We start from the raw sequence: 57,239 nt of genomic DNA, 5'->3' as shown, positions 1-57,239 counted from the left end.
AGCTGTCTGATCGCGCTGCCCATCGGCCTGGTCCTCGGTCATCTCGGCAAGGGCGGCGCGCTCGCCGTCAACATCTCCAACGTCGGCCGGGCCGTCCCCACCTTCGCCGTGCTGGTGCTGCTGCTCCTCACTCCGATCGGCGGGCACGGCGAGTGGCCGACCATCATCGCCCTCGTCCTCTTCGCCGTACCGCCGCTGCTCACCAACGCCTACGTCGGCATGCGAGAGGTCGACCGTGATGTCGTACGGGCGGCCACGGGAATGGGCATGACGGGCAGACAGCTGATGCTGGGTGTCGAGGTGCCGCTCGCCCTGCCGCTGATCCTCACCGGCGTGCGGATCGCCGCCGTTCAGCTCGTCGCGACCGCCACCCTCGCGGCGCTGGCGGGCGGCGGGGGACTCGGCCGCATCATCACCGCGGGCTTCAACCTCGCCTCCACCGCGCAGGTGGTTGCCGGGGCCACCCTCGTCGCCGCCTTTGCCCTGATCGTCGAAGGGCTCTTCGAAGCGGCGCAGCGGCTCGCCCCCGGCCGGTGCCGTGGCGGGGAATCCGGATGAGGCCGCGCAGGGCCCTCCCCGTGCTCCTGGTGCTCCTGCTACCGGCTGCACCATGGGCCCCTCCCTGGAGAACCAGGGCGAGGTGACCGCACCCCCGGGCGACAGCAAACACCTCACCATCGGCTCGGCGGGTTTCACCGAGAGCGATCTGCTCGCCCAGATGTACGCACTGCTGCTGGGCCGCGCCGGCTACTCCACGAAGATCATCTCCGTCACCAACCGGGAGATCTACGAACCGGCGCTGGAGAGCGGCCGGATCGACGTCGTACCGGAGTACGCCGCCACCTTCGCCGACTGGCTGAACGCCAAGAAGAACGGCGCCGACGCAACCCCGGTCGGTTCGCCCGACCTCGCCGCCACGATGAAGGCCCTGCGCACCCTCGCCGCACCCCGTGGCCTCACCGTCCTCGATCCCGGGCGGGCCGTCGACCAGAACGCCTTCGCGGTCGCCGCCCCGTACGCGGCGAAGCACCACCTGAAGACACTTGGCGACCTGGGCAGATCCGGGCTGCCCGTACGTCTGGCCGCCGGCGACGAATGCGTACAGCGCCCCTACTGCGCACCCGGGCTCAAGAAGACGTACGGCATCCGTATCACGGCCGTGGACCCCAAAGGCGTCGGCACCACCCAGGCCAAACAGGCCGTCCAGAACGGTCAGGACCAGATGGTCCTGACCACCACCACCGACGCCACCCTCGCCAACTTCGGCCTCGTCCTGCTCGCCGACGACAAGCATCTGCAGAACGCGGACTATCTCGTCCCCGTCGTCAACCGGTCCCGGGCGGGCGGCGCGCGCGTACACAAGGCGCTGGGCAAGCTCAACACCGTACTGACGACCGCCGATCTGGCCCGGCTCAACGAGCAGGCCGACAGCTGGCGACGGCTGCCCGAGCACGTGGCACGCAGCTACCTGGAGTCCAGGAAGCTCATCGCGCGCGGGTAGTGCCGGGAGGGGCACCAGCCGCAGATCCACCCCGAGAACCAGCCGCGGACGGGCCGCCGCCCCTTCCTGTGCGGAGCCGCAGCCGCCGGTACGGTTCTCGCCGTCGGCGCCACCACGACCGCCGGCTTCCCCGACCACCGGTACGTCAAGGCGCTGCTGCGGCCCTCGCAGCTCAGGATCGACCGAAAACGCGTTGCCCGCAGGCCGGACGCCTGCCACGATCCCTCTCATGTCTGACGATGATTCAAGCGGTTCGCACCAGGTCGCGGCGCTCTTCTCGCACGGCCGTCTGACGACGATCCCTCGCAAGACGGCCCGCCGCGAGCAGCTGCTGGTCCACCTCACCGAGACGCTCTTCGAGCGGGACCGGACCTACACCGAACGTGAGGTCAACGAGGCACTGCTCACGGTGCACGAGGACTGCTCGGCGCTCCGTCGCTACCTGGTCGTCGCCGGTCTGATGGTCCGCCCCAAGGACGGCAGCAGCTACCGGCGCGGGCGGTAGGGCGAGTCCTGACCGGCAGGGGCCGCGCAACGCGCCCTACGCGTCCGCCACCGAGTCGAACTGCACCTCGTCCCGGCCCACTCCCTGTGCGTCCGCGTCCACCGAGCGGCGCAGCGCCTCGTGGAGCCTGGCCGGAGTCAGCACGCCGAGGAACCGTGCCCCGTCCAGCACCGCGACCCACCCGGCGTCATGCTGCAGCATCTCGCTGAACGCCTGCTTCAGCGGCGCACCGACCGGGACCCAGGCGTCCATCCGGCGGGCCAGCTCGCCGACCGTGCCGCTTTCCCCGGCGATCCGCAGCGCATCCGCCGACACCCAGCCGTGCAGGTCGCCCTCATCGTTCAGCACCACCGCCCAGCGGGCACTCGCACTGCTCAGCCGTGCCGCGGCCGACCCTGACCGGCTCGTTCAGCCGGGCGACCGGTGGCTCATCCAGATCGTCCGGCTCGATCGTGGTGACCGAAAGGCGCTTCAGGCCCCGGTCGGCGCCTACGAACTGCGCCACATACGAGGTCGCGGGAGACCCGAGCACGGCCCCCGGGCTGTCGAACTGCTCGATGTGCCCTGCCCCGTAAACCGCGATACGGTCGCCCATCCGGACTGCCTCCTCGATGTCGTGGGTGACCATCAGGACCGTCTTCCTGACTGTCGACTGCAGGCTCAGGAATTCGTTCTGCAGCCGCTCCCGCACCACCGGGTCGACCGCGCCGAACGGCTCGTCCATCAGCAGCACCGGCGGGTCGGCGGCCAACGCCCTTGCCACGCCGACCCGTTGACGCTGGCCCCCGGAGAGCTGGGCGGGGTAGCGGGAGCCGTAAGTCTTCGGATCGAGGCCCACCAGATCCAGCAGCTCGGCCGCTCGCTCCCGGGCCCTCGCCCGCTTCCAGCCGACCAGCGCGGGGACCGTCGCGGTGTTGTCGAGGATCGTGCGGTGGGGGAAGAGACCGACCTGCTGGATGACATAGCCGATCCGGCGGCGCAGCTTCACCGGATCGACGCCGGAGACGTCCTCGCCGTTGACCAGGATCCGGCCCGACGACGGCTCGATCAGCCGGTTCACCATCATCATCGTGGTGGTCTTGCCGCAGCCGGACGGTCCGACCAGGGTGACGAGTTCCCCTTCGGCGACCTCGAAGGAAAGGCCGGCGACCGCGCTCGTACCGTCCGGATAGACCTTGCTGACCTGCTCGAACCGGATCATGCCTGCACGGTAGGAGGCTCCCGGGGGCGCCGCACACGGGCCGCGACTGTCCGTGTCACGGCCATGTGCTGAACTGTCCGTGGAACATCTGATTCAGGAGCACCTTGTGAGCAGCTACCGGCACCCCGGCATCGTCTTCACCGACCGCTATTTCACGGTCCCGCTCGACCACACAGATCCGGGCGGCGAGCAGATCGAGGTCTTCGGCAGGCAGGCCGTGGCGAGCGGCAAAGCCGGCGAAGAGCTGCCATGGCTGGTCTATCTGGAGGGCGGCCCCGGCTTCGGAGCCCGGCGCTTCATCGGCACGGAGGCATGGCTGGGGCGGGCCGTGCAGGAGTTCCGGGTGCTGCTCCTCGACCAGCGCGGCACCGGCCTCTCCACCCCGGCCAACCGGCAGACCCTGCCGCTGCGCGGCGGCCCGCGCGAGCAGGCCGACTACCTCGCCCACTTCCGCTCCGACAACATCGTGCGCGACTGCGAGCTGATCCGCCCGCAGCTGACCGACGGTGAACCGTGGACGGTACTCGGCCAGTCCTTCGGCGGCTTCTGCGCCGTCCGCTACCTGTCGGCCGCCCCCGAGGGGCTCAAGGCCGTCCTCATCACCGGTGGACTGCCCTCGCTCGACGCACACGCCGACGACGTCTACCGGGCCGCTTACCCGCGGATCGAGCGTAAGGTCACCGCCCACTACGCCCGCTACCCGCAGGACGTCGAGCGCGCCCGGGAGATCACCGCCCACCTCGCCGAACACCGCCCGGAAAGCGCCGGACACCGTCTGACGCCCGAGGGGTTCCAGTCCCTCGGCATCATGCTGGGCAGCGGCAACGGCAGCCACCAGCTGCACTACCTGCTGGAGAACGCCTTCGTCCGCACGCCACTCGGCACCGAACTCTCCGACACCTTCCAGGAGGCCATGCGCACGGCCAACTCGTTCGCCGGGCATCCGCTGTACGCGCTGATGCACGAGGCGATCTACGGCCAGGGCGAGCAGCCCACCGGCTGGGCCGCCGAGCGGGTCCGTGCCGAATTCCCCCAGTTCGACGCGGCCACGGCGCTCAAGGGCGACGGCCCGGTGCTCTTCACCGGAGAGAGCATCCACCCCTGGCACTTCGATGTGGACCCGGCGCTGCGCCCGCTGCGCGAGACCGCCGAGCTGCTGGCCTCCCGCACCGACTGGGCGCCGCTGTACGACACCGAGCGTCTGGCCGCCAACGAGGTACGGGTCGCCGCTGCCGTCTACCACGACGACATGTATGTCGACACCGGGCATGCGCTGCGCACGGCGGAGTCGATCCGCGGGCTGCGTACCTGGGTGACCAACGAGTTCGAGCACGACGGCCTGCGCGCGGGCGGACCGCGCGTACTGGACCGGCTGCTCGCCCTGGTCCGGGACGACGTCTGATCCGTTCCTGCAACGGGAGGAGCCGGTCGCGCGGTGTGCGTGACCGGCTCTCCCCGTTACGGGGCGCGTCAGTTCTGGAGGGCGTCCAGCGTCGCGTCCAGGTTCGCGGCCGAGTGCGGGGCCCGGTTGTACGGCAGCTTCGCCAGGGCCGCCGCCATGCCGCACGTGTTGGTCACGGCGGAGAAGACGAGTCCGGAGCCGATGCCGGCGGAGATCCAGCGCGCGGCCGGGTAGCGCACCCCGGCGAGCAGGCCGGCCACCACGAGCGAACCGGCGGCGAGCCGGACCTGACGCTCCATCGGCCACGTTGCCCGGGCCTCGGCGGGACGGTCGAGATCGCGGCCCTCTCCCTCCCAGGCCGAGGTGCCGCCGGACAGGGTCACGGCGTCGATGTCGGCCGCTGCGAGAATGTCGCAGGCCCGGGTGGAGCGGACGCCGGAGGCACACACGACGAGAAGCGATCCGCGGGCCGCGGCGGACTTCAGAGCGGGCACGGCCTCGTGGAGGCGGTCCAGCGGGATGTTCAGCGCACCGGGAACGTGCCCGGAGGCGTATTCGCCGGGGGCCCGTACATCGATGACGGTGAACTCCGCGAGACGGGCCGCGGCCTGGGCGGGGGAGAGGGAGGCGGGGCTGGTCACGAGCAGTGTTTCCTTTCGTTCACCGGGGCTGAGGAGGGACTCGGTCTCTCCTTCCCCATTCAGGTCAGAATACCCCTTGGGGTATCAGGAGGGGGTGTCGTGGAACTCGACGTGGCGGCCGACGAAGTGAAGTCGGTCCTCAATCGTCTTCGCCGCGCACAAGGCCGGCTCGCCGGGATCATCAGGATGATCGAGGAAGGCCGGGACTGCGAGGACTCGTCACACAGATGGCGGCCGTTTCCCGGGCGCTCGACCGGGCCGGTTTCGCGATCACCGCGACGGGCCTGCAGCACTACGTGGCCGACGGCGGCAGCGAGCCCGCGGACCGTGACCGGACGCGGGCGCGACCGGAGGAACCCTCTTTCTCGCCGGCCTGAGCCCGGAGTCGGAGGTCAGGGGCTGGTGGCAGGGGGGTGACGCCGTGGCTCACACCACGGCGTCGACGAGCATGAACACGGCCACGACCAGCAGTACCGCACCGAAGATCCGTTGCAACGCGGCCGTGGACACCTTCGCGGCCAGGCGCTGCCCGTCCCAGGCCCCGAGCACCGCCGTCGCCGTGAACGGGGCGATCACCGCCCAGTCCAGCGCGGTGGGTGTGGCGAGGCGGGTGACCAGGGCGGCCGTGGAGTTCACCGTGATGACCAGCAGGCTGGTACCGACCGCCGCGGTCATCGGGACGGCCAGCACGGTGACCAGGGCGGGCACCGCGAGAAACCCGCCGCCCACGCCGAGAAACCCGGTCACGGCACCGAGCCCTGCGCCCGCCCGCGCGGCCCGCCCGGCGGGCACGGCGGGCACGGGGTCCTGTGGGGCGGGCTCGGTCCGGGGGCGGAGCATCCGTACCGCGGCGACCACCGCGAGTACGGCGAACGCCGCGGTCAGCACCCCGGACGGAATCCGCACGGACAGCGCCCCGGCGACCGCAGCCGGAACGATTCCGGCTGCGGCAAAGAGGCCTCCCGTACGCCAGCGGACCCTGCCCTTCCTGGCGTGGGTGACCAGCCCGGTGAGGGACGTGATGATGACGATGAGCAGGCCGGCGGTAGTGGCTGCGGCCGGGGTGAAGTCGAGCAGATAGATCAGTGCGGGGACGGCGAGAACGCTTCCGCCGCCGCCCAGTCCGCCGAGCGCCAGACCCACCACCGCCCCGGCGGCCAGTGCCAGGATCAGCGTGGTCATGCGACGGTGCCGGCCGCCCCGTGCCGGTCGTGCACTGGCAGGCCCTCGGAGGCCCAGGCGGTCATGCCGCCCACGACGTCGACGGCCTGCGATCCGCGGTCGGCGAGTATCCGGGCCGCTTGCCGGGACCGGTTGCCGGAGCGACAGATCACCACCACCGGACGGCCCGCCGCCGAGTCCGGCAGCGATGCGCCTTCGGCGAGCCGGGACAGCGGCAGATGGATCGCCCCCGGCGCGTGCCCGGCGTACCACTCGGACGATTCACGTACGTCCAGCAGAACCGCCGCACCGTCGGCGGTCCACCGGGCGGCCTCGGCCGGGCTGACGCGGCCGGGGCCGCGACGGAAGAAGGACATCAGGGAAGACATGGGCAACATTCCTCGGGTGCGGGGTGCGGGGTGCGGGGTGCGGGGTGCGGGGTGCGGACGTCGGGTGATCAGGCCGCGGAAGTGGGGACGGTCAGGCTCAGACCGGCCTGTACCGCCGCACCGAAACCGTCGTCGACGGCCACCACCTCGCGTCCTGCCGCATCCAGCAGTGACGCAGCGATCGCCGCCCGCATCCCGCCCCCACAGTGCACCCACACGACGCCCGGCGGCACCTCGTCCAGCCGCCGGGGCAACTCGTGGACGGGAATGTGCACCGCCCCTGCGATGGCACCGCCGCCGTGCTCGACGTCTCTGCGCACATCGAGAACCACCGGGTCCTCGCCGCGCGCCCGGGCAGCCGCCAGACCCGCGAAGTCGGACCTGCGGAACGACCGCAGCCCTGCTGGCTCGCGTACCCAGTCCACGGGATCGCCGGTGGCCGCGGCCACCGGCCGGCCCATGCCGACGCGGCACAGCTCCCGCTGCGCATGCGCGACATCGGCGGCCTCGCTCGCCAGTAGGGTGACCGGCTTCCCCCACGGGATCAGCCAGGCCAGATACGTCGCGAGCTGTCCCTCGCCCTCGAAGTTGAACGACCCCGCGACATGCCCCTCGGCGAACGCCACCCGGCTGCGCAGATCCACCACCCACTCGCCCGCGGCCAGCCGCCGGGAGATCTCCTCGGCATCGGCCGCTTCGGGCGGGGTCAGATCGAGCGGATCGGGGCCCGCCGCATTGGCCGGTCCCATGTGCGCGTAGTAGGCGGGTACGTCGTCCAGACCGGCGAGCAATTCGGCGACAAAGGTGTCCACGTCCTTGACCAGCGCGTCGTTCCGCTTCCGCTCGTCGCCGATGGTCGTCGCTGTTCCCTCGGCCTGCGAGGAGGAACAGAAGCTGCCGAAGCCATGCGTCGGCAGAACGGGAACGGCGTCTTCGAGCTTGTCGGCGAGCCGGTGCGCGGAGGCGTGCTGGGCGCGGGCCAGTTCGGCGGTGAGCCGCGGCTCTACCAGATCGGGCCGGCCCACAGTGCCGATCAGCAGTGAGCCGCCGGTGAAGGCGGCGACGGCGCGACCGTCCTCCTCCAGCACATAGGACGTGTGGTGCGGGGTGTGCCCGGGAGTGGCGAGCGCTCGCAGGGTGAGGCCGTCGTCGACCGGTGCGGTGTCACCGTCGGCCACCGGAACCCGGCTGAAGGAGACCTCCGCGTCGGCGGGTACCAGGTACCGCGCCCCGGTGACGCGCGCCAGCTCCAAACCGCCGGTCACATAGTCGTTGTGCAGATGCGTCTCCACCACCAGGGCGATCCGCACACCGCGCCGGGCGGCCGCGGTGATGACCCGGTCGATGTCGCGCGGCGGATCCACGACCAGGGCGGCCCGCTGCCCGCCCGCCAGATAACTGCGGTTTCCGAGGCCCGCTGTCTCCATGGTGTCGACGAAAAACACGGCACGACTCCTTCCGTTCGGGTCACCCCGGCGGGTATCTGTTGTTCAGACTAACATTAATACCCCAGGGGGTATTTGGCGTGTTGATGTTGTCCAGACCATTGACATGTCAGCGACATGATGTTGAATTCGGTGGTGTTGTGTTGTGCGACTCCGGTGACTTGAGTGATCAATGGAGGACCTGTGACGCCTCGCCCACCCCGTCTCACCGCACTCGGCACGGCGGCGACCCTGCTCGCCGGCGGTCTGCTGACCGCCGTGCCGCCCGCCCAGGCGGCCGACAGCGCCCGGGCCGCCACCCCGGCGAAGGCCGCGGTGGGTCAGCGGACAGCCGCCATCACGCCGACCCCGCAGTCCGTGAAGAACCGACCCGACCGGATCACCATCAGCCCGACCGTCACCCTGGTGGCGGGCGCAACCTCCGACGAGCCATCCCTCAAGGTGGTGGAGACCGCTCTGCGCCGGGCCGGTGCCCTGCGTGTCGTACGCAGCGACAGACCCGCCAGGAGCGGGCTCACCGTCCATGTCGGTGACTCTGCCGCGCTTGCCGCCCAGCACCTCGACGGCCCGTCCGCGCTGCCCGCCGACGGCTATGTCCTCGGCATCGGCTCCGGTCGCATCGTCCTCGCCGGCAAGGACGCCAACGGCACGTACTACGCCGCGCAGACCCTGCGTCAGGTCCTGCCGCAGGCGAAACATCCGGGTGCCGAGGTCGCGGGACTCGCCGTACGCGACTGGCCCGGCACCGCGCTGCGCGGCGTCATCGAGGGCTTCTACGGCACCCCGTGGTCGCACCAGGCCCGGCTCGACCAGCTCGACTACTACGGCGAGCACAAGATGAACATCTATGTGTACTCGCCGAAGGACGACCCGTATCTCCGCGCGAAGTGGCGCGATGCCTACCCCGCCGACCGGTTGGCCCAGATCAAGGAGCTCACCGACCGAGCCGTCCAGCGGCATGTGGAGTTCACGTACGCACTCTCACCCGGCCTCTCCGTCTGTTACAGCTCGGACGCCGACGCCAAGGCGCTCGTCGACAAGTTCCAGACGATCTGGGACATCGGCGTACGGACCTTCGCCGTGCCCCTCGACGACATCAGCTACACCGACTGGAACTGCGCCGAGGACAAGGCGAAGTGGGGGACCGGCGGCGCTGCGGCAGGCGCGGCGCAGGCCTATCTGCTCAACCGGGTCAACAAGGAGTTCATCTCCACCCACCCCGGCGCCCAGCCGCTCCAGATGGTCCCCACCGAGTACTACGACGTCTCCGCGTCGCCGTACAAGAAGGCGCTGTCTGAGCAGCTCGACCCCGATGTACTCGTCGAATGGACCGGTGTCGGCGTCGTCGCGCCGACCATGACCGTCGCACAGGCCGAGGCCGCCCGCACGGTCTTCAACCACCCGATCCTGACGTGGGACAACTACCCGGTCAACGACTACACGACCAACCGGCTGTTGCTCGGCCCGTTCAACGGACGGGAGAAGGGGCTGCCCGGCAAGCTGGCCGGGATCACCGCCAACCCGATGATCCAGCCGTACGCCTCGAAGATCGCCCTCCACACCGTTTCCGACTATGCCTGGAACGACGCCGCGTACGACCCCCGCACCTCATGGGGCGAGGGACTGAAGGAGTACGCGGGCGGCGACCCCCGCACCGAAAAGGCGCTGCGGGCCTTCGCCGACGTCAACTACAGCTCGGCTCTCAACAAGGACCAGGCCCCCGAACTGGCGGCGGAGATCGCCGGTTACTGGAAGTCCGGTGACGCCGCCGGGCTCACCTCGGCGCTCGTCGCGCTCGGCTCCGCACCCGGCCGGTTGCGCGGCAGCCTCCCGGACCGCGGCTTCATCGCCGACTCCGGCCCCTGGCTGGATGCGACCGAGTCCTGGGCCACCGCCGCCCGCACCGCCCTGCGCATGGTCGAGGCGGCCCGAGCCGGAAAGGGTGCGTAGGCCTGGGAGCTCCGACAGCAGCTGCCCGTACAGGTCACCGAGGCGAAGTCCTTCGCGTACACCGGCCTCGACGGCCGCAAGGTGCCGGTCGTCGTCGGCGACGGGGTGCTGGACCGGTTCATCGACGCGGCGAACGCGGAGCACGACCGGATCCTCGGAGTGAGCGGGCGGCCCTCGGCATCGACCAGCCTGGGCACGTACCAGAGCAACGCGCTCGCGCGGATGCTGGACGGCGACGACTCCACGTACTTCTGGAGCGACGGTGCGCCCGCCGCAGGTGACCAGATCACCGTGGACCTGGGCCGGGCGCGGGACATCGGCGACATCGCCCTCGCCATGGCCAAGCCAGGCAGCATCGACGACTACCTCCACGAAGGGGTGCTCGAGTACTCGGCCGACGGGCAGAGGTGGCAGCAGCTCACCGCCTTCTCCGGAAAGCCGGACGTCACCGCGACGGTGCCCGCCGGCACGAAGGCCCGCTATGTGCGGGCACGGGCGACCGCGGGCCAGGACAACTGGCTCGTCGTACGGGAGTTCAGCGTCGCGACCGAGGACGGAGCGGTGACCGGCGGGCCGCCTGCCGCGACCGGATCCTCGCTGCAGGCGGCGTCCGACGGAGACCCGGGCACCGTCTACCGGGCGGCTCGCGCTCCGGAGGCCGGGGAGTCGCTGGAGGTCGAGCTCGTCGCCGCACGTCCCGTGCGATCCGTCACCGTCCTGCAGTCGGCCGGGTCCGCGGGCCGTGCCGACATCCAGCTGAGGGGCACCGACGGAACGTGGCAGACCGTCGGCGCGCTCGTCGGCCCGTACACCGAGGTGCCCGCCGCGGGCCGTACAGCCGAGGCGGTACGCCTGGTCTGGCGCGCCGGGTCGGCGGCGCCGCAGATCGCCGAAGTGGTGGTGGTCGGCCAGGGCTGAGGGCTGCCCGGCAGATCACGGCCGGGGTCGCGCCGTTCACCAACCCTGGCCGACCCGTCCCGCGCCCGGTCCGGCCCGAAGTCTTTCGGGCCGGACCGGGTGTATCCATGTCCGCCTCCGGCCGAAACCGGCACCGGCAGGTTGTTCCCAGAGGGGCAAGCGACCGCTTAGTATGCGCCGGAGCAGTGGTAATGCCGACAGTGTTGTGGAGGCCCCTCATGCAGGCATGGCGAGTGCACCGGAACGGCGAGCCGAGCGAGGTGATGCGGCTCGAAGAGACCGACCGGCCCGCGCCCGGCGACGGGCAGGCGCTCCTCAAGGTGCTCGCGGCGGACATCAACTTCCCCGACGCGCTGCTCTGCCGCGGTCAGTACCAGGTGCGGCCGCCGCTGCCGTTCACACCCGGCGTGGAGATCTGCGGCGAGACACCGGACGGGCGCCGCGTGCTCGCCACCCCCTCCCTGCCGAACGGCGGATTCGCCGAGTACGTCGTCGCGGACGAGGCGTCCCTCCTGCCCGCCCCGGAAGCCCTGGACGACACCGAGGCCGCCGCCCTGCACATCGGCTACCAGACCGGCTGGTTCGGCCTGCACCGCAGGGCGCACCTTCAGGCGGGCGAGACCCTCCTGGTCCATGCGGCGGCCGGCGGTGTCGGCAGCGCGGCCGTCCAGCTCGGCAAGGCGGCCGGAGCCACCGTCATCGGCGTTGTCGGAGGCCCCGAGAAGTCGAAGACCGCCAGTGAGCTCGGCTGCGACCTGGTCATCGACCGGCGCAGCGAGGACATCGTCGCCGCGGTCAAGGAAGCCACCGGCGGACGCGGCGCCGACGTGGTGTACGACCCGGTCGGCGGCGAAGCGTACGCCAAGTCCGTGAAGTGCATCGCCTTCGAGGGACGGGTCGTCGTCGTGGGCTTCGCGAGCGGCGTCGTCCCCACCCCGGCGCTGAACCACGCCCTGGTCAAGAACTACTCGATCCTCGGACTCCACTGGGGTCTGTACAACACCAAGGACCCGGCCGCTGTCCGAGCCTGCCACGACGAACTCACCCGACTCGCGGCGCAGGGCGTCATCAAGCCGCTGATCAGTGAGCGGGTAGAGATGGACGGGGCCGCGGCCGCCGTCCAGCGGGTCGCCGACGGCACCAGCACCGGCCGGATCGTCGTCCTCCCGACAGGAGCCGCCCGATGACAACCCCTGACGCGGCCGGACTCCGCCGCCGCACCCAGGACCTGCTCGCCGCGCACCCCCCGGCCACCACCGACCGCACCGACTTCCTCAAGGCCCGCTTCGACGCCGGACTCGCCTGGGTGCACTACCCGGCCGGACTCGGCGGACTCGACGCGCCGCGCTCCCTGCAGCCCGTCGTGGACGCCGAACTCGACGCCGCGGGCGCCCCCGACAACGATCCGCGCCGGATCGGCATCGGCCTCGGCATGGCCGCCCCCACCATCCTCGGCTACGGCACGGACGAGCAGAAGCAGCGCTTCCTGCGGCCGTTGTGGGTCGGCGAGGAGGTCTGGTGTCAGCTCTTCAGCGAACCGGGCGCCGGCTCCGACCTCGCCGCCCTCGGCACCCGCGCCGTCCGCGACGGCGAGGACTGGGTGGTCGACGGACAGAAGGTCTGGACGTCCAGCGCCCATCTGGCCCGCTGGGCGATCCTTATCGCCCGCACCGACCCGGACCAGCCCAAGCACCGCGGTATCAGCTACTTCATCTGCGACATGACCGACCCCGGCGTCGAGGTGCGGCCGCTGCGCCAGATCACCGGCGAGGCCGAGTTCAACGAGGTCTTCCTGACCGCCGTACGGATCCCGGACAGCAGGCGCCTCGGCCCGGTCGGCGAAGGCTGGAAGGTCGCCCAGACCACCCTGATGAACGAGCGGGTCTCCATCGGCGGGGCACGTATCCCGCGTGAGGGCGGCATGATCGGCCCGGCCGCCCGCACCTGGCGTGAACGTCCCGAACTGCGCACCCATGACCTCCACCAGCGCCTGTTGACCCTCTGGGTCGAGGCCGAGGTCGCCAGGCTCACCGGCACCCGGCTGCGCCAGCAGCTCGTCGCCGGACAGCCCGGTCCCGAGGGCTCCGGCATGAAGCTCGCCTTCGCCCGGCTCAACCAGGAGATCAGCGGCCTGGAAGTCGAACTCCTCGGCGAGGAGGGTCTGCTGTACAGCGACTGGACCATGCGCCGCCCGGAGCTCGTCGACTTCACCGGACGTGACGCCGGCTACCGCTATCTCCGCTCCAAGGGCAATTCCATCGAGGGCGGCACCAGCGAGGTGCTGCTCAACATCGTTGCCGAGCGCGTCCTCGGCCTGCCCGTCGAGCCGCGCAACGACAAGGACGTCGCCTGGAAGGACCTGGCCCGATGACCGCACCGACCGAAGAGACCCAGGCACCCGATCTGCTGTACTCGGAGGCCGAGGACGATCTGCGGGCGGCCGTGCGTTCGCTGCTCACCGACCGGTGCGACGCGCCGACGGTGCTCGCCCGGGTCGAGTCCGACACTCCGTACGACCCGCAGCTCTGGAAGGCCCTCGCCACCGACATCGGCACCGCCGGGCTGCTGGTGCCGGAGAAGCTGGGCGGGCAGGGCGCCGGACACCGCGAGGCCGCGGTGGTGCTGGAGGAGCTGGGTCGCAGCGTGGCTCCCGCGCCGTATCTGACCAGTGCGGTCGTCGCCACCGAGACGCTCCTCGCGCTGAGGACGCAGGACGGGCCGGTCGCCGAACTCCTCGGCGACCTCGCCACCGGCCGCAAGGTCGCGGTCCTTGCCGTGCCGTTCTCCGCCTCGGAGCCCGGCGCCGCGCAGCCGGCCGGCGTCGTGGCCGGCACGCTGGCGGGAGCGGTGACCGGCGTCGCCGACGCGACCGCGGCCGATGTGCTGCTGATGCCCACGACCGACGGTCTGTACGCGGTGGAGACCGGCTCCGAAGGTGTCGTCGTCGAGCCGCTCGTCCCGCTCGATCTGACCCGCCCGGTCGCCGGCGTCACCCTCACCGGAGCCGCGGGAACCCGCCTGGCCGACGGCGCGTCCGCAGTCTCCGCCGTGCGCCGAGGGCTGCTGGCGGGCGCCGGACTGCTCGCCTCCGAACAGCTCGGACTCGCCGAGTGGTGCCTGACCGAGACGGTCCGCCACACCCGCGAGCGGCACCAGTTCAATCGGCCGGTCGGTTCGTTCCAGGCCCTCAAGCACCGCATGGCACAGCTCTGGCTGGAGGTCGTTTCGGCCCGTGCCGCCGCGCGGAATGCCGCGGATGCCCTCGCGACCAACAGCCCCGACACGCCGTTGGCGGTGGCCGTCGCACAGGCGTACTGCTCGAAAGTCGCGGTGCATGCGGCGGAGGAGTGCATTCAGCTGCACGGCGGCATCGGCATGACGTGGGAGCACCCGGCGCACCTGTATCTCAAGCGCGCCAAGGCCGACTCGATCGCGTACGGCACGGCAGGACACCATCGCGAGACCATCGCCGAACTCATGGAACTGCCCGCGCCGTAATCGAAGATCGGGAACAGCCCGCGGTTCAGTGGGACTTGGGAGCGGAGGCGCGTGTCCACGCACCTCCGCTCCACCGTTTCCCCGCCCGGCGGGGTACCGAGCATCCCTTTACCTGTTGTTTAATTGCGACTGATTCGCAATAACAGTCGATCTTCAATAAGGGATGTGCTGAGTATGACGGCCCGATCGATACGGGGAGCGGTCGCCGCGACACTGGCGACCGTGCTGTCGTTGACCGCGGCAGCCTGCTCACAACCAGGTGGCTCGGACGGCAGTAACTCCGGTTCGGGTGCTGGGGACTCGGCAGTGGTCGCAATCGCCTACGAGCCCGACAGCCTCAGCCCGCTCCTGGGCTACGGCAAGGACGGCAACTCCAAGATCTTCGACGGGCTGCTCGCCCTCGACGGGAACATGAAGCTGCGGCCCGCGCTCGCCACCGCCCTTCCCGAGGTGAGCGGCGACCAACTCACGTACACGTACAAGCTCCGCCGGGGCGTGAAGTTCAGCGACGGGAAGCCGTTCGGCGCCAAGGACGTCGTCTTCACCTATCGCACCATCCTGGACGAAAAGACCAACAACGCGTCCCGGACCGAACTCGACGCGGTGAAGAGCGTCGCAGCGACCGGCGACGACACCGTGGTCTTCACGCTCAAGTACCCCTACGCGCCCTTCGCCCAGCGCACCGTCCTGCCCATCGCCCCCGAACACGTCGCGGGCAAGCAGGACGTCAACACCGGCGCCTTCACGACCCACCCCATCGGCACCGGACCGTACCTCCTCACCAAGTGGTCCAAGGGCGAGAAGCTGAGCTTCAAGGCCAATCCCGACTACTGGGGCGGCGCGCCGAAGGTGAAGAAGTTCACCATGGCGATCATCAAGGACGACGATGTACGTGCCACCCGGCTGCGCTCCGGCGAGCTCGACGGCGCGATCCTGCCGCCCAACCTGGCCAAGGGATTCGCCCGCGACAGCGGCACGCGGACGTACGCCGCCACGACGTACGACTACCGCACCGTGACTCTGCCCACCCACAACAAGGTCGCGGGCGACACCGCGATCCGGCGCGCCCTCGACGTCGCCGTCGACCGGCAGGCCATGGTCGACTCCGTACTCAACGGCGAGGGCAGGGCAGCCTACGGACCCGTCCCCACCGACAGCGAGTGGTTCACCAAGGGCACCGAACGCACCCACGACCTGGCCGCCGCGAAGAAGATCCTCGACGACGCCGGGTGGAAGCCGGGCAAGGACGGCATCCGGGCCAAGGACGGCGTACGCGCCGCGTTCCCGCTCTGGTACCTCACCGGCGACAAGCTCCGCCAGGACCACGCACTCGCCTACGCCTCCGACGCCAAGAAGGCCGGCGTCGACATCACCACCGAGGCCGGGACGTGGGAGGTCATCGAGCCCCGGATGAAGCAGGAAGCGGTCCTCGCGGGCGGCGGATCGCCCGCCGACCCCGACTTCGACCAGTACACCCTGCTGAAGTCCTCGCTCGCGGGCGACGGCTTCAACAACATGGCGTGGTACGACAACAAGGCCGTCGACCAGGCACTCGAAGCGGGCCGCAGGAGCGGCGACAAGCCCGAACGCAAGGCCGCCTACGACACCGTCCAGCGCGAACTGGTGAAGGACCCCGGCTACACCTTCCTCACCCACATCGACCATCTCTACGTCGTGAAGGACCGTTTCGGCGCGCTCACCACCCAGGTGGAACCGCACGACCACGGCCTGGCATCCGGCCCGTGGTGGAACGTCGAGAACTGGACGCCGAAGAAGTGAGCCACCGCCTTCCCTGGGGGGCGATGGGCAGGATGGCGGGCCGGCGGGCGCTGCTCGCCGTCCCCGTCCTGGCCGCCGTGACGTTCGGCGTGTTCGCCGTCGCCGCCGCCTCCCCCTTCGATCCGGTCAAGGCGTACGCGGGCACCGCCGGTCTCACCGCCTCGCAGGAGAACCTCGACCAGCTGCGGGCCAACCTCGGCGTCGACCAGCCCCTCGTGACCCGCTGGTGGAACTGGCTGACCTCCGCGCTGAGCGGCGACCTCGGCGACTCCAGCGTGATGCGCCAGCCGGTCGCCGATGTCATCGGCGAACGCCTGGGCTGGTCCGTGCTGCTCGCCGCGAGCGCCTTCGTCGTCGCTGTCGTCCTGGGTACGGGCCTCGGCGTGCTGGCCGCACGCAGGCCCGGCGGCCTGCTCGACCGGGGAGCCGGCTCCGCCGCGTACACGCTCGAAGCCGCCCCGGCCTTCTGGCTCGGACTGCTCGCCATCTGGTTCTTCGCCTTGAAGCTCGATGTGCTCCCGGCCGGCGGTCTCACCGACGCGGCCAGCGACACGGTCACCTTCGGCCAGGTCGCCACCCATCTGGTGCTCCCGGCCGCTGTGCTCGGGATCTCCCAGCTGCCGTGGTTCTTCCTCTACGTACGCCAGGGCGTCGCCGACGCGCTGGGCGAGGACCCGGTGCGCGGCGCCCGCTACCGCGGACTGCGCGAACGCACCGTGCTGCTCGGCCACGCACTGCGCTCCGGGATGCTGCCGATGCTCACCCTCATCGGCTCCCGCGTCCCCGAACTCATCACCGGCGCCCTGCTCGTCGAAACGGTCTTCAGCTGGCCCGGCATCGCCGCCGCCACCGTGCAGGCCGCCACTTCCGTCGACTTCCCGCTGCTCGCGGCACTCACGGTGCTCGCCACCGCAGCGGTCGTCCTCGGCAACCTCCTCTCCGATCTGCTGTACGCGATCGCCGACCCGCGAGTGGGCTTCGATGGCTGAATTCGTCCTCGGACCCGCCCGCCGCACCAGCCGCCGCATCCGCGTGGTCAGCTCCGTCGGGATTGTCGCCGCGGTGCTGCTCGCGGTACTCCTCGTACCGCCGCTGGTCCAGCTCGACCAGCAGGCCGTCGACCTCGCGGCCAAACTCCAACCACCTTCCTGGCAGCACCCGTTCGGCACCGACGACGTCGGCCGCGACCTGCTGCTGCGCTGCGTCTACGGGCTCCGCGTCTCGCTGCTCGTCGGCATCGTCGCCGGGCTCACCGCCACCGTCATCGGGACCGCCGTCGGTGCGCTCGCCGCCGCGTTCGGAGGTTGGACCGACCGGATCGTCATGCGGCTGGTGGACACCTTCTCGTCCGTACCGCACCTGCTGCTCGGCATCTTCATCGTCGCCATGTTCCGGCCCGGCGTGGGCCCGGTGATCGTGTCCGTCGCCCTCACCCACTGGCTCTCGACGGCCCGGATCGTCCGCTCCGAAGTGCTGTCGCTGCGCTCGCGCGCGTTCATCGATGCGGCGATCTCCGGAGGGGCCTCGCGCGGGCGGGTCATCGTCCGGCATCTGGTGCCCGCAGTGCTTCCGCAGGCGGGCCTCGCCGCGGTGCTCATGGTGCCGCACGCCATGTGGCACGAGTCCGCGCTCTCCTTCCTGGGGCTCGGGCTCCCCACCCACCAGGCGAGCCTCGGCAACCTCGTGCAGACGGCGCGCGGTTCGCTGCTCGCCGGGGACTGGTGGCCGACGCTCTTCCCCGGCCTGTTCCTGATCATCCCGACCCTCGCTCTGGCGGGCCTCGCCGGTGTCTGGCGGGAACGGATCAACCCGCGCCGCCGATCGGAGCTGATGCTGTGAAGACCACCCCGGACCCACAGAGCCCGGACCTCCAGGCCCCGGACCCGCAGACCCCGGTCCTCTCCGTCCGTGGGCTCTCCGTCCGCTTCCGGATGCGCGGCGGGCGGCACATCGCGGCCGTCAGCGACGCACACTTCGACCTTGCGGCGGGGGAGTGCCTGGCCCTGGTCGGCGAGAGCGGCTGCGGCAAATCCGTACTCGCCTCAGCGCTGCTGGGGCTGCTCCCCGGCAATGCGCAGACCGAGGGTTCGGCGGTGCTCGGTGACGGCACCGATCTCCTCACCGCCGATGAACGGACTCTCGCCCGCACCGTTCGAGGCCGACGCATCGGACTCGTGCCGCAGAGCCCCGCAGCCCACCTCACCCCGGTTCGAACGGTGCGCGCCCAACTGGAGGAGACCCTCCGTGAACTGACCGGCATCCGAAGGCCCGCACTGCGCGCCGCGGCGGTGCAGGCCGCCGAGCGCGCAGCGTTCCCGGCCGGTCACCTGGACCGGTATCCGCACGAACTCTCCGGCGGTCTCGCCCAGCGCGCCGCGACCGCGCTCGCCCTGATCGGCGACGCACCCCTGCTCCTGGCAGACGAACCGACCACCGGACTCGACCGCGACCTGGTCGAGCGAACCGTCGACGAACTGCGCCGCCACACCGACGGGGGCAGGGCTCTGTTGATCATCACCCATGATCTGGCCGCGGCCGAGCGGATCGCCGACCGGGTTGCCGTGATGTACGCGGGTCGCATCGTCGAACTCGCCGACGCCGACCGGTTCTTCGGAGAACCGGGACCACACCATCCCTACGCGCGCGGCCTTCTCGACGCCCTGCCCGAGCGTGCCTTCGCCCCCATCCCCGGAATGCCACCGGAGCTCGGAGCCCTCCCCGACGGGTGCGCGTTCGCGGCCCGCTGCAGCCGCGCCGACGACCGGTGCTCCGTACCACCCCCGTTCGACGGCCATCTCGCCTGCCACCACGGTGTGCGGGCAGGCGCGGAGGAGTCCGCCCATGCTTGAACTCACCCGTATCACCGCCGGATACGACCCCCACGACCCCGTCGTTCGCGATGCATCCCTGACGATCGCGCCGGGGGAGTCCGTTGGACTGCTCGGCCCGAGCGGCTGCGGCAAATCCACCCTGGCCAAGGTCGCCGCCCTGCTCCACCGCCCGGACGCGGGCACGGTCGCACTCGACGGCGAGCCCGTGCGCGGCTGGCGGCACCGCGCCCCGCGGGCGCAGCGCACCGCAGTCGGCGTCGTCTTCCAGCAGCCCCGGCTCTCGGCCGACCCCCGGCTCAGCCTGCGCGAACTCATCGCCCAGCCGCTGCGGGCGACCGGCCGGCGCTCGGAGGTGACGGACCGGGTGGCCGAGCTGGCACCGGCCGTCGGTCTTACGGCCGAACTGCTGAACCGGTGTCCCCATGAGGTGAGCGACGGCCAATTGCAGCGTGCCTGTCTGGCCAGGGCGCTGGTCCTGCGGCCGCGCTGGCTGATCTGCGACGAGATGACCGCGATGCTCGACGCGTCGACGACCGCTGCGCTGGTCGCGGTGGTCGAGGCCTACCGACGCGAGTCCGGGGCCGGGCTGCTGGCCGTCGGCCACGACCGCGTGCTGCTGGAACGCTGGTGCGACCGCACAGTCGGCTGGCAGGGTATCTCCGGGCGCGTCGCGACGCGGGAGTCCACGAGCCCGACCGGATGAGCCCATGCCTCTACTCGATCGCGTCCGACCGTCCGATCCGCTCTTGCTCCCGGGAGAGTCCATGGCGTTCCCGACCCGCCGAAGCGTCGTCACCACCGCGCTCGCCACCGTCGCCGCAGGCACAGCGCTGTCCCTGCAGACGGCCGTCGCGTCCGAGGCGTCCGCCGCGCCCTCGGCCGCAGGCCGCCACCGTCCGCGCCCGCTGCGCCGGGCCCACGCGCACAACGACTACCTGCACACGCACCCCCTCCACGACGCCCTCGCCCACGGCTTCACCAGCGTCGAGGCAGACATATTCCTCGTGGACGGGGAACTGCTGGTCGCCCACGAGGCCACCGACCTCGACCCCAACCGAACCCTTGCTTCGCTCTACCTCGACCCGCTGCTGGCCAGAGTCAGGGCCAACCACGGTACGGTCCACCCCGGCTACCGCGAACCCGTCCAGCTACTGATCGACATCAAGACCGACGGGGCCGCCGCCTACCTCGAACTCGACCGGCAGCTGAGGCGATTCCGTCAGATGCTGACGGCGTACCACCACGGCCGGGTGCGGCCCGGTGCGATCACACCCGTCATCTCCGGCGACCGCGCCGCCCGCTTCCCGATGGAGGCGCAGCGCACGCGGTACGCCTTCTACGACGGCCGGCCGGACGACCTCGGGACCGCGGCCACCGCCTCGTTCATCCCGCTCATCAGCAGCAGTTGGAGCGGCAACTTCAGCTGGCTGGGCGCGGGCCCCTTCCCCGTGGCCGAACGGGACAAACTGCGCTCGCTCGTCGCCACGGCCCACCGAAGCGGCCAACGTGTCCGTTTCTGGGCCACGCCCGACGTCGCGGGACCGGAGCGCGATGCCGTATGGACCGAGCTGCTGGCCGCCAGGGTCGACCACCTCAACACCGACGACCTGGCAGGGCTCGAACACTTCCTGCGCACCCATGACAGGGACGCCAGGACCGGGGCCGCTCGCCTCGGCGGCTGACCGGAAGCGGACGCACCGTTCTGAGCGTGACAGTCAGTCAACACCCATATGGCGGACATGCCAGTCCGCCGGACGGCTTCTCCGCTACGCCACACTGGCGGCCGAATGCCGCATTCCGGCGCGGCGGAGGAGGTTGGCCATGGCCATTTCGATCTCACTGGTGCTGCTTCTGCTGATCCTTGCGGTGATCTTTCTCCGCAACGGAGGGCTGAAGATCTCGCATGCGCTGGTCTGCGCCATGCTCGGGTTCTTCCTCGCGGGTACGAGCATGGCGCCGACCATTCAGAACGGTCTGACGGCCACGGCCGATGTCTTCAGCAGCCTCAAGCCCTGACTTCACCGCACATCGCATGAAATGCGGCCGCCGGCCCGTCCCGGGCCTTGGTCCGGGCGCCCACCACGGAGGGCGTCTGCCGCGCCACCGCCGTCGTACCCCCGGCCTGTGACCCTGGAGATCAGCGCGCCGAGGGTGCCTGCCGCGCCCGTGCAGGAAGAGATACTGCCGGCGCTGCAATAGGTTCGACAGGCGTCACCACCCCGCGTATCGGAGTGCTGAAGCGGGCGGCAGGAACAACTGCTGCCCGCAGCGGTGGCGCGGATCTCGCGGAGGGTACCTGGCTGGTTTCGTGTCCGCCCTGTTCCCCGCAAGCGGCGTCGGGCGTTGACTGGTTCAGGAACACGAGTTCTGACCGAGGGGAAGGGACATGTGATGCCACCTGTACAGCCGGAGAACTCAGAACCGCTTGCGGTCGGCGACTCCGCACGTGAGGCCGTCTCCGCCGCCGGGGGCATGACCCCGTTCGACGACACCTACAACCAGCCGGACCCGCGCGCGTACTTCCGTGCGCTGAAGCCTTGGGAGTACCAGACCCCTCACCATGCACAGGGTGTGATCCGGCACATGCTCAGCACATGCGGATCCTCGAAGGACGCGGCAGGCCCGGCCACCGTGCTGGACATCTGCTGCTCCTACGGCATCAACGCCGCTCTGCTCAACCATCACCTGACCTGGAACGACCTGTACGCCCACTACACGTCCCCGCACGCCACCACGCTGACCACCGCCGAGTTGATTGAGTGGGACAGGGCGTTCTACGCGGCTCATCGGCGCTCGGACGCGGTTCGCGTCGTCGGGCTCGACGCCGCACCCCGTGCCGTCTCCTACGCTCGTGCCGTGGGCCTGTTGGCCGACGGGTTTGCCGAGAATCTGGAGACCGCACCGGCAGGCCCGGCCCTGCTTCAGGCCGTACGGCGCACCTGCCTGATCACCATCACCGGCGGAGCCAGCTTTCTGTCGCCACGCACCTTCCAGCCCCTCCTGGAGAACGTTCACGGCCCCGTGCGGGTCGCTGCGTTCGTACTGCGCACCGACTCCTACCAGCCCATTGCCGACTGTCTGAAAACGTACGGCCTCACCACCGAGAAGGTCTCCGAGCGCACTTTCCCCCAGCGGCGCTTCACCAGCCCGCAGGAGCAGCAGTACGCGGTCACCGCGGTCATTGCGGCCGGTGAGGATCCGCGCGGCAAGGAGAGCGACGGCTACTTCCACACCACGCTGTACGTGTCACACCCCGCAACGGACGCGGCGCAATCCCCATCGGGAGCCGCGCTCGCCCAGGACGTGCAGATCTTCAACCCGTAGCTTCCCGGTCGGCGGGGCGTTGGTCTGATATGGGTGGGTTGGAAATTCAACGGGCCGTGTTGTCAGCCAAGTTCGGGGCGATTCTGCTTGCCGCTACGGCAAAACAGCGCTGTGTGGCTCCGCCTCATGGGCCTACGAGCCGGGACCGGATCAGGAACCGCACCCCCTCCGGAGCCTCCAACGAGAATCCGCTGCCCCGCCCCTCCACCACATCGACGATCAGCCGGGTGTGCGCCCACAGCTCGAACTGACTCCTCGACATCCAGAACGGGATATTCTCCGCCACCCCGTCGACATCGAGCGAGGCCAGGAGCACGTCGGAGCCGCCGGTACGGAACTCTCCGTCCTGATAACACATGGGCGCACTGCCGTCACAACAGCCGCCCGACTGGTGGAACATCAACGGACCATGTGCCTCTCGCAGCCGACGCACCAGATCGGCGGCTGCGGGAGTAAGCGACACGGCCGCCTCTTCGGACGGGCTCATCGCAGCGGCCCGGAGCCGGAATTCTTCGGGGCGCGGGCGCGGCGGATCGTCCGCAGGGTCTTCGTACCAAGTCGGCTCATGGATCAGTCCCTTCGACCTTGTGCATGAAATGGTGCGCAGGCAGTGCAGGCGGATGCCTACGGCACCGTACGCTCCTCAGCTCGCCTTCGCCCATGCGTAGCGGTGTTCGGGCCGGCCGGTGTCGCCGTACTTGAGGCTGAGGCTGATGTGGCCCGCACCCTCCAGGTACTTGAGGTATCGCTGGGCGGTGGAGCGGCTCAGGCCGGCCCGGGCGGCGACCTCATGGGCGGACAGTGGTTCGTCGGCCGCCGACAGGACATGACGGATGACGTCGGCCGTGGGCGCGGAGTGGCCCTTGGGCAGGGCCGCCGAGGGGCCGGAATCCGCGGTGCGAAGAGCGCCGAAGATCTGGTCGACCTGCTCCTGCGCCGCCTCGCCTCGGCCGTTGCCCACGCCTTCCAGGGTGCGGCGCAGTGCCGCGTAACTCTCCAGCTTGGACCGCAGACCGGAAACGCTGAAAGGCTTGACCAGGTACTGCAGGGCGCCGTACCGCATGGCGGTCTGGACGGTCGACACATCGCGGGCAGCGGTCACCATGATCACATCGGCCGGGTGACCGAGCTGGCGCAGCCGCCGGACAAGCGTCAGTCCCGTCTCGTCCGGAAGATAGTGATCGAGAAGGACCAGGTCGACATGCTCGCGGTCCAGGAAGGCCAGTGCCTGCGCGGCGGTGTGCGCACGCGAGATGACACGGAATCCGGGAACCCTGGCCACATATGCGGCGTTGATCTCGGCAACGCGGAAGTCGTCGTCCACCACCAGGACATTGATCATCGCAACTCTCCCACTTCGGTCAGCGGCCGGACGCTGAGTGCCTCTGGCAGGACGACGGTGAAGACCGCGCCACCGCCGGCCCGGGCCGTGACGCGAGCCGCGCCACCGTAGCGCTCAGCCAGCCGGCGCACCAGCGCCAGACCCAGACCGCGTCCGCGATGCGCGGGGGACTCCTTGGTGGACCAGCCCTCGGTGAAGATCTGCTCGCGCATGCCGGGAGGTACCCCGGGACCGTTGTCGCTGACCCGCAGGACCGCGGTGGTGCCCTCGGCGAGAAGCTCGACCTCGATGAGCGAGGCGACGTCCAGGGCGTTGTCGATGAGGTTGCCCAGGACCGTCACCAGATCGCGCGGATCCACCACCACGTCCGGCAGTCGGGTGGCCGGCGAGACGTGCAGGGAAGCGCCCCGCTCCGCCGCGATGGCCGACTTGCCCACCAGCAGCGCAGACAGCAGCGGATCGTTGACGCGTTCCGCGACCTGCTCCGCCGACGCCCGGTGACCATTGGCCACCTCCGCGACGAACTCCACCGCGGCATCGTGCCTCCCGAGTTCCAGCAGCCCGAGCAGGGTGTGCAGCCGATTGGCGTGCTCGTGGTCCTGGGCGCGCAGCGCATCCAGCAGGCCGTGCGTGGAGTCCAGTTCGCGGCCGAGCAGCTCCAGCTCGGTACGGTCGCGCAGGGTGACGACGGCTCCGCCGTCACCGGTGGGCATACGGTTGGCGATCAGCACGCGTCCATTGCAGACGGTGATCAGGTTGGCGCCGTCGACCCGTCCCGCCAGCACCTCCGTCGTACGGCCCGGCGGCAGCGCCTCGCCCAGAGCCCGTCCGACGGCGTCCTGGTCCAGCTCCAGCAGACGCTGCGCCTCGTCGTTGAGCAACCGGATCCGGCCCCGGGCGTCGAGGGCGAGAACGGCCTCGCGAATGCTGTGCAGCATGGCCTCGCGCTCGTCCAGCAGCGCGGAGATGTCGGCGAAGGCAAGCCCATGGGTGCTGCGCTGCAGCCGCCGCGAGACGGCCAGGGCGGCCAGCACGCCGGCTGCGAGCGCCGCTCCGGAATAGAGCAGCAGACCGGGAATGGCGCCGAGCAGCCGCTCATGGACGCTGTCGTAGGCGATCCCGACCGAGACGGCACCCACGATGGTTCCGTCCCTGTCGCGCAGGGGGACCTTCGCGCGTGCCGAGCGGCCCAGGGTTCCGTTGTCGATCTGCATGACCTCCCGGCCGCCCAGAGCCGTACTGGGATCGGTCGAGACGTGTCTGCTGATCTGCGCGGTGTCGGTGTGCGACCAGCGCACCCCGCGGGTGTCCATGACCACGATGTAGAGCGCCCCGGTGGCCCGCCGGATCCGCTCCGCCTCGGCCTGCACCGGTCCGGCGGGGCTGGGGCCGGTGCTGGTCAGGTTGTGCACCAGAGCGGGTTCGGCGGCGGCGGTCTGGGCGATGGACAGCGCCTGATGCATTGCCTGGTTGTCGAGCTGGTGGCTGAGGGGGGCAAGGAAGAGACCTGTCACGAGCATGATCGCGCCGGTGGTGATGGTCACCTGGGTGAGAAGCACCTGGGCGAAGACACGGCGGGGCCAGTGAATCCGCATGCGCTCGCCCTCTGCCTTCCGCCAGCCAGGAACCTGATGCTCCGTTTCGTCCTTGCGTGAACGCAACGTAAACGTCACCGTCGCCGATGACCAGTCCTCGTGGCACATTCGTTGCCGCAGCGTGAGCAGAACGAGCAGAACCGCAGGTTATGCGCAGAAGCAGGAGTTGTGAGCGCAAGGGTGCCCACGTCCCCGGGCCGCACTTAGCGTCCCGCTCCATGAACAGCCAAACGAGCCCCGCCATCGAGCTGCGGGGTGCGAGCAAAGCGTTCCGGACTCCGTCGGGGGCGCTCCACACCGCCGTACGGGATCTGGACCTCACGATCGGGCGCGGTGAGTTCGTTGCCGTGGTGGGCCCCACAGGATGCGGCAAGTCGACCACTCTGACTCTGGTCAGCGGTCTTGAGGAACCCACCGAGGGGGAGGTCCTGGTGGGCGGGGAGCCGGTGCGCGGCATCGGCGACAAGGTCGGCTTCGTCTTCCAGCAGGACGCGGTCTTTCCCTGGCGGACCGTGCTGTCCAATGTGATGGCAGGCCCTCGCTTCCGCGGCGTGCCGAAGCCCGAGGCGAAGGAGAGGGCCCGGGAATGGCTCGCCCGTGTCGGGCTGTCCTCCTTCGAGGACCGCTATCCCCACCAGCTGTCCGGCGGCCAGCGCAAGCGGGTCGCCCTGGCGGCCACCTTCGTCAACGACCCCGAGATCCTGCTCATGGACGAACCCTTCTCCGCACTTGATGTGCAGACCAGGGCCCTGATGTCGGACGAACTGCTGGAGCTGTGGGCCGGCACCGGCGCTTCCGTGGTCTTCGTCACCCATGACCTGGAGGAGTCCATCGCGCTGGCCGACAAGGTCGTGGTCATGACCGCGGGACCGGCCACGGTCAAGGAGGTCTTCGAGATCGATCTGCCCCGCCCCCGCAAGGTCGAGCAGGTGCGTCTGGAGCCCCGGTTCATCGAGATCTACCGGGAGATCTGGTCCTCGCTCGGCGAAGAGGTCCGCATCACCCGCGAGAGGGGTGCTCTCGATGTCGCCTGAAACCATCACCGCGAACGCCGCCGTCACCAAGACCGAACGCACCCGGGCCAGGGCGCGGGCCGCCCGCAATCGTAAGTACCTGGTGCTCGGGAGCCGGGCCGCGGTGCTCTTCGCGGTCATCGGGCTGTGGGAGTGGCTGGCCCGTACGGCGGTCATCGACCCGTTCAACTTCTCCATGCCGTCGAAGATCTGGGACCAGATCCGCACCTGGGTCGTCGACGGCACCGCCCAGGGCTCTTTGTGGGAGCAGATCTGGTACACGCTCTACGAAGCACTGCTCGGCTGGGTCATCGGTGTGATCGCCGGTGTGCTGCTCGGAATCGCGCTGGGCCGCGTCCGCTTCGCCGCCGATGTCCTCGGCCCCTACATCAAGGTGCTCAACGCCCTGCCGCGCATTGTGCTCGCTCCGATCTTCCTCATCTGGTTCGGCCTCGGCCCGGCCTCGAAGGTCGCCTCCGCGGTCGTCCTCGTGTTCTTCCCCGTCTTCTTCAACGCCTTCCAGGGGGCCAGGGAGGTCGACCGCAATCTTGTCGCCAACTCCCGCATCCTGGGCGCCGGCAACCGCCAGGTCACCCTTCAGGTGGTCATCCCCTCGGCCACGTCGTGGATCTTCACCAGCCTGCATGTGAGCTTCGGTTTCGCCCTCATCGGCGCCATCGTCGGTGAGTACATCGGTGCCACCAAGGGACTGGGGCTGCTGGTCGCCGCATCCCAGGGCACGTTCAACGCCGCCGGTGTCTACGCCGCGATGGTCATCCTCGCGATCGTCGCGCTGCTGGCAGAAGGCCTGCTGACCTTCCTCGAAAAGCGGCTCTTCCGCTGGAAACCGGCCGAGGCCGACACCGCCCGCTGACGCCCGTAGTCATCCGCACACCCGACTGTTTCTTCACAAGGACGTGAATCAGATGCGTACATCCACCCGGATCTCGGCCGTCGCCGCCGTCGGCGCGCTCGCCCTGACCAGCCTGACGGCCTGTGGCGGCGACTCCACCTCGGCCTCCGGTGACAAGAACGACAAGGTCAAGATCATGGTCGGGGGTCTGGACAAGGTCATCTACCTGCCCGCGATGCTGACCGAGCGGCTCGGCTACTTCAAGGAGGAGGGAGTGTCGGTCCAGCTCCTGACCGAGCCCGCGGGCGTCCAGGCCGAAACAGCACTGGTCTCCGGCGACGTCCAGGGCACGGTGGGCTTCTACGACCACACCCTCGACCTTCAGGTGAAGGGCAAGCAGGTCGAGTCGGTCGTCCAGTTCTCCCAGGCTCCCGGCGAGGTCGAGATCGTCTCCAACAAGGCGGCGGGGGACATAAGGTCGGCGAAGGACTTCAAGGGCAAGAAGCTCGGTGTGACGGGCATCGGCTCCTCGACTGACTTCCTCACGAAATACCTCGCCGTGAGCAACGATGTGAAGACCAGCGAATTCACGCCCGTGGCGGTCGGAGCGGGGCAGACGTTCATCTCCGCCCTTCAGCAGGGTTCCATCCAGGGCGGTATGACCACCGATCCGACGGTCGCCACCATTCTGGACAAGAAGCTCGGCAAGATCCTCATCGACATGCGGACTCCCGAGGGCTCCAAGCAGGCACTCGGCGGGCTCTACCCGTCCTCCAGCCTCTACATGCAGACCGAGTGGGTCAACAGCCATAAGAAAACTGTCCAGAAGCTGGCCAACGCCTTCGTCAAGACCCTGAAGTGGATGTCCACGCACAGCGCCGACGAGATCGCCGCGAAGATGCCCGCCGACTACGCCCAGGGAGGTGGCAAGGCTCTGTACGCACAGGCGATCAAGAGCACGCTGCCGATGTTCACCACGGACGGCGTCATGCCCGCGGACGGCCCCGCCACCGTCGAGCGGGTCCTGAAGGCCTTCAACCCGAACCTGAAGAACGCGAAGGTGGACCTCGCCAAGACATACACCACGGAGTTCGTCAAGAAGGCGAGCTGACTGAGGGGGGCGACGACGCCCGCGCACACCGGACCGCTGAGCCCCGGCCTGAACGACTCGTCACGTCATACGAGTTGTTCAGCCGGGGCTCTGCTCTCCGCGCTATTGCGCCTGCTGCTTCCAGTTCGGCGACTGGGCGGGGTCGAGTGTCCGCCAGTGGGCGAGGACTTTGGGGTCCTGCGCATCGAGCCAGTCGGTCAGTTCGCGGAAGGACACACAGCGCACCTCCTTGCGCGGGCAGATCTCTCGCATGGTTTCCTCGACGGCATCCATGTAGATCCCGCCGTTCCAGTCCTCGAAGTGGTTTCCGATGAACAGCGGTGCCCGGCTGCCGTTGAACACCCGCTCGAATCCGGCGACGTAGGAATCCCGTGCCTCCGTACGCCACTTCTGGTAGTGCGCGGGGTCGCCCTCAGTGCTGCCTTTCGACTGGTTGTAAAGGAAGTTGAAGTCCATGGACAGCACCTGGAAGTCCTTGCCGGGGAACGGCAGCATCTGCAACGGGAGGTCCCAGATGCCGTTCTTCTTGGACGGCCAGATCTGGAAGTCTCCCGGGGAACTCGCGTCGTATCGCCAGCCGAAGGGCTTGGTCGCCGGCAGAAGGGTCTTCTGGCCTTCGAGACAGGGGGCCCGTCCGCCGACGACCTCGCGGGTGGGGTCGAAGGGCAGCGGATCGAAGTCCTTGAAGCCTGTGTTCGTCTTCCAGTTCTGCACGAAGGAGTAGAACTGGTTGATCTCGCCGATCCACTCGTCCGTACTCCAGTCCCCACCGCCCTTCTTGTCGCAGAAGTGGCCGTTGAAGTGTGACCCGATCTCGTTGCCCTCCCGCCAGGCGCCGCCGAGCTGTTCCAGCGTCATGCGGATGTGTTCGCGCGTCGGGTACGAGATCGCGGCCGCTCCGGGCTTGTGCTGGGGCGGCTCGTAGAGGTTGCTCTTCTCCTTCGGGAGCAGGTAGATACCGGTGAGGAAGAATGTCATGTGCGCATTGCTCTCCTTCGCCGCACGGCGGAAGCGGGAGAACATGCGATCGTCGCCCTCGAGCGCACCGTCCCACGAGAACACCACGAACTGGGGCGGTTTCTCACCCGGCTTGAGTCGCTCGGCCTTCAGCTGGCCGGGCTGCGGCCCGGTGTAGGACGTGGAACCGTCTCCCAGGATCTTGACCTTTCCGTCCCACTTCTCCTCTTCCGTCTTCTTTCCGTCACCCCCGCGGCGCTCCCGGGCGGTGGGCGTAGGTGCGGCGACGGTGCTCGTGGCCTGCTGAGGGGTCCGGTCGTCCGAGGAATCGTCGGAGGCCAGCGAGATGAGCGTCGCGGTACCCGACGCGACTACACATGCCGCGAGCCCCAGGGCGATACGGGGCGTCAAGCGGGCCCGTATTCGGCGAACGGAAGATTTTGCTCTGGTACCTGTCACTTCGTCATGGCTTCCGTGTATGCGTTCCAGATTTGGAACGAGAGCTTCTTGCCGGCCGCCGAGTCGCCGCCGAGCCCCTTCAGTGGCAGTGGTGCCAGACTCTTCGTCAGGTCCATGCGGTACACGACAACGGACGTGGACGCGTCCCGGTTGTAGCCGACGTGCCAGCGCGCGGTGTCGTCCTCGGTGGTTCCGGCCTTGGCGGCGACCGGTGAGGCGGAGGTGGCGCCGCTCTCCTCGCCGGGCCGTGCGAGCGCTGCGGTGACCTCGTCGGCGACGGCGGACCCCACGGCGCGCTTCGCCTGTGGCAGATTCAGCCGGACCGGCTCGCCGTTGCGCGTGACCTTTCGTACCGAGTACGGATCGGTGTGCATCCCGTGGGCCGCGAACATGCCGTACGCGCCCGCCATGCGGATGGCGCTCGGTGTGGAGTTGCCCATCGAGAACGCGGGAACGGGTGGACCGAAGCTGGACGGGAGCAGCCCGGATGCCTCGGCCGTTCTGCGGACCGTCTTCAGTCCCGCATCCATACCGAGTTGGAGGAACGGGGAGTTGGCGGCCTTCGCCATGGCGTCGTGCAGACTGATGCGGCCGTAGGAGTGGTCGCCGTCGTTCTGGCCCTTGACCATTTTGCCGCTGCGGTCCCAGTAGGCGCCTTCGGGTGTCATGACCGGAATGTCGTCGTCACCGTCGTACACGGTCGAGGGCGTGACGGTGGTCCGGGGGCCGTTGCGCTTGCGTGAGATGCCGTGCTCCAGGCCGGCAGCGTAGACGAACGGCGTGAACGCCGAACCGGCCGGGACCGTGCTCGCGTTGGATTCATTGAAGGCCTGCCGCTCGAAGTCCGGTCCGCCGTACACGGCGAGGATCCGGCCGTTCGGGGCAACGGACGCGGCCCCGAACCGGACATGGCGGTCAGCCTTGCGCTGCTCGGGATCAAGTCTGCCGCGCGCTTCCTTCACGGCCCCGGTGAGGGCGGTCATCCGCGGCTTCTCGAACGTCGTGTAGATCTGGTAGCCGCCGAGGTCGAAACGTGCGTCGGAGATGTGTCCGGCACGCTTGGCGTACGACTCGGCGAGCTGGACGAGGTAGCCGTCCTGCCCGCCCGTGCTGTTCGGCTTGTGAGGGGGCTTCGGCTCGGGAAAGGTGGTGTACCGGGCACGCTCGGCCGGGCTCAGCTTGCCGATCTTCACCATGCGGTCCAGCGTCCACTGCCACCGTTCGACGGCGCGGTCACGATTGCGGGGATTGAGGGCGGGATCGTAGAGCGAGGCCCCCTTGAGCAGGGACGCGAGGAACGCGCCCTCGCTGGCGTTGAGTTGTGTGACCTCCTTGCCGTAGTAGGCCTGGGACGCGCGCTGGAGGCCGTATGTGCCACGGCCGAACCAGCTGGTGTTCAGATACTCCTCAAGGATCTTGTCCTTGCTCACATGGCGGTCGAGTTTGACTGCGAGCAGCATCTCGGTGAACTTGCGGGAGAAGGACTGGTCCTGCGAGAGGTAGACATTCTTGATGTACTGCTGGGTGATGGTCGATCCGCCCTGGGTGTCTCCATCGCCGACCGTGCGCCACAGCGCGCGGGTGATTCCCTGCGTCGATATGCCGTGGTCCGAGTAGAAGTCGGCGTTCTCGGCTGCCAGTACGGCCCACCGGACATCGTCGGGAATCTTCGACAGGGGCATCTCCTGGCGGCTCACCCAGCCCGTACGGGCCATGGGCGTGCCGTCGGCCCAGTAGTAGACGGTGTCCTGCTGGGTGGCGAACGCGTTGAGGTCCTTGGGGATGTCCGTACGCGCGTAGGCGATGCCCACCACGGTCGTGAGCGTTGCGATCGATATCAGGAACGAGCCCACGACCAGCCGCCACGAGGGCACCCATCTTCGCCAGCCGCGCCGGCCCGTGCGTGGATAGTCCGGTTTATGTGGCAGGCGCAGGCGCGGTCGCGGTCTCTTCGCCTGTTTCCGGCGCCCCGTCCCGGGGCGCAGTGCGGCCCGAGCGGTATGCGCCGTTCTGCTGAATTTGTGCTGTGTCATTCCGTCCAGCCATGACAGGCCGGGCCAAGCCGCAGACTACGACCTTGCCCGTACACGTGTAGTGGTCATTGCTCGTCCGCCGCCACACTCCAATACGGCCGGCCCTGCCGGGCTCTGCGGACGCCTGCCCGCATCAGGCGGGCGGCAGAGTCATTCGTCTCGGCCGGTGTATGGCATGTGCATCCCCAGGTTCAGTTAACGCCGTGCGGCTGCCGATCGCATCGAAACGCCCAGAGGGCAGCCACATGCTCCCCCTCGCCGACTCCACCACGGCAAAGGCCAAAGCCTGACCGAGAGTTGCTTGGCGAAGTCACGTAAAGATAACAGGCCACCGAGCGGATTACGCCGTCCGGCCCTGACCGGCCGCAGCGGGGTGCGTGGTTGGGCTCGTGCCGAACGCTTGGCTCTGCGTCATGTCGCCGCTCGGTTCATTCCGATCCGCTGAGCGCGGGGCCCGTGGCCGGGTTCCACTGAGTGGTCGCCGATGTGTTCGCTTTCGGGTGACTTAGCGGCCGGTTGCCGGTGGAGCCCCGACCGTATTGCCCCACCATCGCAACCAGCCGGATCTGCCCGGCGTCGGGAGGTCGTCGTGCACATCCTGCTAGTGGCGAGCGCGTTCAACAGCCTTACTCAGCGTGTTCATGCCGAACTGAGGGACCGCGGCCACGCCGTAGCGGTGGAACTCGCAGCTCCGGAGGCGTCCGCGCGCGACGAGTCGCTGCGGCGGGCTGTGCGCGAGTTCGCGCCCGACCTGATTCTGGCCCCGCTGCTGAAGACCGCCATCCCTCGGGATGTCTGGGCGGCGCACACCTGCCTCGTCGTCCACCCCGGCCCCCCGGGTGACCGTGGGCCTTCCTCCCTCGACTGGGCCATCCACGAGGGCGCGGACACCTGGGGCGTGACGGTTCTGCAGGCCGACGAGGAGATGGACGCCGGCGACATCTGGGCATCGGCCACCTTCCCGGTGCCCCCGGTGGGCAAGAGCGACCTTTACCGCAACGAAGTCTCCGACGCCGCGTTGCAGGCCGTGCACCTTGCCGTCGAGCGCTTCTCGTCCGGTACGTACGTTCCTCGTCCGCAGACCGGCGGGGATGAGGAATTGCGCATCCGCACGCGGCCGTACCTACGCCAGGAGCACCGTCGCATCGACTGGGAGTCGGACTCTACGGAAGCGGTCCTGCGCAAGCTGCGGGCCGCCGACTCGTACCCCGGCGTGCGCGACGAACTGCTCGGGGCCGAATGGTTTCTGCACGGGGGGCACCCGGAGCACGAACTGCGAGGCGGACCGGGCGAGCTGGTGGCGGTACGGGCAGGGGCCGTCTGCCGGGCGACGACCGACGGCGCGGTCTGGATTCCCGAGCTTCGTCCCCGCCGCAAGCCGGGCGGACCCGCCACGTTCAAGCTGCCCGCTGTGAGGGCGCTCGCCGGGCGCCTTCCCGTACTGCCGGAGCATCCCACGCCGCTGTACGAGGAAGGGCGCCGACACGGCTGGAGCGACATCGGCTACCGGGAGGTGGGACAGGCTGGATTCCTCTCGTTCTCCTTCCCCGGCGGTGCGATGAGCACGGCGCAGTGCCGACGCCTGCACGATGCCTACCGGCTGGCCTGCCGACGGCCCACCTCGGTGCTGGTACTGGGAGGCGGCCGGGACTTCTTCTCCAACGGCATCCACCTCAATGTCATCGAGGCCGCCGCCGACCCCGGCGAGGAGTCCTGGGCGAACATCAACGCCATGGACGATCTCGTGGAGGCCGTGCTGACCACCACCGACCGGCTGGTGGTCTCCGCCGTCGGTGGCAATGCGGCCGCGGGCGGGGTGATGCTCGCCCTGGCCGCGGACGAGGTGTGGTGCAGGTCGGGGGCGGTGCTGAACCCGCACTACCGCCTGATGGGGCTGTACGGCTCCGAGTACTGGACGTACACGCTGCCACGCAGGGTGGGGGCCGCCGCCGCGGAGCGCCTCACCGGCAAGGCGCTGCCGGTGAGCGCCGAGGCCGCCGTGCGGCTCGGCCTGGCCGACCGGACGGTCGACTGCGATGCGCAGTCGTTCGCGGGCGAGGCCACCCGGCTGGCGGCCCGTCTCGCCGCGTCGCCCGCGGCACTGTCGCGGATCGCCGCGAAGAAGACCGAACGGGACCGCGACGAGGCCGACAAACCTCTGGCCGACTACCGGGAGGAGGAACTGACCGTGATGCGGCGGACCTTCTTCGACCCGCGCTCGCCCTACCACGCACTGCGGCGTGCGTTCGTGCTCAAAGATCCCCCGCTTGTCCGGCCGTCGCACCTCGTCCCGGCCTCGACCGGCAGATCTGCGGGGGACCGGCCCGCCCGGCAGCCCGACGTCACCGGACTGGCGGCGCACCATGGGGCACCCGCGCCGAGCGCTTGGTACCAAGAACAGTGAAGGTCGATATATCGGCCTTCGTGTGTCTCTTTCCAGGGAGGCATCCTCATGGATGCAGCAACGTCGAACACGGTGGACGCACCTGCTGCGGCCACCGGAGAAGAGTCCCCGATCCACATCCTCTGGATCAACGCGGGGCTGAGCTGTGACGGCGACTCGGTGGCCCTGACTGCCGCGATGCAGCCGAGCATCGAAGAGATCGTGGTCGGTGCGCTGCCCGGTCTGCCCAAGATCGAGGTCCACTGGCCGCTGATCGACTTCGAATGTGGTCCGGTGGGCGGTGCGGACACGTTCATCGAGTGGTTCTTCAAGGGCGAGCGCGGTGAGATCGATCCCTTCGTCCTGGTCGTCGAGGGTTCCATCCCGAACGAGACGATCAAGCCGGAGGGGTACTGGTGCGGCTTCGGAGACAACCCGGAGACCGGCCAGCCGATGACCACCAGCGAATGGATCGACCGGCTGGCGCCCAAGGCCCTGGCGGTCGTCGCCATCGGCACCTGCGCCACGTACGGCGGTATTCACGCGATGGCCGGTAACCCGACCGGAGCCATGGGACTGCCCGACTATCTCGGCTGGGACTGGAAGTCGAAGGCCGGAATCCCGATCGTGTGCGTGCCCGGCTGCCCGATCCAGCCGGACAACTTCTCGGAGACCCTGACGTACCTGCTGTACCAGGCGGCGGGATCCGCTCCGATGATCCCGCTGGACGACAAGCTCCGTCCGACCTGGCTGTTCGGCGCCACCGTGCACGAGGGGTGCGACCGGGGCGGCTACTACGAACAGGGCGACTTCGCCGAAACCTACGACTCGCCCAAGTGCCTGGTCAAGCTCGGCTGCTGGGGCCCCGTCGTCAAGTGCAACGTACCCAAACGCGGCTGGATGAACGGCATCGGAGGCTGCCCGAACGTCGGCGGCATCTGTATCGCCTGCACCATGCCGGGCTTCCCTGACAAGTTCATGCCGTTCATGGACCAACCACCGGGCGCCAAGGTCTCCGCCACCGCCAGCGGTGCGTACGGGACGGTCATCCGCAGGCTCCGGGCGATCACGGCGAAGACCCTGGACAAGGAGCCGAAGTGGCGGCACAAGAGGGGTCGGCTGACCACCGGCTACCGGCCTCCGTGGTGAACACGCCAAGGACACCGACCGCATTCCACACCTTCCCGTGACGATCCCACCTCCCGCTTCTCAGAAGGGCTACGGCAGACACGATGGCACCGACAACGAAAGCGGCCGGCGACGGCAGCGGCCTGGTGGAGATGGCCTGGGATCCGATCACGCGGATCGTGGGCAGTCTCGGCATCCACACGAAGATCGACTTCAAGCAGAAGCGGGTCGCGGAGTGCTACAGCACCTCGTCGGTCTTCCGCGGCTACAGCGTCTTCATGCGGGGCAAGGACCCCCGGGACGCCCACTTCATCACCAGCCGCATCTGCGGGATCTGCGGCGACAATCACGCCACGTGTTCCGTGTATACGCAGAACATGGCGTACGGCGTGAAACCGCCACACCTCGGTGAGTGGATCATCAACCTCGGCGAGTCCGCGGAGTACATGTTCGACCACAACATCTTCCAGGAGAACCTGGTCGGGGTCGACTACTGCGAAAAGATGGTCCGCGAGACCAATCCCGGCGTCCTGGAACTCGCCGAGCGCACCGAAGCGCCGCACGCCGGGGAGCACGGATACCGCACGATCGCCGACATCATGCGGTCGCTCAACCCCATCGAGGGCGAGTTCTACCGCGAGGCCCTCCAGGTGAGCCGCTACACGCGGGAGATGTTCTGCCTGATGGAAGGGCGCCATGTGCACCCCTCCACGCTCTACCCGGGCGGTGTGGGCACGGTCGCCTCCGTCCAGCTCTTCACGGACTACCTCAGCCGCCTCATGCGCTATGTGGAGTTCATGAAGCGGGTCGTGCCCCTGCACGACGACCTGTTCGACTTCTTCTACGAGGCCCTGCCCGGGTACGAAGAGGTCGGCCGCCGGCGGGTGCTGCTCGGCTGCTGGGGAGCGCTCAACGACCCCGAGCACTGCGACTTCACGTACGCCAACATGAGCCACTGGGGGCGGAAGATGTTCGTCACCCCCGGTGTGATCGTGGACGGCAAGCTGGTCACCAATGACCTGACCGAGATCAACCTCGGCATCCGGATCCTGCTGGGCAGTTCGTACTACGACGACTGGGAGGGCAAGGAACAGTTCGTCACCCATGACCCGCTCGGCAACCCGGTCGACCCCCGCCACCCGTGGAACCAGCACACGATCCCCGCGCCGCAGAAGCGGAACTTCGACGACAAGTACAGCTGGGTGATGTCGCCGCGGTGGTTCGACGGCAAGGACCACCTGGCCCTGGACACCGGCGGCGGCCCCCTCGCCCGTCTGTGGTCCACCGCGCTCTCCGGGCTCGTCGACGTCGGCTACGTCAAGGCCACCGGTCACAGCGTCGTCATCAACCTGCCGCGCACGATGACCAAACCCGAGACCACCTTCGAGTGGAAGATCCCTAAGTGGAGCAACGCGCTGGAGCGCAACCGCGCCCGCACCTACTTCCAGGCGTACGCGGCCGCGATCGCGCTGCACTGTGCCGAGAAGGGGCTTGAGGAGGTCCGCGCCGGACGTACGCAGACCTGGGAGAAGTTCGACGTCCCGGACGAGAGCATCGGCGTCGGATTCACCGAGGCCGTACGCGGTGTGCTGTCGCACCACATGGTGATCAGGGACGGCAAGATCGCCAACTATCACCCCTACCCTCCGACGCCGTGGAACGCCAGTACCAGGGACACCTACGGAACTCCCGGGCCCTACGAGGACGCCGTGCAGAACACGCCGATCTTCGAGGAGAACCCGCCGGAGAACTTCAAGGGCATCGACATCATGCGCGCAGTGCGCAGCTTCGACCCCTGTCTCCCGTGCGGCGTCCACATGTACGTCGGCGGGGGCAGGACCGTGCAGAAGATGCACGTGCCCACCGGGCTGAGCGGACTGGGCGGATGAGCGCGACAACACATACGGCGGCAGCGAAGGTGCTCGACGCCGAGCAGGCCGGACATCGCATCGAAGAGGTGCTCGAGCAACTGACTGCGGCCGGTGACCGCGAAGCCTCCGCGGCGGCCGAGGAACTGGTGCGGGTCCTGATGGACTTCTACGGCGCCGGGCTGGCCCGGATCCTCGACGGGCTCCGGGCCGCACCGGGCCGGGAAACCGGTGTCACGCTGGACGAACTCCTGGGCGACGACCTCGTGTCGAGCCTGCTGGTCCTGCACGACCTGCACCCCGAAGACACCGGTACGCGGATCGGGCGGGCCCTCGCGGCAGTCCGCGATCCCGTCGAGGTGGTGACTTTCGACGAGGACACGGGCACCCTGCGCCTGCGGACCGCCGGCACGGGCGGATGCGGCTGCGCCGGCGCATCGTCGGCCCAGCAGTCCGTCGAGAACGCCATGGCCTGCTTCGCACCGGAGGTGACCACGGTCGAGATGGAGCCTGCCTCCGCCACTCAGGATCCGGCACTCCTTCAGATCGGAACGCGCCCTCCGCAGGCCGCGGCAAACGCCAGGCCGGCCCCGGCCAGGACGCCGTGAGCGCGCCCATGACGTGGGCCGGGCGGCCCGCGCCCGCCTCGGGCGTGCACACGCTGCGGCGGTTCGCGGCACCGCGTGAGCCCCGGCAGGAGCGGTGCGAACTCTGCGGAGTGCCGGTGGCCGAGGGGAACCACCGGCATTTGGTGGACACCGAGCAGCGTTCGCTGGCGTGCGCCTGCACCCCGTGCGCCCTGCTGTTCGAGCGGCCCGGCGCCGCCCACGGCCGGTTCCTGAGCGTGCCGGACCGCTACCTGTCCGACCACGACCACCGTCTCGACGACAACGCGTGGGAACTCCTGCAGATCCCTGTCAGCGTCGCGTTCTTCTTCCGCAACGCCGCGCTGGACCGGCTGGTGGCGCTCTACCCGAGCCCTGCCGGAGCCACCGAGAGCGAACTCGATCCGTCGACCTGGCAGACGGTCCTCGGCGGCAGCCGTCTCTCCGAGCTGCTCAAACCCGACGTGGAAGCACTGCTGCTGCGCCGCACCGAAGGCCGGGCCGAGTGCTATCTGGTACCGATCGACATCTGCTACGAGCTGGTGGGACGCATGCGCCTGCTGTGGCAGGGCTTCGACGGCGGAGCCGAGGCCCGTGCCGATCTGCAGGCCTTCTTCGAACACGTCGAACGCAGGGCCGAGGCAACAGAGGGGGTGCGACGACCATGACGGACTTCACCTTCACCTGCACCGGCGTACGCGCCGACCCGTACGCGGCCGGCCCCACCCTCGTCTTCCGGCTGCGCATCACCGCATCCGAAGAGACACGGGTGCACGCACTCGCGCTGCGCTGCCAGATCCGCATCGAGCCGGCCCGGCGCGGCTACGGAACGACTGAGGCCGAGGGCCTGACCGATCTGTTCGGTGAGCGCTCACGGTGGGGCAGCACACTCCAGCCCATGCAGTTCGCCCAGGTTCCGGTCATGGTTCCCGCGTTCACCGGGGCGACCGAGACGGACGTCGTCGTGCCCTGCACATATGACCTGGAGATCGCCGCAACACGGTACTTGAACACGCTGACGGATGGTGAGGTGCCGCTCCTCATGCTCTTCTCCGGCACCGCCTTCACCGGTTTTGGCGGCTTCCATGTCGAGCCGGTGCCCTGGGACCTGGAGGCACCCTTCCGGATGCCGGTGGCGGTGTGGCAGGAGATGATCGACCAGCACTTCCCCGGGTGCGGCTGGATCCGCCTTCCCCGCGACACCATGAAAGCGCTGCTCGAATTCCGCTCCCGGCACGCACTGCCCTCCTGGGAGGCGACCGTCCGGGCGCTTCTCGACACAGCCGGGACCACGGCCCTGCAGCCGCCGGACCGAGGATTCGCCGACGCCGGGCTCGCCGGACTCGCCGAGAGGACGGCGCAATGACAGCGTCCGCGCTCATCCCCGCGCTGGAATCCCGTTTCGCCGCCGCCCGGGGTGTGGCCGACGCCGTCCTCTTCGAGGGCTACGTCCTGTATCCGTACCGTGCGTCGGCGGCCAAGAACCGGCTCCGCTGGCAGTTCGGGGTGCTCGTACCACCGGCCTGGGCGGCAGCCGCCGAAGAGCACGAATTCCAGCACACCGAATGTCTGATGGAACCGAGGACCGACGCGACTCTGGCGGCCGAGGTGCGGTTCCTGCACGCCCAACGACGCACCGTGCAGCGGCTCCGCGGCGACGGCACCTTCGAGACGGTTCCCGAACTCCAGCTCACCGACCGGGTCCTGGTCCCCTGGGACGAGGGTGCCGAGGAACGGGTCGAAGCGCTCGCCACCGTGGCCGAGCTCACCGGCGACGGAGTAGTCGTCCCCTTCACGCGCCCGGCACGCGAGGAGACCGAGACCGTCCGCGACGAGGACGGCCGGACCGTGGGCCGCCTGGTGCGCCGCTGCGAGGAGATCAGTGGCGCGGTACGGCTGTCCGCTGCCGAAATCGACGGCCCGTACCGGGCGATGCGGCTCACCGCCGTCGTGGAGAACACCAGCACATGGACTCCGGACGCCGCTCACGCCGACCGCGACGCCGCTCTGCCCAGGTCACTGGTGGCCGCCCACCTTCTCCTGGGCCTGAGCGCAGGCTCGTTCCTGTCGATGACGGACCCTCCCGAGTGGGCCAAGGGCGCAGTCGCGGGCTGCCGGAATCTGCACACCTGGCCCGTACTGGCCGGGGAGCCTGGCCGAGCGGACCTGGTGCTCTCGTCCCCGATCATCCTTGAGGACCACCCGGCCATCGCCCCGGAGAGCCCCGGAGCGCTGTACGACTCCACGGAGATCGACGAGATCCTCGCGCTGCGCACGGCCGCCCTGACGGACCAGGAGAAGCGCGAGGCCCGGGGAACGGACGACCGGGCGGCCGCCGTGATCGACCTGGCCGACTCGATGCCCCCCGAGGTCCTGGAGCGGCTGCACGGCGCGGTGCGGGCCCTGCGGGAGGTCACCGAGCCGGGTGCGCCCGCAGCCGTTTTGTCCGACGGATTTCCGCAAGTACCGGAAGGTTCCGACGAGTACGACCTGATCCGGCCGGACCAGCCGTGGTGGGACCCGGCCGCCGACGCCGGCGCCGACCCGGCACGCGACCGGATCCTGGTGGACGGCCGGTCGGTGGGCGCGGGCAGCCGCGTGCTCCTGCGGCCGGGCCTGCGCCGCACCGACGCCCAGGACCTCTTTCTGCAAGGGCGCAGCGCACTGGTCGAGGCAGTACTCCACGACGTGGACGGCACAGTGCACCTTGCGGTCACCGTGGAGGGCGATCCGGGTGCGGACATCCGGCGCGAGCAGGGCCGCTTCCTGTACTTCCAGCCCGACGAGGTCGCACCACTGGAGGACGCATGACAGCGCCCTCGGAGCGGAGAACGACGACTCTGGTCGCGGGCGTCGGGAACATCTTCCTCGGCGACGACGGCTTCGGTGTCGAGACCGTACGACGACTGGCGTCGCGGCCCTTGCCCGGCCACGTCGAAGCGGTGGACATCGGGGTGCGCGGAGTCCACCTCGCGTACCAGCTCCTCGACGGATACGACACGCTGGTCCTGATCGATGCCACCGAACGCGGCGGCGATCCTGGAACGCTGTATCTGATCGAGGCCGACCGGCCCGGCCGTATCGAGCCGCAGGAAGCTCTGCTCGACGGCCACCGCATGTCCCCCGATGCGGTCCTGACACTGCTGGAAACCCTGTGCGCCGGGACGGGCTGCATCCCCCCGAGACGCACGCTGGTCGTCGGATGCGAACCCGCCTGCGTCGGGGAGGGCATCGGTCTGAGCGATCCCGTGGCCGCTGCCGTACCGGAGGCCGTGAACATGGTCCTGCGCCTTGTGCGGGACGACGAACGGACCGCGCCCACCGCACAGGCGGCGGCCGGCCCGGCCATCAACTGAGGAGACGAACACCGTCATGAAGAAGATCATCATCGGCGGCGCGGTCGCCGTGGCCGTTGCCGCACTCGTGGCACAGATCATGCCCGACCTCAAGCGCTACCTGCGCATCCGGATCATGTGACGGCAGCGCATCCGCCAGGTCCCGGGCTGCACCGAATGACGTACGTAGAGTCCGGCGTCGGCGAGCCAGCCCGGGTGCGACTGCGACGCCCCGGTGTAATGACGCGGGCAGGACGGAGACCCATGCACGAGATGTCCATCGCCATGGCCGTCGTCGGCCAGGTGGAAGAAGCGGCTCGAGCCGGCGGCGCCGTCGCCGTCACATCCGTCCGGCTCCAGGTCGGCGAACTGGCCGGAGTGGTCCCGGACGCACTGTCCTTCTGTTTCGAACTGGCCTGCGCCGGGACCGTTCTGGAAGGCGCGGAGCTCGTGGTCGACTCCGTACGGGCGAGAGCACGCTGCGCGCCCTGTGCGGACGAATGGGCGGTCGGAATGCCACCGCAACTGTGCTGCCCCTCGTGCGGCCAGGCAACCGCGGAACTGCTCTCGGGCCGCGAGCTGCAGATCGCCGACGTCCACTGGGACGAAGGACCTGCGCAGAGACGTACCCGTGAACCGATTTCCGAGGAGTGCTGAACCATGTGCCGTGTGGTCGACCTGCAGCAGGCGGTACTCGCGAAGAACGACACGACAGCGCATCACCTGCGCACCGAACTTGCCGCCCGCGGCACCTCGGTCGTCAATCTGCTCTCCAGCCCGGGCAGCGGAAAGACGGCACTGCTCGAACGCGAACTGGTCCTGGCCCGCGAGAGGGGCATCCCCGTCGCGGCACTCACCGCCGACCTGGCTACCGAGAACGACGCCACGCGCCTGGCCCGCTCCGGCGCCCCGGTCAAGCAGGTGCTCACCGACGGACTCTGTCACCTGGAGGCCCGGATGCTGGGCGGGCACCTCGACGGGTGGCTGCCCAAGGACACCCGGCTCCTCTTCGTGGAGAATGTCGGCAACCTGGTCTGCCCGGCCTCGTACGATCTCGGCGAAACTCTGAGGGTCGTCCTCGCCTCGGTCACCGAGGGCGAGGACAAGCCGCTGAAGTACCCCACCGCCTTTGGGCTGGCGCACCTGGTGCTCGTCACCAAGACGGACATCGCCGAGGCTGTCGCCTTCGACGAGGATGCGTTCCGCGCCCATGTCGAGCAGGTCAATCCCGGCGTGGAGGTGCTCCTCACCTCCGCCCGGCTCGGTGACGGCGTCGGGGCGCTCCTCGAACGGGCGCTGGACGCCGCGCAGGGAGCCCCGGTGCACCGGCCTGTCATGGCCCAGCAGCACCACTCCACGCACACCCATACAGACGCAGAGCTCGGCGAGGCTTCTCACGGCCACCCCCACACGCATGCCGCCCAGGGCGAGCCGGGCGCCGCGACGGATGCGTCCGGCGCCATGGCGCAGACCCGCGCGTGACGACGCAACGGTCCGGCCCGGCCATGGGTGAGCCGACGCAGCGTCGCCGGGTCACCGTCCGGGGCGTCGTCCAAGGCGTTGGATTCCGGCCCTACTTGTACACGCGCGCCCTCTCGATGGGCCTGGCGGGACACGTAACCAACACCCCCGAGGGCGTCGTCGCGGAAGTCGAGGGCTCAGCGGCTGCCGTGGCCCTGTTCTGCGAAGGGATCGCCGCGGACGCACCGCCCATGGCCGTCCTCGATTCCGTCGAGCACAGGGAAGTCCCCGCCGCGGGCGGTGCCGGATTCACCATCGTCGCCTCCCGGACCGGTGGACCTTCCCGCACTCTGGTCCCCCCGGACGTGGCCACCTGCGCCGACTGCCTTGCCGAGCTGGCCGACCCCGCGGACCGGCGCCACCGGCACCCCTTCATCACCTGCACCAACTGCGGGCCGCGGTTCACCATCGTCACGGATCTGCCGTACGACCGTACGCACACCACCATGGCCCGCTTCCCCATGTGCCACGACTGTGCCCGCGAGTACGCAGACCCCGCAGACCGCCGCTTCCATGCCCAGCCGGTCGCCTGCCACCGATGCGGCCCCCGCCTCGATCTGCTGGCGGCTCACCCGGATCCGGACAAGGCCCCGCGACGCGTGACCGCGACGGACCCGGTCGCCGAGGCCCGCGCACTCCTGGCCGGCGGCGCGATCCTCGCCGTCAAGGGGCTCGGCGGATACCACCTCGCGTGCGATGCGACCAACGCCCGGGCTGTGGCCGCGCTCCGCCGCCGCAAGGCCCGTGGCGACAAGCCGTTCGCCCTGATGGTCCGCGACATCGGTGACATCGAGCACCTCGTCCATGTCGGCGCACAGGAGCGGGCCCTGCTCACCGATGTGGTCCGGCCGATCGTCCTTTTGAGGCGCCGCAGCCACGCCGTCCCCGGGCCGGGCGCCACTGCACCGTCGGACAACGTGGCCCCGGGCAGCCCCGACCTCGGCGTCATGCTTGCCTATACCCCCCTGCACCACCTGCTCCTCGGCCTGCCCGGCGACCCGGCCGGGCCGCGCCTTCTCGTCATGACCAGCGGCAATGTGGCCGGGGAGCCGATCGTCACCGACGACACGGAAGCGCTGGACCGGCTCGCCCGCCTGGCCGATGCCTGGCTGACCCACGACCGGCCGATCCATGTACCGTCCGACGACTCCGTCGTACGCGTCTGTGACGGGGAACTGCTGACGGTACGCCGCTCACGCGGTTACGCCCCCCGGCCCGTCGAACTGCCTCTCCCGGTAACGGCGATCCTCGCCGCGGGCGGCGACCTCAAGAACACCCTGTGCCTGGCGGAGGGGCGCAGAGCATGGTTGTCCGCCCACATCGGTGACATGGACGACCTCGCCACCCAGCATGCTTTCGAGCACGCCGGACAGCAGCTGGAGACCATCACCGGGGTGCGACCCGAGGTCCTGGCCGTCGACGGACATCCCGGATACCGCTCGGGACAGTTGACACGCCGTCTGGCCGGTGAAAGGCATGTCGTGCGCGTGCAGCACCATCACGCACACATCGCCTCCGCCATGACCGAACACGGCCTGGACGGCAGCCGGCGGGTGATCGGCGTCGCGTTCGACGGCACCGGCTACGGCGACGACGGAGCTGTATGGGGCGGAGAGTTCCTCCTCGCGGACTACGACGGGTACCACCGGTTCGGGCATCTCGCGTACGTCCCTCTGCCGGGCGGCGACGCCGCCGTACGGCGTCCCTACCGCATGGCCCTGGCACATCTGCACGCGGCAGGAATCGGCTGGGCGCAGGACCTGCTGAGCAGGGCGGCCTGCCCGCCCGATGAACTGAGCGTGCTTTCCCGGCAGTTGGAGCAGAATCTCAACTGCGTACCCACCTCCAGCATGGGCCGGCTGTTCGACGCCGTCGCCTCTCTCACCGGCATCTGTCACCGGGCCGGATACGAGGCCCAGGCCGCCGTCGAACTCGAAACCGCCGCGCTCCAGGCGGCCGACGACGACTGCGCGGGATACGGCTTCGCGCTGCGCTCTGCCGCACCGGACAGCGGGAGCGCACTGATCGCCGACCCCGCGCCCGTACTGTCGGCGGTGGTCGAGGATGTGCGCGCGGGTACTGCGCCGGGAGTCATCGCGGCACGCTTCCATGAGTCGGTAGCCGCCCTCGTCCGCAGAACCTGCGTCCTGGCGCGTGAGCAGTACGGCCTGGACACCGTGGTCCTGACCGGCGGAGTGTTCGCCAACACCCGGCTCTCCTCGTCCTGTGCCCGGACGCTTCGCGGCCACGGCTTCACCGTCCTGCGACACCACCAGGTCCCCCCGAACGACGGAGGGCTGGCACTGGGGCAGGTGATGATCGCTGCCCGAACCCGCGCTGTCCGAACACTCAACGGCCGCAGCGGCGCGGCGCGGGGGAGTGCAGCCACCCACTGACGGCGTGTCCCGGCAGGGCCGGGCATGCGGATCAATCACAGCAAGGAGAAGCCATGTGCCTGGCGGTGCCCGGCAGAGTACTGGAAATCGAGGAACGGGACGGCACACGCATGGCCACCGTCGATTTCGGCGGAGTGGTCAAAGAAGCGTGTCTGGAGTATCTGCCGGATCTTCAGGTCGGCGAGTACGCGATCGTCCACGTCGGGTTCGCCCTGCAGAAGCTGGACGAGGAGTCGGCCCGGCAGACGCTGGAGTTGTTTGCCCAACTCGGCTTGCTCCAAGAAGAGTTCGGCGACCCGTGGGAAATGGCGGCAGAGGCGGGCGGACTGCCGCTTCCCGGCGTCGGTGAAGCACCGCAGGAGGCGCGGCAGTGAAGTACATCGACGAATTCCAAGACCTTCAACTGGCCCGGCGGCTGCTCGACGAGATCCGCTCCACCGTGACCAGGCCGTGGGCGCTGATGGAGGTCTGCGGTGGGCAGACCCACACCATCATCCGGCACGGCATCGATCAACTGCTGCCGGACCAGGTGGAACTGATCCATGGACCGGGCTGCCCGGTGTGCGTCACCCCTCTGGAAGTCATCGACAAGGCACTGGAGATCGCTTCCCGCCCGGAGGTGATCTTCTGTTCCTTCGGCGACATGCTCCGCGTCCCCGGCACCGGCCGGGACCTGTTCCGGGTCCGAAGCGAGGGCGGCGACGTACGGGTCGTCTACTCCCCGCTCGACGCGCTGAAGATCGCCCAGCAGAACCCGGAACGAGAGGTTGTTTTCTTCGGAATCGGCTTCGAAACCACCGCGCCTCCCAACGCGATGACGGTCTATCAGGCGCGTCGGCTCGGTATCCGCAACTTCAGTCTGCTGGTGTCCCACGTCCGGGTGCCGCCGGCGATCGAGGCGATCATGCAGTCGCCGAACTGCAGGGTGCAGGCATTCCTCGCCGCAGGACATGTGTGCAGCGTGATGGGCATGGGCGAGTATCCCGAGCTGGCCGAACGGTTCGGCGTCCCGATCGTGGTGACAGGATTCGAACCGCTGGACATCCTGGAAGGCGTGCGCCGGACCGTGGCCCAGCTGGAACGCGGTGAACACACGGTGGACAACGCCTACCCGCGCGCAGTGCGTCCCGAGGGAAACCCTGCCGCTCTGGCGATGCTGGAGGACGTCTTCGAGGTGACCGACCGGGCCTGGCGCGGCATCGGCGTCATCCCCGGCAGTGGCTGGCGGCTCTCCCCGCGCTATCGGGACTACGACGCCGAATACCGCTTCTCGGTGACCGGTATCGATACCCGTGAACCCGCTCAATGCCGCAGTGGAGAGGTCCTGCAGGGCCTGCTGAAGCCCCACGAATGCGAGGCATTCGGCACCACCTGCACTCCTCGCACCCCACTGGGAGCCACCATGGTCTCCAGCGAGGGCGCCTGCGCCGCGTACTACCTCTACCGGCGGCTGGACATGAAGAAGACCGCGCCTTTGGAGGCGAGCTCCGTTGGCTGAGACCGTCGAGACCCCCACGAGCGGTGACGTATCCGCTTCGGTAACGCATCCCTCCGGTGCCCCGCCGCTCGATCCCACGGCATGGACGTGCCCGGCCCCGCTGCGGGATCACCCGCGCATCGTGATGGGCCACGGCGGTGGCGGCGCGCTCTCCGCCGAACTGGTCCAGCACATCTTCGCCCCCGCTTTCGGAGGTGAGGCGCTCGCGCAACTGGGTGATTCGGCATCCGTGTCGCTGGGCGGCACCCGCCTGGCCTTCTCCACCGACTCCTTCGTGGTACGGCCGCTGTTCTTCCCCGGTGGCACCATCGGCGACCTCGCGGTCAACGGCACTGTCAACGACTTGGCCATGAGCGGTGCGCGTGCCGCTTATCTGTCCTGCGGATTCATCCTGGAAGAGGGCGTCGAGCTCTCCGTCGTCGCGCGCGTGGCCAACGCCTTCGGCGCCGCCGCGCGCAACGCGGGCGTCGAGGTGGCGACGGGGGACACCAAGGTGGTCGAAGCCGGTCACGGAGACGGCATCTTCATCAACACCGCCGGCATCGGCCTCATCCCGGCCGGCGTCGATCTGAGTCCGCAGCGTGTCGTCCCGGGTGACGTCGTGATCGTCAGCGGGGCGATCGGTGTCCACGGCGTGGCGATCATGAGCGTGCGCGAAGGCCTGGAGTTCGGGGTCGAGATCGAGAGCGACTGCGCGGCCCTGGGCGGACTGGTGGAGGCCATGCTCGCGGTCACCCCGGACCTGCACGTACTGCGCGACCCCACCCGTGGGGGGCTCGCCGCATCCCTCAACGAGATCGCGGCGGCGTCGGGCACCGGCGTCGTGATCCAGGAGCGGCACGTCCCTGTCCCTCCGCCGGTGGCCAACGCCTGCGCCATCCTGGGGCTCGACCCGATGTACGTCGCCAACGAGGGGAAGCTGGTGGCGTTCGTACCGCGTGAACACGCCGATGCGGTCTTGGACGCGATGCGCGCTCACTCCCTGGGCAGGGACGCGGCAGTGATCGGTGAGGTGGTGGATGCCCACCCCGGCATGGTGGTGGCCCGCACCGGGCTCGGGGGATCGCGTGTGGTCGATCTCCCGGTCGGGGAGCAACTGCCGCGGATCTGCTGACGGCCCGCCGCCTGCACCGAATCCGGCATGCGCGGCCCGCGGGCATGCCGGATTCGTTTGCATGGAACGAGAGTTCACCGACGCCGCAGGTCCTTCCGAGCAACCGAAGGACCTCGCGGACACTGCCGACGGACTTCTTCCCGCCCGGCTGCCACCGACGGAGGCCTGGCCACCGCGCGCGGCCTGCCGGCACAACGACGGAACCGCTCCGCCCAGGTCCCAACGAGGGAAGGGCGGTTCCCGTCGTGCGGCTCCCGCTGCACCGAACCGGCCATTTCGAATTGCCGGCCGCACCCTGGGCGCGGCGGACCACTGAACCGTACGCCGCCGGCGCTGGATCCTCGGCACCCCTGCGCAGGGATGCGCAGGGGTGCGAGGAGGCGTCAAGCGCTGTTCCGGCCATGAGCGACAAGCGCGCCGGGCAGTGGCGTGGTGAAACCGGAGGGCGGATGCCTATCGTCTGAGTGCGCGCAGCGGGGCAGACCGGTCGAACCACGGAAAAGTTCAACGACGCATCGCCCAGGGGGAAGCAGTGCCGTGTGTGAAACCCGTCCTGGCACGCTCCCTCCGCAGCACTCCCTTACTCCACCTGGACATCGCCCACCGGGGCCGGGTGCGGTGTCCGGGACTGAAACCCCAGGAGCATTGCCCCACCGGACCCGAGATCACCGAGCAGGCAGGACCGGAACTCGGCGCGGTGTACATGCCGGTCTCCACCGGTGGCACTCTCGCAGGCATCAGCGCGCATCTGCGCCGGAACCGACCCGACGCCACCGCGGTCGCCGTGGACGTACGCGGCTCGCCGGCAGCGCCGGACGCCAGGTGCTACCGGGCATCGGAGCCAGCCGGCCGTCGGCCACCGTCGTCGTGGAACAACTGCGCCGCGAAGGCCTCTCCTTCGACCGAAAGCACCAGGAGCACTGACAATGGGCACGAGTACCACCCTTGACCGGGGGCGGACGGGCCAGGACTACCGGCAGTTCCTGCCGCTGGTCCAGGGTGCCACGCTGATCGAGTGGACCGGTACGGGACTGTTCCTCGCCGTCTCGACCATCTACTTCGTCAAGGTTGTTCATCTCAGCACCTCGTCCGTCGGCACCGGCCTGACGTTCGGCGGAGCCGTCGCCATTGCCGCCGCCGTGCCCATCGCCCGGCTGGCCGGACGCTTCGGGCCGAAACCGGTGCTGATCGGTGTGATGCTGCTGCGCGCGCTGGCCACCGTCGGTTATTTGTGGGTGGACGGCTGGTGGAGTTTCCTCCTCGTGGTCGCCGTCATCGCCGTCACCGAGCAGACCTCGCCCCCACTGGTGCAGTCCTACGTCGGTGCGCGAGCCCCCGAGAGCCTGCGCGCGAAGGTGATGGCCGTGCAGCGCACCGTCGTCAACCTCGGCATCAGTCTGGGCGGGCTGATCGCCGGAGTCGCCCTGGGCTCCGGAGCGCCCGGAGCCTTCCGGCCGCTGCTGACCGGCGGCGCACTCGCCTATGTGGTGGTGGCCGTGGTGTACGCCACCGCGCGGGGAGAGGAAACCGCGACCGCTGTCGAGAGCGTCCGTGTCGCGGATCTGCTCAAGGACCGACGGCTACTGGGCTTCACCGCGTACAACGCACTGGTGTCGCTCTGGATGCCGGTGCTCAATGTGGCCTTCCCACTGTGGCTCGTCACCGGGACCGACGTACCGGAGCGCTATGTCGGAATCCTGTACGCCGTCAACACCGTGCTGTGCATCGCCCTTCAGTACCCGCTCAGCCGCTGCTACAGCACCACGCGCCGGGCGTGGTACTCGTACGCGGCCGCGGCACTGCTGCTCAGCTGCGGCACCCTGGCCTTCGCTGCCGCGCCCGGCTTCGGAGCGCGGGAAGCACTGCTGGTGCTGGGTGCTGCCGTCGTCCTTCTGACGTTCGCCGAACTGCTCCAGGTCGGCGCCTCGTGGACCCTCTCCTTCGACCTGGCACCTGAGCGGGCGCGCAGCGCCTACCTGGTGCTGTTCAACACCAGCCGCACCGTCGCCAACCGCGTCGCGGGGCCGGTGCTGATGACCGGCGTCGTCCTCGCCCTCGGCACGGCCGGCTGGATCGCGCTCGCCTGCGTACTGCTGCTTGGCGCGCTCGTCCCCTTCGCGATGCTGCGAGGGCCGCGCGACACCGGCGCCTGAACCACCCCCGGACTCACGTCGGTGGCGTGGATGCCGCCGTCGGGACCGCCGGTGAGATTCCACAACACCCAGCAGTCCGTGTTCCCGAATACCGCATGGCCCTGTTCCGCGGCCTCGCGGACTCCCTCGACGTGATCAAGTATCCACTTGATCCACCGCGCCGATGAAGTCCGCCATGGCGTACTGCCTCTCCTGAGCCCGCGCTCGATGAAAAACCGGGCGTCACTCCTCCTGCGGCACGGGGATGCTGCCCTCCGGCTCCGCTTCCGCGGTGGGCAGGAAACGGCCGACGAGGGTCTTGTAGAGGAACGCACCGGCCAGGCCACCCACGAGTGGGCCCACAATGGGCACCCAGTAGTAGAAGTTCCCGTACTGGTCCCGCCACGCTCCGCCGTACCCGGTGAGGAAACTCGCGAGCCGGGGCCCGAAGTCACGCGCCGGATTGATTGCGTACCCGGCGTTGGTGCCGAACGCCATACCGATGGCCACGACGATGAGGCCCACGATGAACGGGCCGAGATTGGCGCCCGGTGGCGTATTGAGAAGATCTGTGACCGCGAAGATCAGCAGCACAAGAATGGCGGTTCCGATGACCTGGTCCCGCAGCGCTCCCCATTCGCTGACCGGAAGTGCGGGGTTCCCGTTGGCGGGCAGCGTCGAGAAAACGATTTGTGTCTTGAGCGTGTGCCCCGGGTCCGCCCTCGCCAAGGCTTCGGTGTAATTCCATCGCACGATCAGTGCCCCGACGAAGGCTCCCACGAGTTGCGCGAGTGCGTAGGGCGCCACTTTCCGCCAGGGGAAATCCTTGAAAGCGGCAAGCGAAAGAGTCACAGCGGGATTGAGGTGCGCTCCGCTCAGCCTGCCCGCCACATAGACACCCAAAGTGACTCCGAGGCCCCATGCCCAGGCGATGCTGTCGTGATTGCCAAGGCCCCCCGCCGGCTCGGTGAGTGCTCCGCCGGCTACCACCTGGGCCACCACACCACAGCCGAAGAGGATGAGAACCATCGTGCCGAGGAACTCCGCCGAGAGTTCCTCGACGATTCCCGACATCTTGAGCCGCTCCATAGGGATCTCGCTTCCTGTCGAGTCACGACCGTTGGCGGCATAGATCGCAGGTACGAGCGTAGACGCAGAGAATTGGATCCGCATTTGGTGACGGAATCCCTGCCGGCGGTGCCGGGCTCACATGGTGAAGGGGCGGGATATCGGGCGTACGTTCGGGCCGATTCGGTCCACGTCGACGTTGTCGAAGAGCTCAAGCACTCTGCTGAGCACCCTTACGCAGGCCGTAAGGTCGGCGTCGGGCACGACTGACCGAGTGCGTCGACCGGAGGGCTCCGCCGACCAGAGTGCCTCGGACGGCCGCCTGCGGCTTCAGCGGGCGGCGGTGGCAGTCACCGCGCCGCCGGCTCCCGCGGCTTCCACCGCGGGGGTGTCGTGCAGGCCGAGGCGCAGGTGCTCGACGTGGAAGAGGGCCTGGTCGAGGAGTTCGGCGACGTGGTTGTCGTACAGGGCGTAGATCACCGAGCGGCCCCGGCGCTCACCGGTGACCAGGCCGAGGTTGCGCAGCAGTCGCAGCTGATGGGAGCAGGCGGACTGCTCCATGCCGACCGCGTCGGCGAGTTCCGTCGCCGGGCACGGCCCTTCCTGGAGACGCGCGAGGATGCGAAGCCGGGACGGGGTGGCGAGGGCCTGGAGGGTGGCCGCCACATCGGCGGCCCCCACGGCGTCGAGGCGCTCGCGCGCGGTGGCAGCAGTATTCGCGTCAGCTCCGTGGCCCATGACCTCATCCTACGGAGATGAACACATGAATGCGTGTTCATGTGATCCTGTATGGTGCGGGGGGTCGTACCACTCCGCCTCCTCTCGTGAAGGATCACCGCGCATGTCTTTCACCCTCACCCGCCCGACTCCGGCCGCCGGCCCGGTCCGGGATGCGGTCGCGGCCGGGCGGCGTACCCGGATCCTGGCTCTTCCGGAGGCCCGCTGGGCCGCAGCCGCCCTCGTGCTGTTCCTGTCGGCTCTGCCCCTGCACCTGCTCGGCGCCCAGTGGTGGGCGTGGGGCCCGCTGTACGCGCTCACATACATCACGGGCGGCTGGGAGCCGGGGTGGGAGGGCCTGAAGGCCCTCAAGGACAAGACGCTGGACGTGGATCTGCTGATGGTGGTCGCCGCTCTCGGGGCGGCGGCGATCGGGCAGGTGCTGGACGGTGCCCTGTTGATCGTCATCTTCGCCACCTCGGGCGCTCTGGAGGCGTTCGCCACCGCACGGACCGCCGACTCGGTGCGCGGTCTGCTCGATCTCGCGCCCGCCACGGCCACCCGCTGCGGCGACGACGGCGCCGAAGAGAGGGTGCCCACCGAGCAGTTGAGGGTCGGGGATGTGATCCTGGTACGTCCCGGCGAGCGCGTCGGCGCCGACGGCCGGGTCCTCGACGGGGCCAGTGAGGTGGACCAGGCAACCATCACCGGTGAACCGCTGCCGGTGGCCAAGGAGCCGGGCGACGAGGTCTTCGCCGGGACGCTGAACGGCACCGGGGCGCTGCGGGTCAAGGTGGAGCGCGACCCGTCCGATTCGGTCATCGCCCGGATCGTCGCCATGGTCGAGGAGGCCTCCGGGACGAAGGCCCCCACCCAGTTGTTCATCGAGAAGGTCGAACAGCGGTACTCGATCGGCATGGTGGCGGCCACCGTCGCCCTGTTCGCCCTTCCCCTGGCATTCGGCGCGGCGTTGCAGCCGACGCTGCTGCGCGCGATGACCTTCATGATCGTGGCGTCGCCGTGCGCCGTGGTCCTCGCCACGATGCCGCCGCTGCTGTCCGCGATCGCCAACGCCGGTCGGCATGGTGTGCTGATCAAGTCCGCCGTCGTGATGGAGCGCCTCGCACAGATCGACGCCGTGGCCCTCGACAAGACCGGCACCCTGACCGAAGGCACCCCGCGGGTCACCGACATCCGCCCGCTGACGGCCTCCGGCCTCGCTGCGGACACCTTGCTCACCTTCGCGGCCGCGGCCGAGCACCCCAGCGAGCACCCCCTCGCACGCGCCATCACCGACGCGGCCCGCACACGCGGTCTCGCCCTGCCCCCCGTCGAGGACTTCGCCTCCGCCCCCGGCACCGGCGTCACCGCCACCGTGGCCGGCCGCTCCGTCGCCGTCGGCAGCCCCGTCCGTCTGCTGAACGGCCGCACGGACCAGGCGGCCGCCGCGCTCGCCGCACAACTGGAGGACGAGGGCCGTACCGCCGTGCTGGTTCTCCTCGACGGCACGCCGGTAGGCGCCCTGGGCATCGCCGACCGGCTGCGTACCGACGCCCATGCCACCATCACCCGCCTCACCGCACTCACCGGCAGCATTCCGGTCCTGGTCACCGGTGACAACCCGCGTGCCGCCGCACGACTGGGCGCCGATGTGGGGGTCGTTGACGTGCGGGCCGAGCTGCTGCCACAGGACAAGGTGCGAGCGGTCAGGGAGATGGAGAGCGCCGGGCGGAAGGTCCTCGTGGTCGGCGACGGCGTCAACGACGCCCCCGCGCTGGCCGCCGCCCACACCGGCATCGCCATGGGCGGCGCCGGCTCCGACCTCGCCCTGGAAACCGCCGACGCGGTCGTCGTCCGCGATGAACTCGCTACGATCCCCACAGCCGTGGCGCTCTCGCGCCGGTGCCGTCGCCTCGTGGTGCAGAACCTGGTGATCGCCGCCGTCTTCATCACCGGCCTCGTCATCTGGGACCTGGCCGGCACGCTGCCGCTGCCCCTCGGCGTCGCCGGGCACGAGGGCTCCACCGTCATCGTCGGCCTCAACGGCCTGCGCCTGCTGCGCGACGCCGCCTGGACACGAGCCCGGAGTGTTGATTGAGCCACTGAAACCCCATGACCCGTGGAGACGGGGTGCGACAGGACGCAGAAACCCTGTGGGGGTATCGTCGGGCTCGTACCGCAGGACTCGTACGACCGAGAGTTCGAGGCAGCCGTGGATCGCAGGCGGACGTGCACACCGGGAGTGTCCCGGCTGCTCGTGCTGTGTGCCGTCCTGTGCGGGCTGTTCCTCATGCATGGAGCCCCGGCGAGCGCCGCCGAGGGGTGCCACGGCGGGATGGCCGTGACCTCGGATTCGCCCATGCCCATGACGACGGGTCCCGGCCACATGGCCACGGCGGACGAGCACGGCACCGCCCATGCGGCCGCCGCCGTGCCCGGGATGAACGGCGAGTCGTGCGTATTCACCCACGCCCGTGACCGGCTGCTGCCGTTGCTCATGGCGCTGGGCCTCGTGGTCCTGGCCGTATGGGTGCTCGGGAGTCGTCCTACGGCGGTGGGCGGACCGGTACGGCGGGGTCCGCCGTTCGCCGGCAGAGATCTACTGATCCAGGTGTGTATCGCGCGGACGTGACAGGTGTCCGCCGGTGCCCGGCCATCGGGCCGGACCGGCCGGATGATCCTGCCCCTTTCGCGCGCCATCGATGTGGCGCATTCACCTGGAAAGAAACGTGTGATGTCCGCTTCCCTGTCTTCCCCTGCCCGCCGCCGCATGCTCGCGGGCGCCGCAACCGTCGCCGCACTCGCTCTGACGCTGGTGGCCTGCGGCTCCTCCGAAGAATCCAAGACCGATGGCTCGTCCATGCCCGGCATGGACCACGGCTCCGCCGGCGCCTCCGCGGCGGCCACCCCCGGCGGTGCGTTCAACGACGCGGACGTGAAGTTCGCGCAGCAGATGATCCCGCACCACCAGCAGGCTGTCGTGATGGCGGAGCTGGCCGACGGCCGCGCTGCCGACCCCGAGATCAAGGAGCTGGCCGCCGCGATCGAGAAGGCCCAGGACCCCGAGATCGACACCATGAAGGGCTGGCTGACATCCTGGGGCAAGCCGCTGCCCTCGGCCTCGTCCTCGATGGGTGACATGCCCGGCATGGACCACGGCTCGGACAGTTCGGGTATGCCCGGGATGATGTCCGGCAAGGACATGAGCGACCTCAAGGCCGCCAAGGGCAAGGACTTCGACAAGAAGTTCGCCCAGCTCATGATCGGCCACCACGAGGGCGCGGTCACCATGGCCGAGGACGAGCAGAAGAACGGCAGCAACGCCGACGCGAAGAAGCTCGCCGGCGCCGTCGTCACGGCCCAGACCGCCGAGATCGAGCAGATGAACGAGATCATCGCCAGGCTCTGACCCGGGGCAGGAGGTGCGGGCCCTCGTCATCTGAAGGCCCGCACCCCCTCTCGAACGTCCGAGGGGCCGGACGAGCCCGGCTTCTCGGAGTTACGCGACTGCTCAGCCCGCTTCCGGCGTGGCGAGCAGGTCGCCCACCTCCTGCGCGGTGGTGTCCCGGAGCTCCTCCGCGAGGAGCAGCCAGCGGGTGATGCCGACCGATTCGAGGAACGGCAGGTCGTGGCTGGCGATCAGCAGCGCACCCTCGTAGGACTCAAGTGCGCTGGTCAGCTGTCGCACGCTGGCGATGTCGAGGTTATTGGTCGGCTCGTCCAGCATCAGCAACTGCGGGGCCGGTGCGGCGAGCATCGTCGCCGCGAGCGCGGCACGGAAGCGTTCCCCGCCCGAGAGGGTGCCCGCCGGCTGTTCCGCGCGTTTGCCCTGGAACAGGAAGCGTGCGAGCTGGGACCGGATGTGGTTGTCCGTGACCCCGGGAGCCATGTGGGCCACGTTCGCCGCGACGCTCAGCTCATCGTCCAGCACATCCAGGCGCTGGGGGAGGAACCGCAGCGGTACGAACGTCCTGGCCTCGCCGGACAGTGGAGCCAGCTCGCCGGTGAGGGTGCGCAGAAGTGTCGTCTTGCCGGCGCCGTTGCGCCCGACGAGCGCGATCCGTTCGGGCCCGTGCACATGGAGGTTGCCCTCGCGCAGCCTGCCGAACCGGGGACGCAGTTCGTGCAGGCTCAGCACAGTGCGGCCGGTGGGCACGGCGGTGTGGGGAAGGCTCACGCGGATCTCGGCGTCGTGACGGATTGCGTCCGCGGCCTCCTCGCGGCGCTCGCGCGCCTCACTGAGCCGCTCCTCATGGAGGCCGCGCAGCTTGCCCCCGGACTCCTGCGCGGACCGCTTCCGGCGGCCCGCGAGGATCTTCGGGAGGCCTCCGTCGGCCTCCGTCTTCCTGCCTTGGCGTTGTCGCCGGGCCAGCTTCACATGAGTCTCCTCCAGTTCACGTTTCTGTCGGCGTACGTCGGCCTCGGCGGCCCGCAACATCCGCCCGGCGGCTTCCTGTTCGGTGGCCAGCGCTTCTTCGTAGGCGGACCAGCCGCCTCCGTACCAGCTCACGGATCCGGAGCGCAGATCGGCGATGCGGTCCACGCGCTCCAGCAGTTCGCGGTCGTGGCTCACCACGACCAGGACGCCGGAGCGCCAGGAGTCGACGGCCTCGTAGAGCCTGCGGCGAGAGAACACATCGAGGTTGTTGGTCGGTTCGTCCAGGAGGAGGACGTCGGGATGCTCCAGCAGCAGTGCGGCCAGGCGCAGCAGGACGGTCTCCCCGCCGGACATCTGGCCCACGGTGCGGCCCAGTTCGACGTCGCCGAGTCCGAGTGACCCCAGTGTCGCGAGGGCTCGTTCCTCGACGTCCCAGTCGTCGCCGATCGTTTCGAAGTGCTTCTCGTCCACATTCCCGGCTTCGATGGCGCGCAGCGCATTGCGCCGCTCGGCGATGCCCAGGGCCTCGTCCACACGCAGTGTCGTGTCGAGGGTGATGTTCTGAGGGAGGTGGGCGAGGCTGCCGCCGACGCTCACCGAGCCCTGGGAGGGGCGCAGTTGGCCGGCCAGCAGACGCAGCAGTGTGGACTTGCCGGCTCCGTTCGTGCCGACGAGACCGGTGCGGCCCCGGCCGATGTTGAGGGAGAGCCCGTCGAGGACGGTCGTGCCGTCCGGCCACTGGAAGGACAGAGCGGAGCAGGTGAGAGAGGCGCTGGGGGCGGTGGGTGTCGCCATGGTGATCCTCGCAGTCGCAAGCGCGGTGAATGGGGACTTCGTATGCGAGCACCACGCAGCGACCGAACCGAGAGGGAGGTGCGGCGGTCCGAAAGATCGAGGGACGGCTCATGCACCGAGGTCGCATCCACGCGGGGTCACGGGCAGGACAGAACACTGCTACTGCGTGACGGGCGTACGGCTGAAGCCGTACGGCGCGATGATCGCGAACCTCAGATGCGCAACGTCCACCTCTATCGGAGACAACAGAGCCACTGAAAACGATAGCGACCCGGAGGGTGAAAGGCAAAGCCTCGGTGTCGTGCGGGGGAGTGCGGCGAGCGGCCCGCGGGCCGGGACGCCGGAGGTCATGGAGCCCTGTCGGGTGCATGGCGATCCGAGAGCCACTCGGAT

Annotated in this window: 49 protein-coding genes and 4 pseudogenes (1 of these 53 running past the window's edge); 40 read left to right on the top strand and 13 right to left on the bottom strand. The window is 69.4% G+C overall.

The features are described from left to right. The 3 genes and pseudogenes from ABTZ94_RS05345 to ABTZ94_RS05335 all read left to right on the top strand — a co-directional run. On the top strand, positions 1-558 hold the 3' portion of the coding sequence (locus ABTZ94_RS05345; RefSeq protein ID WP_351197691.1) for an ABC transporter permease. Its footprint begins 120 nt before the window's first position; only the last 558 of its 678 coding nucleotides appear in the window; its start codon lies beyond the left edge, outside the window; its stop codon occupies positions 556-558. Further along, positions 555-1,501 (top strand): annotated as a pseudogene (locus ABTZ94_RS05340) (ABC transporter substrate-binding protein). The gene ABTZ94_RS05345 and the pseudogene ABTZ94_RS05340 overlap by 4 nt, the downstream one beginning before the upstream one ends. Before the next feature lie 229 nt (positions 1,502-1,730). Further along, positions 1,731-2,006, top strand: coding sequence for a DUF2087 domain-containing protein (locus tag ABTZ94_RS05335; RefSeq protein ID WP_351197689.1), 276 nt, complete (start codon positions 1,731-1,733; stop codon positions 2,004-2,006). Positions 2,007-2,042: 36 nt separating this feature from the next. Here ABTZ94_RS05335 and ABTZ94_RS05330 read toward each other — a convergent pair. Further along, positions 2,043-3,207, bottom strand: a pseudogene (locus ABTZ94_RS05330) (ABC transporter ATP-binding protein). A 106-nt stretch (positions 3,208-3,313) separates the two neighbouring features. On the opposite strand from ABTZ94_RS05330, the gene ABTZ94_RS05325 reads away from it, so the two are divergent. After that, positions 3,314-4,609, top strand: coding sequence for an alpha/beta fold hydrolase (locus ABTZ94_RS05325; protein WP_351197687.1), 1,296 nt, complete (start codon positions 3,314-3,316; stop codon positions 4,607-4,609). A 68-nt stretch (positions 4,610-4,677) separates the two neighbouring features. Here ABTZ94_RS05325 and ABTZ94_RS05320 read toward each other — a convergent pair whose 3' ends face one another. After that, positions 4,678-5,250, bottom strand: coding sequence for a rhodanese-like domain-containing protein (locus ABTZ94_RS05320; RefSeq protein WP_351197685.1), 573 nt, complete (start codon positions 5,248-5,250; stop codon positions 4,678-4,680). 99 nt (positions 5,251-5,349) lie between these two features. Here ABTZ94_RS05320 and ABTZ94_RS05315 point away from each other — a divergent pair. Further along, positions 5,350-5,627: pseudogene (locus ABTZ94_RS05315) on the top strand (metal-sensitive transcriptional regulator). A 49-nt stretch (positions 5,628-5,676) separates the two neighbouring features. On the opposite strand, the gene ABTZ94_RS05310 reads toward ABTZ94_RS05315, so the two are convergent. From ABTZ94_RS05310 to ABTZ94_RS05300, 3 genes are all read right to left on the bottom strand, one after another. Continuing rightward, positions 5,677-6,432, bottom strand: a complete 756-nt coding sequence (locus tag ABTZ94_RS05310) for a sulfite exporter TauE/SafE family protein (protein WP_351197683.1) — start codon at positions 6,430-6,432, stop codon at positions 5,677-5,679. After that, positions 6,429-6,788: a rhodanese-like domain-containing protein gene (locus ABTZ94_RS05305; protein ID WP_351197743.1), complete on the bottom strand. Its 360-nt coding sequence runs from the start codon at positions 6,786-6,788 to the stop codon at positions 6,429-6,431. The genes ABTZ94_RS05310 and ABTZ94_RS05305 overlap by 4 nt, the downstream gene beginning before the upstream one ends. Positions 6,789-6,868: 80 nt before the next feature. Continuing rightward, positions 6,869-8,245, bottom strand: a complete 1,377-nt coding sequence (locus tag ABTZ94_RS05300; RefSeq protein WP_351197681.1) for an MBL fold metallo-hydrolase — start codon at positions 8,243-8,245, stop codon at positions 6,869-6,871. Between the two features lie 183 nt (positions 8,246-8,428). Between ABTZ94_RS05300 and ABTZ94_RS05295 the strand changes: the two are divergent. From ABTZ94_RS05295 to ABTZ94_RS05240, 12 genes and pseudogenes are all read left to right on the top strand, one after another. Further along, positions 8,429-11,113 (top strand): annotated as a pseudogene (locus ABTZ94_RS05295) (glycoside hydrolase family 84 protein). 218 nt (positions 11,114-11,331) lie between these two features. Then, a complete protein-coding gene (locus ABTZ94_RS05290; RefSeq protein WP_351197679.1) occupies positions 11,332-12,300 on the top strand; it encodes an NADPH:quinone oxidoreductase family protein in 969 nt (322 codons plus the stop codon). After that, positions 12,297-13,484: an acyl-CoA dehydrogenase family protein gene (locus ABTZ94_RS05285; RefSeq protein ID WP_351197677.1), complete on the top strand. Its 1,188-nt coding sequence runs from the start codon at positions 12,297-12,299 to the stop codon at positions 13,482-13,484. Before ABTZ94_RS05290 ends, ABTZ94_RS05285 begins: the two co-directional genes overlap by 4 nt. After that, the gene (locus ABTZ94_RS05280) at positions 13,481-14,611 is read left to right on the top strand and encodes an acyl-CoA dehydrogenase family protein (RefSeq protein ID WP_351197675.1); all 1,131 of its coding nucleotides are present in this window, start codon (positions 13,481-13,483) and stop codon (positions 14,609-14,611) included. The genes ABTZ94_RS05285 and ABTZ94_RS05280 overlap by 4 nt, the downstream gene beginning before the upstream one ends. A gap of 174 nt (positions 14,612-14,785) precedes the next feature. After that, on the top strand, positions 14,786-16,390 hold the full coding sequence (locus ABTZ94_RS05275; protein WP_351197673.1) for an ABC transporter substrate-binding protein: 1,605 nt from the start codon (positions 14,786-14,788) through the stop codon (positions 16,388-16,390). 23 nt (positions 16,391-16,413) lie between these two features. Next, the gene (locus ABTZ94_RS05270; protein WP_351197741.1) at positions 16,414-17,379 is read left to right on the top strand and encodes an ABC transporter permease; all 966 of its coding nucleotides are present in this window, start codon (positions 16,414-16,416) and stop codon (positions 17,377-17,379) included. Beyond that, positions 17,372-18,229, top strand: coding sequence for an ABC transporter permease (locus tag ABTZ94_RS05265; protein WP_351197671.1), 858 nt, complete (start codon positions 17,372-17,374; stop codon positions 18,227-18,229). Before ABTZ94_RS05270 ends, ABTZ94_RS05265 begins: the two co-directional genes overlap by 8 nt. Before the next feature lie 92 nt (positions 18,230-18,321). Next, complete coding sequence (locus ABTZ94_RS05260; RefSeq protein WP_351197739.1) at positions 18,322-19,239, top strand: ABC transporter ATP-binding protein; 918 nt, start codon at positions 18,322-18,324, stop codon at positions 19,237-19,239. Further along, a complete protein-coding gene (locus ABTZ94_RS05255) occupies positions 19,232-19,924 on the top strand; it encodes an ABC transporter ATP-binding protein (protein ID WP_351197669.1) in 693 nt (230 codons plus the stop codon). The genes ABTZ94_RS05260 and ABTZ94_RS05255 overlap by 8 nt, the downstream gene beginning before the upstream one ends. A 61-nt stretch (positions 19,925-19,985) precedes the next feature. Further along, positions 19,986-20,903, top strand: coding sequence for a phosphatidylinositol-specific phospholipase C/glycerophosphodiester phosphodiesterase family protein (locus ABTZ94_RS05250; RefSeq protein WP_351197667.1), 918 nt, complete (start codon positions 19,986-19,988; stop codon positions 20,901-20,903). 139 nt (positions 20,904-21,042) lie between these two features. After that, positions 21,043-21,237 carry a hypothetical protein gene (locus tag ABTZ94_RS05245; protein ID WP_351197665.1) on the top strand — a complete coding sequence of 65 codons (195 nt, stop codon included), beginning with the start codon at positions 21,043-21,045 and terminating at the stop codon, positions 21,235-21,237. 375 nt (positions 21,238-21,612) lie between these two features. Next, on the top strand, positions 21,613-22,545 hold the full coding sequence (locus ABTZ94_RS05240; RefSeq protein ID WP_351197664.1) for a hypothetical protein: 933 nt from the start codon (positions 21,613-21,615) through the stop codon (positions 22,543-22,545). A gap of 124 nt (positions 22,546-22,669) precedes the next feature. Here the strand turns inward: ABTZ94_RS05240 and ABTZ94_RS05235 are convergent, their stop codons facing one another. The 3 genes from ABTZ94_RS05235 to ABTZ94_RS05225 all read right to left on the bottom strand — a co-directional run bounded on the left by ABTZ94_RS05235 (position 22,670) and on the right by ABTZ94_RS05225 (position 25,482). Further along, the gene (locus ABTZ94_RS05235; protein WP_351197662.1) at positions 22,670-23,032 is read right to left on the bottom strand and encodes a DUF779 domain-containing protein; all 363 of its coding nucleotides are present in this window, start codon (positions 23,030-23,032) and stop codon (positions 22,670-22,672) included. 156 nt (positions 23,033-23,188) lie between these two features. Beyond that, the gene (locus ABTZ94_RS05230; RefSeq protein WP_351197660.1) at positions 23,189-23,887 is read right to left on the bottom strand and encodes a response regulator; all 699 of its coding nucleotides are present in this window, start codon (positions 23,885-23,887) and stop codon (positions 23,189-23,191) included. Next, positions 23,884-25,482, bottom strand: coding sequence for an ATP-binding protein (locus ABTZ94_RS05225; RefSeq protein WP_351197658.1), 1,599 nt, complete (start codon positions 25,480-25,482; stop codon positions 23,884-23,886). Before ABTZ94_RS05225 ends, ABTZ94_RS05230 begins: the two co-directional genes overlap by 4 nt. Positions 25,483-25,700: 218 nt before the next feature. Here ABTZ94_RS05225 and ABTZ94_RS05220 point away from each other — a divergent pair, with 218 nt between their 5' ends. Genes ABTZ94_RS05220 through ABTZ94_RS05210 form a run of 3 tightly spaced genes read left to right on the top strand, consistent with a single transcriptional unit; the run spans position 25,701 to position 28,459 of the window. Continuing rightward, complete coding sequence (locus tag ABTZ94_RS05220; protein WP_351197656.1) at positions 25,701-26,516, top strand: ABC transporter ATP-binding protein; 816 nt, start codon at positions 25,701-25,703, stop codon at positions 26,514-26,516. Then, a complete protein-coding gene (locus ABTZ94_RS05215) occupies positions 26,506-27,369 on the top strand; it encodes an ABC transporter permease (RefSeq protein WP_351197654.1) in 864 nt (287 codons plus the stop codon). The genes ABTZ94_RS05220 and ABTZ94_RS05215 overlap by 11 nt, the downstream gene beginning before the upstream one ends. 52 nt (positions 27,370-27,421) lie before the next feature. Then, positions 27,422-28,459: an ABC transporter substrate-binding protein gene (locus ABTZ94_RS05210; protein WP_351197652.1), complete on the top strand. Its 1,038-nt coding sequence runs from the start codon at positions 27,422-27,424 to the stop codon at positions 28,457-28,459. A gap of 102 nt (positions 28,460-28,561) precedes the next feature. Here the strand turns inward: ABTZ94_RS05210 and ABTZ94_RS05205 are convergent, their stop codons facing one another. Continuing rightward, complete coding sequence (locus tag ABTZ94_RS05205) at positions 28,562-29,827, bottom strand: polysaccharide deacetylase family protein (protein WP_351197650.1); 1,266 nt, start codon at positions 29,825-29,827, stop codon at positions 28,562-28,564. A gap of 44 nt (positions 29,828-29,871) precedes the next feature. Next, positions 29,872-31,908, bottom strand: coding sequence for a transglycosylase domain-containing protein (locus ABTZ94_RS05200; protein WP_351197648.1), 2,037 nt, complete (start codon positions 31,906-31,908; stop codon positions 29,872-29,874). A gap of 484 nt (positions 31,909-32,392) precedes the next feature. Between ABTZ94_RS05200 and ABTZ94_RS05195 the strand changes: the two genes are divergently transcribed. The 17 genes from ABTZ94_RS05195 to ABTZ94_RS05120 all read left to right on the top strand — a co-directional run bounded on the left by ABTZ94_RS05195 (position 32,393) and on the right by ABTZ94_RS05120 (position 49,909). Next, positions 32,393-34,312, top strand: coding sequence for a hydrogenase maturation protein (locus tag ABTZ94_RS05195; protein WP_351197646.1), 1,920 nt, complete (start codon positions 32,393-32,395; stop codon positions 34,310-34,312). Between the two features lie 48 nt (positions 34,313-34,360). Continuing rightward, a complete protein-coding gene (locus ABTZ94_RS05190) occupies positions 34,361-35,440 on the top strand; it encodes an NADH-quinone oxidoreductase subunit B family protein (protein WP_351197644.1) in 1,080 nt (359 codons plus the stop codon). An 83-nt stretch (positions 35,441-35,523) separates the two neighbouring features. Beyond that, on the top strand, positions 35,524-37,308 hold the full coding sequence (locus tag ABTZ94_RS05185) for a nickel-dependent hydrogenase large subunit (RefSeq protein WP_351197642.1): 1,785 nt from the start codon (positions 35,524-35,526) through the stop codon (positions 37,306-37,308). Further along, complete coding sequence (locus tag ABTZ94_RS05180; protein ID WP_351197640.1) at positions 37,305-37,895, top strand: NifU-related iron-sulfur-binding protein; 591 nt, start codon at positions 37,305-37,307, stop codon at positions 37,893-37,895. The genes ABTZ94_RS05185 and ABTZ94_RS05180 overlap by 4 nt, the downstream gene beginning before the upstream one ends. Next, on the top strand, positions 37,892-38,560 hold the full coding sequence (locus tag ABTZ94_RS05175) for a DUF5947 family protein (protein ID WP_502967181.1): 669 nt from the start codon (positions 37,892-37,894) through the stop codon (positions 38,558-38,560). The genes ABTZ94_RS05180 and ABTZ94_RS05175 overlap by 4 nt, the downstream gene beginning before the upstream one ends. Next, complete coding sequence (locus ABTZ94_RS05170; RefSeq protein WP_351197638.1) at positions 38,557-39,258, top strand: DUF6084 family protein; 702 nt, start codon at positions 38,557-38,559, stop codon at positions 39,256-39,258. Before ABTZ94_RS05175 ends, ABTZ94_RS05170 begins: the two co-directional genes overlap by 4 nt. Further along, the gene (locus tag ABTZ94_RS05165; RefSeq protein ID WP_351197636.1) at positions 39,255-40,703 is read left to right on the top strand and encodes a hypothetical protein; all 1,449 of its coding nucleotides are present in this window, start codon (positions 39,255-39,257) and stop codon (positions 40,701-40,703) included. The genes ABTZ94_RS05170 and ABTZ94_RS05165 overlap by 4 nt, the downstream gene beginning before the upstream one ends. Then, complete coding sequence (locus ABTZ94_RS05160) at positions 40,700-41,248, top strand: hydrogenase maturation protease (RefSeq protein WP_351197634.1); 549 nt, start codon at positions 40,700-40,702, stop codon at positions 41,246-41,248. Before ABTZ94_RS05165 ends, ABTZ94_RS05160 begins: the two co-directional genes overlap by 4 nt. Before the next feature lie 16 nt (positions 41,249-41,264). After that, positions 41,265-41,369: a DUF6893 family small protein gene (locus ABTZ94_RS37755; protein WP_502967180.1), complete on the top strand. Its 105-nt coding sequence runs from the start codon at positions 41,265-41,267 to the stop codon at positions 41,367-41,369. A 122-nt stretch (positions 41,370-41,491) separates the two neighbouring features. Continuing rightward, positions 41,492-41,884, top strand: a complete 393-nt coding sequence (hypA, locus tag ABTZ94_RS05155) for a hydrogenase maturation nickel metallochaperone HypA (RefSeq protein WP_351197632.1) — start codon at positions 41,492-41,494, stop codon at positions 41,882-41,884. 3 nt (positions 41,885-41,887) lie between these two features. Beyond that, positions 41,888-42,709, top strand: coding sequence for a hydrogenase nickel incorporation protein HypB (gene hypB, locus ABTZ94_RS05150; protein ID WP_351197630.1), 822 nt, complete (start codon positions 41,888-41,890; stop codon positions 42,707-42,709). Positions 42,710-42,732: 23 nt separating this feature from the next. Beyond that, the gene (gene hypF / locus ABTZ94_RS05145) at positions 42,733-45,144 is read left to right on the top strand and encodes a carbamoyltransferase HypF (protein WP_351197735.1); all 2,412 of its coding nucleotides are present in this window, start codon (positions 42,733-42,735) and stop codon (positions 45,142-45,144) included. Between the two features lie 53 nt (positions 45,145-45,197). Then, complete coding sequence (locus tag ABTZ94_RS05140; RefSeq protein ID WP_351197629.1) at positions 45,198-45,518, top strand: HypC/HybG/HupF family hydrogenase formation chaperone; 321 nt, start codon at positions 45,198-45,200, stop codon at positions 45,516-45,518. Beyond that, complete coding sequence (gene hypD / locus ABTZ94_RS05135; protein ID WP_351197628.1) at positions 45,515-46,642, top strand: hydrogenase formation protein HypD; 1,128 nt, start codon at positions 45,515-45,517, stop codon at positions 46,640-46,642. The genes ABTZ94_RS05140 and hypD overlap by 4 nt, the downstream gene beginning before the upstream one ends. A gap of 100 nt (positions 46,643-46,742) precedes the next feature. Then, the gene (gene hypE / locus ABTZ94_RS05130; RefSeq protein ID WP_351197733.1) at positions 46,743-47,756 is read left to right on the top strand and encodes a hydrogenase expression/formation protein HypE; all 1,014 of its coding nucleotides are present in this window, start codon (positions 46,743-46,745) and stop codon (positions 47,754-47,756) included. Between the two features lie 532 nt (positions 47,757-48,288). Then, on the top strand, positions 48,289-48,705 hold the full coding sequence (locus tag ABTZ94_RS05125; RefSeq protein ID WP_351197626.1) for a pyridoxal-phosphate dependent enzyme: 417 nt from the start codon (positions 48,289-48,291) through the stop codon (positions 48,703-48,705). Further along, positions 48,683-49,909, top strand: coding sequence for an MFS transporter (locus ABTZ94_RS05120; RefSeq protein WP_351197624.1), 1,227 nt, complete (start codon positions 48,683-48,685; stop codon positions 49,907-49,909). The genes ABTZ94_RS05125 and ABTZ94_RS05120 overlap by 23 nt, the downstream gene beginning before the upstream one ends. 222 nt (positions 49,910-50,131) lie before the next feature. Here the strand turns inward: ABTZ94_RS05120 and ABTZ94_RS05115 are convergent, their stop codons facing one another. Continuing rightward, positions 50,132-50,977 carry an MIP/aquaporin family protein gene (locus ABTZ94_RS05115; protein WP_351197622.1) on the bottom strand — a complete coding sequence of 282 codons (846 nt, stop codon included), beginning with the start codon at positions 50,975-50,977 and terminating at the stop codon, positions 50,132-50,134. A 309-nt stretch (positions 50,978-51,286) separates the two neighbouring features. Beyond that, complete coding sequence (locus ABTZ94_RS05110) at positions 51,287-51,694, bottom strand: ArsR/SmtB family transcription factor (RefSeq protein WP_351197621.1); 408 nt, start codon at positions 51,692-51,694, stop codon at positions 51,287-51,289. 103 nt (positions 51,695-51,797) lie between these two features. Between ABTZ94_RS05110 and ABTZ94_RS05105 the strand changes: the two genes are divergently transcribed. From ABTZ94_RS05105 to ABTZ94_RS05095, 3 genes are all read left to right on the top strand, one after another. Next, positions 51,798-53,771: a heavy metal translocating P-type ATPase gene (locus ABTZ94_RS05105; RefSeq protein WP_351197619.1), complete on the top strand. Its 1,974-nt coding sequence runs from the start codon at positions 51,798-51,800 to the stop codon at positions 53,769-53,771. A gap of 261 nt (positions 53,772-54,032) precedes the next feature. Then, positions 54,033-54,305 carry a hypothetical protein gene (locus ABTZ94_RS05100; RefSeq protein WP_351197617.1) on the top strand — a complete coding sequence of 91 codons (273 nt, stop codon included), beginning with the start codon at positions 54,033-54,035 and terminating at the stop codon, positions 54,303-54,305. A gap of 102 nt (positions 54,306-54,407) precedes the next feature. Next, positions 54,408-55,082 (top strand): DUF305 domain-containing protein, encoded by a 675-nt coding sequence (locus tag ABTZ94_RS05095; RefSeq protein WP_351197615.1) that lies wholly within the window; start codon positions 54,408-54,410, stop codon positions 55,080-55,082. A gap of 102 nt (positions 55,083-55,184) precedes the next feature. Here the strand turns inward: ABTZ94_RS05095 and ABTZ94_RS05090 are convergent, their stop codons facing one another. Continuing rightward, entirely contained in the window at positions 55,185-56,846 is a 1,662-nt protein-coding gene (locus ABTZ94_RS05090; RefSeq protein ID WP_351197613.1) for an ABC-F family ATP-binding cassette domain-containing protein, read from the bottom strand. Between the last annotated feature and the right edge of the window lie 393 nt (positions 56,847-57,239).

This window comes from Streptomyces sp. NPDC002785 (genome assembly GCF_040295565.1).
GTDB lineage: Bacteria > Actinomycetota > Actinomycetes > Streptomycetales > Streptomycetaceae > Streptomyces.
The sequence above is the reverse complement of the archived record's forward strand: the minus strand, read 5'-3'. Positions and strand labels throughout refer to the sequence as shown.

Coding starts and splice junctions, on each gene's coding strand:
- ABTZ94_RS05335 (WP_351197689.1), top strand. CDS start 1,731: ATGTCTGACGATGATTCAAGCGGTTCGCACCAGGTCGCGGCGCTCTTC.
- ABTZ94_RS05310 (WP_351197683.1), bottom strand. CDS start 6,432: ATGACCACGCTGATCCTGGCACTGGCCGCCGGGGCGGTGGTGGGTCTG.
- ABTZ94_RS05305 (WP_351197743.1), bottom strand. CDS start 6,788: ATGTCCTTCTTCCGTCGCGGCCCCGGCCGCGTCAGCCCGGCCGAGGCC.
- ABTZ94_RS05290 (WP_351197679.1), top strand. CDS start 11,332: ATGCAGGCATGGCGAGTGCACCGGAACGGCGAGCCGAGCGAGGTGATG.
- ABTZ94_RS05285 (WP_351197677.1), top strand. CDS start 12,297: ATGACAACCCCTGACGCGGCCGGACTCCGCCGCCGCACCCAGGACCTG.
- ABTZ94_RS05280 (WP_351197675.1), top strand. CDS start 13,481: ATGACCGCACCGACCGAAGAGACCCAGGCACCCGATCTGCTGTACTCG.
- ABTZ94_RS05275 (WP_351197673.1), top strand. CDS start 14,786: ATGACGGCCCGATCGATACGGGGAGCGGTCGCCGCGACACTGGCGACC.
- ABTZ94_RS05270 (WP_351197741.1), top strand. CDS start 16,414: ATGGGCAGGATGGCGGGCCGGCGGGCGCTGCTCGCCGTCCCCGTCCTG.
- ABTZ94_RS05265 (WP_351197671.1), top strand. CDS start 17,372: ATGGCTGAATTCGTCCTCGGACCCGCCCGCCGCACCAGCCGCCGCATC.
- ABTZ94_RS05260 (WP_351197739.1), top strand. CDS start 18,322: ATGCGCGGCGGGCGGCACATCGCGGCCGTCAGCGACGCACACTTCGAC.
- ABTZ94_RS05255 (WP_351197669.1), top strand. CDS start 19,232: ATGCTTGAACTCACCCGTATCACCGCCGGATACGACCCCCACGACCCC.
- ABTZ94_RS05250 (WP_351197667.1), top strand. CDS start 19,986: ATGGCGTTCCCGACCCGCCGAAGCGTCGTCACCACCGCGCTCGCCACC.
- ABTZ94_RS05245 (WP_351197665.1), top strand. CDS start 21,043: ATGGCCATTTCGATCTCACTGGTGCTGCTTCTGCTGATCCTTGCGGTG.
- ABTZ94_RS05240 (WP_351197664.1), top strand. CDS start 21,613: ATGCCACCTGTACAGCCGGAGAACTCAGAACCGCTTGCGGTCGGCGAC.
- ABTZ94_RS05235 (WP_351197662.1), bottom strand. CDS start 23,032: ATGAGCCCGTCCGAAGAGGCGGCCGTGTCGCTTACTCCCGCAGCCGCC.
- ABTZ94_RS05230 (WP_351197660.1), bottom strand. CDS start 23,887: ATGATCAATGTCCTGGTGGTGGACGACGACTTCCGCGTTGCCGAGATC.
- ABTZ94_RS05225 (WP_351197658.1), bottom strand. CDS start 25,482: ATGCGGATTCACTGGCCCCGCCGTGTCTTCGCCCAGGTGCTTCTCACC.
- ABTZ94_RS05220 (WP_351197656.1), top strand. CDS start 25,701: ATGAACAGCCAAACGAGCCCCGCCATCGAGCTGCGGGGTGCGAGCAAA.
- ABTZ94_RS05215 (WP_351197654.1), top strand. CDS start 26,506: ATGTCGCCTGAAACCATCACCGCGAACGCCGCCGTCACCAAGACCGAA.
- ABTZ94_RS05210 (WP_351197652.1), top strand. CDS start 27,422: ATGCGTACATCCACCCGGATCTCGGCCGTCGCCGCCGTCGGCGCGCTC.
- ABTZ94_RS05200 (WP_351197648.1), bottom strand. CDS start 31,908: ATGACACAGCACAAATTCAGCAGAACGGCGCATACCGCTCGGGCCGCA.
- ABTZ94_RS05195 (WP_351197646.1), top strand. CDS start 32,393: ATGTGTTCGCTTTCGGGTGACTTAGCGGCCGGTTGCCGGTGGAGCCCC.
- ABTZ94_RS05190 (WP_351197644.1), top strand. CDS start 34,361: ATGGATGCAGCAACGTCGAACACGGTGGACGCACCTGCTGCGGCCACC.
- ABTZ94_RS05185 (WP_351197642.1), top strand. CDS start 35,524: ATGGCACCGACAACGAAAGCGGCCGGCGACGGCAGCGGCCTGGTGGAG.
- ABTZ94_RS05180 (WP_351197640.1), top strand. CDS start 37,305: ATGAGCGCGACAACACATACGGCGGCAGCGAAGGTGCTCGACGCCGAG.
- ABTZ94_RS05170 (WP_351197638.1), top strand. CDS start 38,557: ATGACGGACTTCACCTTCACCTGCACCGGCGTACGCGCCGACCCGTAC.
- ABTZ94_RS05165 (WP_351197636.1), top strand. CDS start 39,255: ATGACAGCGTCCGCGCTCATCCCCGCGCTGGAATCCCGTTTCGCCGCC.
- ABTZ94_RS05160 (WP_351197634.1), top strand. CDS start 40,700: ATGACAGCGCCCTCGGAGCGGAGAACGACGACTCTGGTCGCGGGCGTC.
- ABTZ94_RS37755 (WP_502967180.1), top strand. CDS start 41,265: ATGAAGAAGATCATCATCGGCGGCGCGGTCGCCGTGGCCGTTGCCGCA.
- hypA (WP_351197632.1), top strand. CDS start 41,492: ATGCACGAGATGTCCATCGCCATGGCCGTCGTCGGCCAGGTGGAAGAA.
- hypB (WP_351197630.1), top strand. CDS start 41,888: ATGTGCCGTGTGGTCGACCTGCAGCAGGCGGTACTCGCGAAGAACGAC.
- hypF (WP_351197735.1), top strand. CDS start 42,733: ATGGGTGAGCCGACGCAGCGTCGCCGGGTCACCGTCCGGGGCGTCGTC.
- ABTZ94_RS05140 (WP_351197629.1), top strand. CDS start 45,198: ATGTGCCTGGCGGTGCCCGGCAGAGTACTGGAAATCGAGGAACGGGAC.
- ABTZ94_RS05120 (WP_351197624.1), top strand. CDS start 48,683: ATGGGCACGAGTACCACCCTTGACCGGGGGCGGACGGGCCAGGACTAC.
- ABTZ94_RS05115 (WP_351197622.1), bottom strand. CDS start 50,977: ATGGAGCGGCTCAAGATGTCGGGAATCGTCGAGGAACTCTCGGCGGAG.
- ABTZ94_RS05110 (WP_351197621.1), bottom strand. CDS start 51,694: ATGGGCCACGGAGCTGACGCGAATACTGCTGCCACCGCGCGCGAGCGC.
- ABTZ94_RS05105 (WP_351197619.1), top strand. CDS start 51,798: ATGTCTTTCACCCTCACCCGCCCGACTCCGGCCGCCGGCCCGGTCCGG.
- ABTZ94_RS05100 (WP_351197617.1), top strand. CDS start 54,033: ATGCCCATGACGACGGGTCCCGGCCACATGGCCACGGCGGACGAGCAC.
- ABTZ94_RS05095 (WP_351197615.1), top strand. CDS start 54,408: ATGTCCGCTTCCCTGTCTTCCCCTGCCCGCCGCCGCATGCTCGCGGGC.
- ABTZ94_RS05090 (WP_351197613.1), bottom strand. CDS start 56,846: ATGGCGACACCCACCGCCCCCAGCGCCTCTCTCACCTGCTCCGCTCTG.